The sequence below is a fragment of the Photobacterium sp. AWH4_225 genome (assembly GCF_056158405.1).
The window spans coordinates 60,172-117,328 of sequence record NZ_JBSWTF010000001.1 but is presented as its reverse complement, the minus strand read 5'-3'; the positions used below and the strand labels follow the sequence as shown (position 1 = coordinate 117,328).

Sequence of the window (57,157 nt, the reverse complement as noted above, 5' to 3'; positions counted from 1 at the left end):
CTGTGTTGAACAAACCCGCGTTGAAGAAGTACGGGCTCTTGCGGCCAGATTTCAGTGTGAACTCACCAAACTTCAGTACCCCTTTCTCCAAGGCAAATTCGATGAACTGACGCTGATATGCTTTCATGGTTTCTCCTTAATAGATGCAACTTGTGATTACACGATTTAAATCTAAAGTCTGGACGACATTGCTAGGCAGCACACAATCCAGACAAAAAAAAGCGGCTCCAATAGGAACCGCTTCAAAAAAACTAACTTTCCAGCGCTTGCTTCTGAACGCTAACAATGTCGGCAATGCCGTCTTTCGCCAGAGCCAACATCGCCAGCAACTCTTCATGGCTAAAGGCTTCGCCTTCTGCCGTACCCTGGATCTCGATCATCTTGCCTTCTTCGGTCATGACCACATTCATGTCCGTTTCCGCTGCCGAGTCTTCAACATACTCCAGGTCGCAAATGGCTTCACCATTGTAAATACCGACCGACACAGCCGCGACCATGCCTTTCAGTGGGCTGGCTTTAAGCATGCCTTTCTCCAGCATGTAGTTGATAGCATCGACCAGAGCGACCATCGCACCAGTAATAGACGCAGTGCGGGTACCGCCATCGGCTTGGATAACATCACAGTCAACAGTGATCATCTGCTCACCTAGCGCTTCCAGGTCAACCGCGGCACGCAGGCTACGGGCGATCAGACGCTGGATTTCCATCGTGCGGCCACCCTGCTTGCCACCGGCTGCTTCACGGCGGTTGCGCGAGTGAGTTGCACGCGGCAGCATGCCGTATTCTGCCGTCACCCAACCTTGTCCTTTGCCTTTCAGCCAGCGTGGTACATTCTCTTCCACACTTGCAGTACAGATTACCTTGGTATCACCAAACTCTACCAATACCGAACCTTCGGCATGGGCAGTAAAATTGCGGGTAATAGTAATAGGACGAACTTGGTTGTTGCTTCTTCCGCTTGGACGCATCAGTGGCTCCCTCTGGCTGGATGACATTAACCGGCGATTATAGCCACAACCAACCGGTTGTGCACGTGAAACCCAATCGGCATGGTGTTATTGGTACTGATTGCTGCCTGAATCACCACCAAGTAGCTGCATTTCCTTTATTATTAAGGCTAAGTATAATCGTGACATCCGGATAACTGCGCACCACTTGCACATCGATGACGGTGGCTTGCCCAAGGCACCCCACCCAAAGCAGTTATCAACCACCACTATTAGAGGCCACTAGCCAATGATTCATAGCATGACCGCCTACGCCCGTCGCGAAGTCAAAGCCGACTGGGGCACAGCCGTTTGGGAAATCCGCTCGGTAAACCAACGCTACCTTGAAACCTACCTGCGTATGCCTGAGCAATTCCGCAGCCTGGAGCCTGTATTGCGTGAGCGTTTCCGCAAGCGTCTGGCCCGCGGCAAGGTAGAATGCAACCTGCGTTTTGAAGTGAACCCAGCAGCCAATACCGAGCTGAAAATCAATGAAGAACTGGCCAAGCAGGTGATCAATGCCGCCAAGTGGGTAAAAGAAACCTCAGGTGAAGGCAGTGTCGGTCCATTCCAGGTCCTGAACTGGCCGGGTGTGATGGAAGCGCCGGAGCAAGACCTCGATGCTATCAACAAAGATCTGCTCGCTGCATTCGATAGCACGGTTGATGACTTCATTGCCGCCCGCGCCAGCGAAGGCGAAAACATGAAAGCGCTAATCGACCAGCGCCTTGAAGCGATCTCTGTTGAAGCAACCAAGGTTCGCAGCATGATGCCGGAAGTACTGAACTGGCAGCGCGAACGCATCATGACCCGCTTGGAAGAAGCCAAGGTCGAACTTGATGCCAACCGCGTCGAGCAGGAGCTGATCATGCTGGCGCAGAAGAGCGATGTCGCCGAAGAATTGGACCGTCTGGACTCACACGTCAAAGAAACCCAGAAAATCATGAAAAAAGGTGGCGCCTGTGGCCGCCGCCTAGACTTCATGATGCAGGAGTTCAACCGCGAATCGAACACCCTGGCCTCGAAATCGATCAACACCGAGATCACTGCCGCGGCTGTTGAGCTAAAAGTGCTCATCGAGCAGATGCGCGAGCAGATCCAGAATATCGAGTAACCTCCCATTGCGCCCCGGGCAGCGCTAAAGCTCGGGGTGATCATTGCGCTGGCATGAAATGATCATAAATTCCAACTAGGCTTAACTTTAACTCGAGCAAAAAGTTGAATTTTCAAGCAACCAGCTAATTTCTTTTGCGCGCAGATCATGATAATCTGCGCGCCCTTCTATCACTGAGTGAAAATAGGCAATGAGCAAAGGTACTCTATACATTGTGTCGGCCCCGAGCGGCGCAGGCAAATCCAGTCTGATTAACGCCCTGTTGGAAACCAACCCGGTCTATGACATGAAAGTATCCGTCTCTCATACAACCCGCGGCATGCGTCCGGGCGAAGAGCACGGTGTTCATTACAATTTCGTTAGCGTAGAAGAGTTCCAAGAACTAGTAGAACAAGGTGCATTCCTTGAGCACGCTGAAGTTTTCGGCAACTACTACGGCACATCTCGCCCTTGGATCGAGCAGCAGCTGAACAAAGGTATCGACGTATTCCTCGATATCGATTGGCAGGGTGCCCGCCAGATCCGCAAGCAGATGCCACAAGCAAAAAGCCTGTTTATCCTGCCGCCTTCGAAAGAAGAGCTGGAGCGCCGCCTCAATGCCCGTGGTCAGGACAGCGATGCTGTTATCGCCCGCCGCATGGAGGAAGCCCGTTCGGAAATCTCTCATTACAACGAATACGATTATGTGATCGTTAATGATGATTTCGATGTTGCGCTGATGGATTTCAAAGCCATTATCCGTGCAGAACGATTGAAGCAAGACAAGCAAGCTGCTAAATATAACAGCATGCTCAATGCTCTACTGGCAGAACAGTAAGTATTTTTGTACAATTTTCCATCTTTATTTATATAACCACTGGAGTCCTCCATGGCACGCGTAACCGTTCAAGACGCTGTTGATAAAATTGGCAACCGTTTCGATCTAATCCAAATTGCTTCACGCCGCGCTCGTCAGATGCAAACTGGCGGTAAGGATCCACTGGTTCCAGAAGAAAACGACAAGTACACAGTGATCGCGCTTCGTGAAATCGAAGAAGGCCTAATCACCAAAGATATCCTTGATGCTCGCGAGCGTCAGGAACTTCAAGAGCAAGAAGCAGCAGAGCTAGCAGCTGTTAGCGCTATTGCCGGCGACAACCGTTAATTCAGGGAACCGGGCGAATTGTATCTTTTTGATAGCCTGAAAGAAGTCGCGATCGAATACCTGCCTGAGTCCCAAATAGAGGCGCTCAGGCAGGCCTATCTCGTTGCGCGCGATGCCCACGAAGGGCAGACCCGCTCCAGTGGCGAACCTTACATCATCCACCCTATTGCCGTTGCCCGTATCCTGGCCGAAATGCGCCTCGACTACGAAACCTTGATGGCAGCCCTACTCCACGATGTCATCGAAGATACCGAGGTCACCAAAGACGATCTCGACAGTCGCTTTGGCTCTACCGTGGCCGAGCTGGTAGATGGGGTCTCCAAGCTGGACAAGCTGAAGTTCCGCGACCGCAAAGAAGCGCAAGCCGAGAACTTCCGCAAGATGATCATGGCAATGGCCCATGACATCCGCGTTATCCTCATCAAGTTGGCCGACCGCACGCACAACATGCGCACCTTGGGTGCCCTGCGTCCGGACAAACGCCGCCGAATTGCCCGCGAAACGCTGGAGATTTTCTCTCCGCTGGCGCACCGCCTGGGTATCCACAACATCAAGACCGAACTGGAGGAGCTGGGTTTCGAAGCCCTGTATCCGAACCGTTACCGTGTGTTGAAGGAAGTGGTGGCTGCCGCGAGGGGTAACCGCAAAGAAATGATTAACAAGATCCACGCCGAAATTGAGGGTCGCCTCAAAGACGCGGGGATCGAAGGCACCGTGCAAGGCCGCGAGAAGAACCTGTACTCCATCTACAACAAGATGAAGAACAAGGAGCAGCGCTTCCATTCGATCATGGACATCTACGCATTCCGCGTGCTGGTCAAGGATCTGGATACCTGCTATCGCGTATTGGGACAGGTCCACAACCTGTACAAGCCGCGTCCGAGCCGGATGAAAGACTATATCGCCATTCCGAAAGCCAACGGCTACCAGTCTCTGCACACCTCGCTGGTCGGCCCGCACGGGGTACCCGTCGAAGTCCAGATCCGTACCGAAGATATGGATCAGATGGCCGACAAAGGGGTTGCCGCCCACTGGGCCTACAAGGATGGTGAAAGCTCCGGTACCACCGCGCAGGTCAAAGCCCAGCGCTGGATGCAGAGCCTGCTGGAACTGCAGCAGAGTGCCGGTAGCTCGTTCGAGTTTATCGAGAACGTTAAATCCGATCTGTTCCCGGATGAGCTTTACGTCTTTACGCCGAAAGGCCGAATTGTTGAGCTCCCGGTCGGTGCGACAGCGGTCGACTTTGCTTATGCCGTACATACCGATGTCGGCAACGCTTGTGTCGGTGCCCGAGTCGAACGCCAGCCTTATCCGCTCAGCAAACCGCTGAAAAACGGCCAAACTATTGAGATCATCAGTGCGCCGGGTGCCCGCCCGAACGCGGCATGGCTCAACTACGTGGTGACCTCCCGCGCCCGCACCAAGATCCGTCAGGTGCTCAAGACCATGCGTCGCGAAGAGTCAATTACCCTTGGCCGCCGCCTGCTCAACCATGCGTTGGGAGCAATCAACATCGACCAGATCGATGACAATAACCTGCATCAGGTACTGACCGACCTACGTCTGACCAGCCTCGAAGATCTGCTGGCCGAGATTGGCCTTGGTGAATTGATGAGTGTGGTGATTGCCCGCCGCTTGCTTGGCAGTGCCGATGAGCTAACGCCGAAGGAGTCCGATCAGCGCCTTCCTATCCGCGGTGCCGACGGCATCCTGCTGACCTTTGCCAACTGCTGTCACCCTATCCATGGTGATCCGATCATGGCCCATGTCAGCCCGGGTAAAGGCCTGGTTATTCACCGCGAAGAATGTGCCAACATCCGCGGCTACCAGAGAGAGCCGGACAAATACATGGCGGTCGAGTGGAGCGAGGACTTCGAGCAGGAGTTTGTCACCTCACTCAAGGTCGATATGCAGAACCACCAAGGTGCACTGGCTGACTTGACCAACACCATTGCTGCCACCGGATCGAATATCCAGGGCCTGGCAACGGAAGAAAAAGACGGTCGCCTATATACCATTACCGTGCGCCTGACCACCAAAGGACGTATCCATCTGGCCAATATCATGCGCCGGATCCGAGTAATGCCTAACGTGGTGCGTGTTTCACGCCAGAAAAACTAAACCGCGCCAGTATCCAACTGGCCCGTCACAGAATAAAAAACGCCCGCTCGCGGGCGTTTTCTTTAGGTAACAGAACATGAGCCCAGAACGCTTCCAACGTATCCATGAGGTCCTTGCCACCCGTCAGCCAGACTTGACGGTGTGCATGGAAGAAGTCCACAAGCCCAACAATGTCTCGGCCATTGTCCGTACTGCCGATGCAGTCGGGATCCACAAGGTCCATGCCGTATGGCCAAGCAGCGGCATGCGGATGCTGGGCAACACCTCGGCAGGCGCCCGCAACTGGGTCGAACTGGAAACCCACGACTCAATGGTCAATGCAGTCAGCACACTCAAGGCTCAGGGTATGCAGGTACTGGCCACCAACCTTTCAGACACTGCGATTGATTTCCGTGAGGTAGATTACACCAAGCCGACTGCTGTAATCCTAGGCGGTGAGAAAAACGGGATCACCGCTGAAGCGCTATCGATGGCCGATCAGGATATCATCATCCCGATGGTAGGTATGGTACAGTCATTGAATGTCTCGGTGGCCAGTGCCCTGATCCTTTACGAAGCACAACGACAGCGCCAAAATGCCGGTATGTATAACCGAGAGAAAACCCTGCTGCCTGATGAAGTGGTTCACCGTATCCTGTTCGAGCGCGGCCATCCGGTGCTGGCAAAAGTTGCCCGCCGCAAAGGGCTGCCTTACCCGCCGCTGGACGAGCATGGTCAGATCGCTGCCGACGAACAGTGGTGGAGCATCATGCAGGCAACCGAGCCGAAAAAGAAAAAGACCTTACCTTAAACGGATGTAGCCATAACGGATGTGGCCATAATGGAGTAGTAATGAGCGGACAACTTCTCGATACTATAGCCCTGACCGAACTGTCGGGTGTTGGTGCCAAAATGGCAGAAAAACTGGAAAAAATCGGTTTGCATACGGTGCAGGACCTCCTATTCCACCTGCCGCTCCGCTACGAAGACCGCACTCGGATCTGGCCGATTGCCAGTGCTATGGCTGGCCAGCACCTCACTGTTCAAGGCGAAGTGCTGAGCAGCAACATCACTTTCGGCAAACGCCGGATGCTGACCGTCAAGATCAGCGATCAGAGTGGTAGTGCTACCTTGCGTTTTTTCAACTTCAATGCTGCGATGAAGAACAGCCTCAGTGAAGGCAAACAGGTCAAAGCTTATGGCGAAATCAAGCGCGGCAAGTACGGGCTGGAGATCATCCACCCCGACTACAAAGTCTTCTCAGAGCCGACCGAGCTTAGCACCGAGGAAACCCTGACACCGGTCTATCCGACTACCGACGGCCTGCGCCAGCTAACTCTTCGCAACCTCACAGACCAAGCCATGCGCCTGCTCGACAAGTCGGCGGTGCGTGAGCTGCTGCCCGAAGGTTTATACGACCGCCAGATGACCCTATCTCAAGCCCTACATATCATGCACCGACCTACACCGGATGTTTCACTCGACCAGCTCGAGGAAGGCAAGCACCCGGCCCAGCAGCGCCTGATCCTCGAAGAACTGCTGGCACAGAACCTGTCGATGCTGGCAGTACGCCACAAGAGCCAGCGCCATGCCGCCTGGCCGCTTGCAGAGAGTAATACGCTCAAGGACAAACTGTTGGCCAGCCTGCCGTTTAGTCCGACCGGTGCCCAGCAGAGGGTGGTAGCAGATATCGAGCGCGATCTTGCCGTGCCCCACCCTATGATGCGCCTGGTTCAGGGCGATGTGGGCTCTGGAAAGACATTGGTTGCCGCGCTGGCCGCTCTACGAGCTATCGAACATGGCTATCAGGTTGCGCTGATGGCACCAACCGAACTGCTGGCCGAGCAGCATGCGATCAACTTTGCCGCCTGGCTCAACCCTCTGGGGATTGAAGTCGGCTGGCTGGCCGGCAAACTCAAGGGCAAAGCCCGCGACAAGGAGCTCGCCCGCATCGAAAGCGGCGAAGCCAAAATGGTGGTCGGTACTCATGCTCTGTTCCAGGAGCAAGTCGTGTTCAATAACCTCGCTCTGGTGATTATTGACGAGCAGCACCGCTTCGGTGTCCACCAACGCCTTGAGCTGCGCGAGAAAGGGGCCAACGGCGGCTGCTATCCTCACCAGCTGATCATGACTGCTACCCCGATCCCGCGTACCCTGGCAATGACCGCCTACGCCGATTTGGAAACCTCGGTTATCGATGAGCTGCCACCGGGCCGAACCCCGATCCAAACCGTTGCCCTGCCCGACTCGCGTCGTCAGGAGATCATCGAGCGCATCCGCTCGGCCTGCCTCAATGAAGGCCGCCAAGCCTATTGGGTCTGCACCCTGATTGATGAGTCCGAAGTATTGGAAGCCCAGGCTGCCTCCGATACCGCCGACGAGCTGACCGCCCAGTTACCCGAACTCAATATCGGGCTGGTTCATGGCCGGATGAAACCGGCGGAAAAGCAGGAAGTGATGAAGCGCTTCAAAGATGGTGAGCTGCATCTGCTAGTTGCTACCACGGTTATCGAAGTCGGTGTTGACGTTCCCAACTCAAGTTTGATGGTGATTGAGAACCCGGAGCGTCTCGGCCTGGCCCAGCTTCACCAGTTACGCGGCCGGGTTGGCCGGGGCAGCGTCGCCAGCCACTGTGTACTGCTCTACCATGCGCCGCTGTCGAAAACCGCGCAGAAACGCCTCGGGGTACTGCGCGAGAGCAGCGACGGCTTTGTCATCGCCCAGCGTGATTTGGAAATCCGCGGCCCCGGCGAACTGCTGGGCACCAAGCAGACCGGTATTGCCGAATTCAAGGTTGCCGACCTGGTCCGTGACCAGCACCTGATCCCGCAAGTCCAAAAGCTTGCCCGCTACCTGCACGACAACTACCCAGACAACGCCAAGGCCATCATCGACCGCTGGCTCGGCCAACGGGAGAACTACTCTAATGCATAAAAGCAGGTCTAATGCTTAGAAACAGGGCCAATCCCTGAAAGCAGGCAATAAAAAAGCGAGGCATTAGCCTCGCTTTTTTATTATTGAACAAGCTTGCTCAGCCGCTATTTCTTGGCATGCAGCGGCAAGCTGATCTGTACCCGCAGGCCACCTTCACGGCGGTTGGACACCTGAATCACCCCTTCATGCTGGTCGATGATACGTTTGACGATTGCCAGCCCCAAGCCGGTACCTTCTGTATCAGTACCGCGGGCAGTATCTCCGCGAGTAAGCGGCTGGAACATCCTCGCCACCTGATCAGGCTCGATACCCGGGCCATCATCCTCGACACAGAACCAGGCACTCTTGCGATCGGCAGCGGTACCGCTGGAAATCTTGACCAATCCATTGCCGTAACGCTGGGCATTGACCACCAGATTGGCGATGGAGCGCTTGATGGAGACACCATTGCCGATAATCACGCCAGGGATATCCGCCAGCTCAAGCTCGACCTGGCGCTCGTATCCGCCTTCGGCTTCAGCTACCTCTTCCAGCAGGTAGTTGAGCTCAAGCTCTTCTTCCGCCTGCTTCTTGGTCGACTTCAGGTAATCCATAAACTGGCTGATGATCTCATTACACTCTTCGGTATCGTTGATCATACTCTCAGCCAAATAGCTATCTTCCGGCGACATCATTTCGGTTGCCAGGCGAATACGGGTCAAAGGTGTACGCAAGTCATGACTGACACCGGCCATCAACAGGGCGCGGTCATCTTCGAGCTGCTTGATCCCCGCCGACATCCGGTTGAATGCCTTGGTCACCGCTCGTATTTCCGACGCGCCACGTTCAGGCAATACCGGTGGTGTTTCTCCCTTCGCCACCTGCAAGGCAGCTTGCTCCAGCGCCACCAACGGGCGGTTCTGGATCCGGATAAACAACCAGCCACCAGCAATCACCATAAAGGCAATGATCAGACTGTAGTGGAACAGCGGCGAGAAATCGTCTTCCTGCAATTCAGACAACGGGATCCGCATCAGGAAGCCGGGTATCGATTCACTCCTGAGCCATAGCACATAGCTGTCGGCCCCCAGCACCAGACGCACCTCGGTTGGCGACTCCAGCTCCTGGGTCATCTCCTCGCTGAGGTATTCAATCACCGTGGCTTTGGCAAACTCCTGCAGTTCATCATCGTGGTCAGGATCGCTCCCGTCCTCAGCATGCAGGGTTACCCCGAGCTGCTCGAGCAACTGACGCCTCAGCGGAGTATCAAGGTGGAAGGTATTACCGTCGGCGAGCTCAACATCTTCCTTGAGCATCAACCGTACCTCGTAGGCAAGGATCCGGTTGAACTGCTGCAAGCTTGGCAGCAAGGCGTAGTTGAGTACCGCTAGGTAGGAGAAAATCTGGCTGGCTATCAGCAAGCCAGCCAGAAGGATCAGTGTCCGGGTAAAGGTACTGCGTGGCGACAGTCGCATGGCTTACGCCTCGCTGCCGTCCGGTACGAATACGTAGCCCAGTCCCCATACGGTCTGAATGTAGCGTGGGCGGCTAGGGTCTTCTTCGATCATCCGGCGCAGGCGGGAGATCTGAACGTCAATCGAACGCTCCATCGCCGAGTATTCACGGCCACGGGCCATGTTCATCAGCTTGTCGCGGGACATTGGTTCGCGGGCATTAGTTACCAGTGCTTTCAATACCGCAAATTCACCCGATGTCAGCGGCATCGACTCTTCGCCGCGGAACATTTCGCGGGTACCTAGGTTCAGGCGGAACTCGCCGAATTCGATGATCTTGCTGTCGACACTCGGTGCACCCGGCGCTTCAACCGTCTGGCGACGCAATACGGCACGGATACGAGCCAGCAATTCACGCGGGTTGAATGGCTTAGGCAGGTAGTCGTCAGCGCCGACTTCCAAGCCGACAATACGGTCTACTTCGTCACCCTTGGCGGTCAGCATCAGGATTGGCAGCATGTTGTTGGCATTACGCAAACGGCGGCAAATCGACAAGCCATCTTCGCCCGGCAGCATCAAATCCAATACCATCAGGTGGAAGGTTTCACGGGACAATAAGCGGTCCATTTGCTCACCGTTGGCCACGCTACGCACCTGGAAGCCCTGCTCAGACAGGTAACGCTCCAGCAGCGCACGCAGGCGCATGTCATCATCAACAACTAGAATCTTATAATTTTCCTGCATATCTCACCTTACTTGCATCGACTGAGGTTATCGTGCTTTGGGCGTATTTTACTCGACGTTCCCAGCGGTTAGCTGAAATTTGCCGCTAAAATAACCACTAAATTGTTACCGTTTATGTCAGCATAGCCCGTTTTCGCCTGGCTTCCCTCTGCGAGTGTGACAACATTCTTTGTTTACCTACCCTTTAAACTAACCTAAATTCAAGGAACTATCCAAAACAATACGCATTCTGAGTGGTTGAGACTTGATCTGTGCCTCGTGCCGAACGACTATTGGCAGCAACAGAGACATTCAGCTTCCAGCAACCCGATAGAAACCGGATCCTGCGATGAAAACCAACCTCATTACCCGCGAGGGCTATGACAAACTGAAAAACGAGCTCGATTTCCTATGGAGGGAAGAGCGCCCCGAAGTCACCAAGAAGGTGACTTGGGCAGCCAGCCTCGGCGATCGCTCAGAAAACGCCGACTACCAGTACAACAAAAAACGCCTGCGCGAAATCGACCGCCGGGTCCGCTACCTGCGCAAACGGCTCGAGCAGGTACAGGTCGTCGATTATTCTCCCCAGCAAGATGGCAAGGTGTTCTTCGGTGCCTGGGTCGAAATCGAGAACGACGACGGCGAAACCAAATCCTTCCGCATTGTCGGCCCGGACGAAATCTACGGCCGCAACGACTACATCTCGATTGACTCGCCGATGGCCCGGGCGCTGCTGAAAAAAGAAGTCGATGACGACATCGAGGTTAATACACCTGCCGGCAAGAAAGAGTGGTTCGTCAACAGCATTCGCTATCAATAGAGCGAGGCCTTAGCCCCATGATGCGGGGCGCAGTCAGTTACTGACAGTTCGCTAACACGCGATACCTTGCCTGCATTCCTATCGCCCGTAAAATGGGCCTATACCAGACAACAAGAGAAATGAACGGATGAGCAATACGATCAACCAGATGATTGCCACTGAGCTGAATGTTCGCCAGGAACAAGTTACAGCGGCCATCACTTTGCTCGATGATGGTAACACCGTGCCTTTCGTGGCCCGTTACCGTAAGGAAGTCACTGGTGGGCTGGATGACACCCAGCTCCGCAACCTGGAATCTCGCCTCGGCTACCTGCGCGAGCTCGAAGACCGCCGCCAGGTGATCATCAAATCCATTACCGAGCAGGGCAAATTAACGGCCGAGCTCGAAGCGGCCATCGCGGGTGCCGACAGCAAGACCCGCCTTGAAGATCTCTACCTGCCTTACAAGCCCAAGCGCCGCACCAAAGGCCAGATCGCCATTGAAGCAGGCATTGAGCCACTGGCCGACTCGCTGTGGAACGATCCAAGCCAAACGCCGGAAGACAGCGCCGCAGCTTACGTCGATACCAACAAGGGCTTTGCCGACACCAAAGCCGTGCTCGATGGTGCCCGCGCTATATTGATGGAGCGCTTTGCCGAAGATGCTGCGCTGCTGGAGAAAATCCGCCGCCACCTACTCTCCCAGGCCGAACTGACCTCGCGTGTGGTTGAAGGCAAAGAGCAGGAAGGCGCCAAATTCAAGGACTACTTCGAGTACAACGAAGTCTTCAAGAATATTCCTTCGCACCGTGCTTTGGCCCTGTTCCGTGGTCGCAACGAAGGCTTTTTGCAGATCAGCCTTAACGCCGACCCTAACCAGGAAGAAGGCGTTCGCGGCTCCTACTGCGAAGTAATGATTGCCGATCACCTCGGTGTGAAACTGGGCACCCAGGCCGCTGATACCTGGCGCAAGCAGGTGATCAGCTGGGCATGGCGCATCAAAATTGCCATGCACCTAGAAACCGAGCTAATGGCTGCTCTGAAAGAAAAAGCCGAAGACGGCGCCATGCAGGTGTTTGCCGATAACCTGAAAGACTTGCTGATGGCAGCCCCGGCTGGCCCACGCGTCACGCTGGCTCTTGACCCGGGCCTACGAACTGGCTGTAAGGTAGCGGTTGTCGATGCGACCGGCAAACTGCTCGATACTGCTACTATCTACCCGCATACCGCCCGTGCCCGCGTGGCGGAAGCCGAAGCTACCTTGCTGGCACTGCTGAACAAGCACAACGTTGATCTGATTGCGATCGGTAACGGTACTGCTTCACGTGAAACAGACAGCTTTGTTGCCGCCCTGCTCAAGGACAATAACCTCAAAATCCAAAGCGTGATGGTCAGCGAAGCTGGCGCATCAGTTTACTCGGCGTCAGAATTGGCTGCCAACGAATTCCCGCAACTGGATGTGTCGCTGCGTGGCGCCGTGTCTATCGGCCGCCGCCTGCAAGACCCACTGGCCGAGCTGGTGAAGATCGATCCGAAATCGATCGGTGTGGGCCAGTACCAGCACGACGTCAGCCAGAGCATGCTGGCCAAGCGCCTGGATGCCGTAGTCGAGGACTGTGTAAACGCCGTCGGCGTTGATGTAAATACCGCTTCTCCTGCGCTACTAACCCGTGTGGCAGGCCTGAATGGCACCATCGCCCAGAACATCGTGAACTACCGTGATGAGAACGGCCGGTTCGACAACCGTACCGCTCTGAAGAAAGTCGCCCGCCTCGGGCCAAAGGCATTCGAGCAGTGTGCCGGTTTCCTGCGTATCATGGGCGGCAAGAACCCGCTTGATAGCTCAGCGGTTCACCCGGAGTCCTATGCTGTGGTCAAGAACATCGCCGCAGCCAACGACAAGGCGCTTGATGCCATCATTGGCAACACTGAGTTCCTGCGTAGCATCAAGGCCGCTGACTATACCGATGAAAAATTCGGCCTACCGACGGTAACCGATATCATCAGCGAGCTCGACAAGCCGGGCCGCGACCCACGTCCAGAGTTCAAGACAGCGACCTTCGCCGAAGGGGTTAACGAGGTCAAAGATTTGATCCCTGGCATGGTGCTTGAAGGGGTGATCACCAACGTCACCAACTTCGGTGCCTTCGTCGATGTCGGTGTCCACCAGGACGGCCTGGTGCATATCTCGGCCCTGTCGGACAAGTTTGTCTCCGACCCACGTGAAGTGGTCAAGGCCGGTGATATCGTCAAGGTCAAAGTGATGGAGGTAGATCTGCAGCGTAACCGTATCGGGATGTCGATGCGCCTTAGCGACGAGCCGGGCCAGGACAACAAGCCTGCCCGTAAGCCGCAGCAAAACCGCCCTCAGGGTAACCAGCGTAATCAGCAACCGCGTCAGCGCCAAGACCGCCAGTCGGGCAACGGCAACAGCGCGATGGGTGGTGCCTTTGCCGCCGCGTTTGCTAACGCGAAGAAGAAGTAAAGCGCCGTTGGGCCAATAAACAAAAAGAGCCGGCATTCGTGTCGGCTCTTTTTTTAGTCCTGTGGTCCTGTGGTCCTGCAAGCCGAATCTTAAAGTCGATAGCCTGTGTCAAACCTTTAAACTGCTGGTCACTTTTACAAGTCTCAGGCTTTCACCCATAGGGCCATAGAACCGCTTCTGTGCCATAGCACAAGCTTTTTAAAGCACCACCAAATACTCCGTTGGCGGGTTGGGCACAGTGGCCTGGGCATACTTGTGGGCGACGACACCCTTGGTGCGCTCCGACTGGCTGATTTGCTCCAGCTCCTCGAGTAGTTCGCGAGGTAGTTTTATGTGCATGGAATATCCCAGATCGCCGACATCTGCCATATAGCTTTCGGCCGACAGCGCCTTGACCAGCATTTCCATCGACTCCTGATAGCCGTACTGCTTCTCTTCCACGGCTTGTTGGTAATCGGGGTGTTCGGACGGATCCCAGGAAGGTTTCTTGAGTTGCTTCTCTTCACTGCTCAGTGCTCGCTCCTGAGCAGAGGACTGCATTTCAGTGGTGGGGACGATTTTCTCACGTACACGATTATCCCGCGCGGTTTGCTCGGTTGGCGGGTTAATTGTCGGGGCCACGGCTGGCGCGCCCACCTGTACGGGAGTGACTAGCATGTTGGAGCCTCTCTCCTGAGATTTTTCTTATCTAGGCAATAGCTAGCAATACGGTTGCAACAGTTCCTGCGGCGGCAAGCCACTGTCCGGCATTATAGTAACCATCGCTGTTGGCCTTAACATCTTCCGGATGATCCATACCCAGCGCTCCATAGGCAAAGGCTTCTGCCTTATCACCCATATCTTTTTCCGCCTCCTGAGACTTAGTTTCCTTAAGGCTGGCTTCTTGGGCTTTGGCACTCTGCGCTACGCGATCATCAGCCTGAAGCTTACGCGCATCGTCGGAGATGGATACCTTGGTATCAGTTGCTGGGGCTTGAGCTGCTGGGGCCTGGCTTGCTGAGATCTCACCCCGTTGTTGAGCCCCTTTTGTCGCTACTTTGTCTTCTGCAGCGCTGGGTTGGGCAGCAACCTGCAAGCTTGCTGGGGTGTACGTCGCCGAATGATTGATAGTGCCAATTGTCATCTTGGTTGTCCCTCTCCAATTAGCACCGAAACAAGATAGTGCTAACACAAAAATAGCGTCAAAATTCACGTCTTAATTTTGCTATCGGCCAAAATGAGAAAAAGTTTAGGCCGCTTGCTTTAACACCAGTTTCTCACCAGCGGGGACTTATATTAACCCGTAAATGCTTTTAGCGTATCGATAAATTCATCAGGATGGGAGATAAACGGGGCATGTGAAGCACCCGCAAACACATGTTGCTGTGACTGTGGGGCAAGCTTATCAAGCTCGCGCGCGACCTTGGCCGGCACCAAACCATCCAATCGGCCATACAAGCGTAGCCAAGGCTGGGAGATAGTTGCTAGCAATGGGCGTAAATCAACCTGCCCCAGCATATCAAGCCCGAGGGCCAACGCATCAGGATTTGGCTCAGGACGGGACAATACCGCTTCCTTAAGCTGGCGAATATCCTGGCGGGCAGTCTTACTTCCCATTGCCTGCAGAGCCATAAACCGCTCGATAGTCGCTCTGAAGTCCGAATCAAGCTGGCTGCGAAAGTCATCCAGCACTTGCGGTTTGATCCCGCGCCAGTCTTTTTCCGCAGCAAAGCACGGAGAGCTTGCCACCGTGACGAGTTGCTGCACCCTGTCCGGTGCCTGCAACGCGGCTGACTTGACAACCAAGCCGCCCAAAGACCAGCCGAGCCAAATTGCCTGCTCCGGTGCCTGCGCCAATAATTGGCGAGCCATTTCATCAACATCGGCAGCCGGCAGGTGCTGGCTGTGGCCGTAGCCCGGCAGATCCACCACATGTACCCGGTAGTGCTGCGCCAGCACTGGCACTACTTGCTGCCATACGGCACCGTTCATTCCCCAGCCATGAATGAGAAGTAGATCGGAACCTTGTCCTTGCGTTTGCCAATGAAGCTCAGCTGTCATCTATATTTCCTATATTTGCCACCAGGGATAACACGGATGGTATCGCTATTTGACCAATTCACCAACTTTCTGCGCCGTTACCACCGCTGCCCGTTATGTCACTTGCCCGCCGACGGCCTTCATTCGGTATGGTGCAGCCACTGTCTTGCCCGCTTTCCCAGCCTGCCTTATTGCCATCACTGCGGCAATACACTAACCGCAGATGCCGAGCATTGCGGCCAATGCCTGATCAGCCCCAGACCTTGGCTGCGCTTCTACCGCCTAGGTGAATATCAATTCCCTCTGCGCCACCTGATCCACCAGCTGAAATTCCAGCGTAAATTCTGGTTGGCCCAACCGCTTGGCGAACTCATGGCACAACAGATCGATGAACCCGCCCCCTTACTGCTGCCAATCCCTTTGCATCCCCTGCGCTTGCTCCAACGCGGCTTTAACCAAAGCAGCCTCATTGCCCAAGCCATTGCCAGACAGACCGGAAGTCAACTGGATACCCGACGACTCAAACGCCAGCGCTATACCCCGCCCCAGCACACGCTGAGCAAGGCACAGCGCCAGCATAACCTCGAGCAAGCATTTATACTTAAAGGGGGAAAATTGCCGAGCCATGTTGCCCTTGTCGATGATGTCGTCACCACAGGTACGACCGTTGCGGAAGCCGCAACACTGTTGCGCCAAGCAGATGTAAAACGGATAGATGTCTACTGCCTCAGCTTTACCCCACCAGAAAAAACTGCATAAAAATCGCCAAGATCCGTGCCGAAATCATAGTTGCAGCGATTAATGGGTGATAGAAAGGGCAGCAAAGAGTAGAATAGAATTAATCTTACTAAATAAGTCAGGTATTACGTCGTGTCTATGATTACTATTTCTGAGAATGCTCAACAGCACTTCGGCAAGCTTCTGGCCCAGCAGCCAGAAGGGACTAACATCCGTGTATTCGTGGTAAACCCAGGTACGCAAAATGCAGAGTGCGGCGTGTCCTACTGTCCACCGGAAGCAGTGGAAGCCAGTGACACCGAAATCAAACTCGAACTGTTTTCGGCTTTCATTGATGAGCTAAGCCTACCTTTCCTTGAAGATGCTGAGATTGACTTTGTCACCGACAAGATGGGTTCACAGCTGACACTGAAAGCACCGAATGCCAAGGTACGCAAAGTGTCTGATGATGCACCACTGATGGAGCGTGTTGACTACGTGATCCAAACTCAGGTCAACCCACAGCTAGCTGGCCACGGTGGCCATGTATCACTGTCTGAAATCACTGAAGATGGTGTGGCTATCCTGCAGTTCGGCGGCGGTTGTAACGGCTGTTCAATGGTTGATGTGACCTTGAAAGAAGGTATCGAAAAAGAGCTGCTAGCCCAGTTCGCCGGTGAGCTAACTGGCGTTCGCGATGTGACTGAACACGCCCGTGGTGAGCACTCTTACTACTAAGCCACTGCTGCAAAGCTCATAAAAAAAGCGAGAGCCAAGGCTCTCGCTTTTTTGTATACCAAACAAATAGTGCTGTTGATAAAACTGTTAACCCGCTTGGTATGCTCTCGAATCTGAAAAGATAGCGGTTCTATCAAAGTGCTAGAACAGTTATGTTTTCAGGTTTTTGATACCGTTATTATGAACTCACAACGGTAATGGTCACGTTACGGCGCCCCCAGTTCCTTGCGGCTTGAACATCTTGGCCCATATAGATATCAATCTTATTGCGCCATCGCTTGTTCATCTTGTCCAGTACCACATACTCACCCGGTAGCCCGGAGATTTTCACCACCGTACCGCGCTTGAAGCCTCGGTTCAGTAGGTCGCGGGAAACCGCAATGGCTTTCATGCCCGGTTTCAGCCTATCTCCCCAAGCCGCAATCGTTGGGTTGGAGTTGGTCTGGGCCCTAACCGAATTATATGCCGTTGCACTTACCTTATATGACTTTCCCTGGATAGCGGCCATTGCTGGTGCTACCCAGCTCATCGTGATTACCGCTAAAAAAAGTGCCAGTACTGCTTTTTTCATTTATTCCTCCAGGTGACAGAATTGTTCGCATTTTAAACAGATCATGCTGCACCTGGATAGCTTTTTTTGCCGCAAAACTGAACAAATTAAGTCAATTAATCCTAACTATTTGTTTGTACTAGCTGGTTGCAGGAAAATATTTTTTTGCCACTGAATGGCAAAAATAACCGCCAAACCAACCCCGCGCATCGCCATGAACCCGAGCATCGCTCCCCACAGCGCATGGTTGCCAAAACCGGACAGCAACCACCAAATGATGAAATAACAGCAGGTTGCGACAAACATACTGTTTCGCATCTCGCGCCCGCGTGTCGCCCCGATAAAGATGCCATCAAGCAAAAAACACCACATCGCTACCAGTGGCACCGCTGCCAGCCAAGGCAAATACTGGCCAGCCTCTTGCTGCACCGCCGGGATATCGGAAATCAAAGCGATGATCTCACGGCCGAATAGGGCAAATGCTAGGGTCAATACCAAGGAGATCACCAGGCTCCAGAATGTGGTCCCCACCAGACTGCGCCCAAGTTCATCGCGGTTGCGGGCACCAATCGCCTTGCCGACCATAGCTTCCATAGCATAGGCAAAGCCATCCATCGCATAGGAGACCAGCATCAGAAAGCTCATTAGCACCGCATTGGCAGCCACCACATTATCGCCGAGAGTCGCTCCCTGGAATGTCATGAACGTGAAAGTTAATTGCAGGCATAAACTACGCAGAAAGATATCCCGGTTCAGCTTGAGCAGACGGCCTATCCCCTGGCGGGCACTCCCTAACTTGGCGCGCAAGGCTGGCAGCGCATGACTGCGCCACTGGCGTGAAACAAACCACACCCCCAAAATCAGTCCGCTGTATTCTGCCAATACAGACGCGGCCGCAGCCCCCTGTACTTTCCAGCCAAAGCCAAGTACAAACAGTACATCCAAGCCAATGTTGACGATATTGGTCACAATCAATAGCCACATCGGCAACTTGGCATTCTGGGTGCCGAGCAACCACCCCATGATGACAAAGTTCGCCAGTGCTGCCGGTGCGCCCCAGATCCGGATCGAAAAATACTGCTCTGCGTAGGTTTTCACTTCACTGCTGGCAGCACTAAAATGGAAAATCAGATCGGCCACCGGTTTATGGAAGATAATCAGCACCAGTGCCATCAACCATGCCAGTGCCATGCCTTGGATAAAAACCGCCGCCTGGGCGTCACGGTCCGAAGCCCCATAAGCCTGGGCACTAAGGCCGGTTGTTGCCATGCGCAAAAAGCCCAGCAACCAGAACGTCACATTGATCATGGTGCCGCCAACCGCAACGCCGCCGAGATACCAAGCATGCTCAAGGTGGCCGATCACCGCGGCATCAACCAAACCCAGCAGGGGAACGGTAATATTCGACAGCACCATCGGCAGGGCTAGGGCAAACACCTGACGGTGTAAGTTTCTATCTTGCAACGCTTGCAGCACAACAACCTCAATTCTCGACATCCGGCCCGCGATTATCAGGTGTCTGGCCACAAATAAAAAGCCCCCATGGACATAATCCACAGGGGCCATCCCCAGTCTGCAGAATGGGAATATTCGGGTAAGCGGCCTGATATCTCTATCAAGCCGCCATTTTCAGACCAGCATTATCAAACTGGCATTAATACTAAACCAGTAACGCAGCCAGCCAATGATCTGCCAACAACACCACAAACAGCGCCAGCAAATGCCAGATCGAGTACTTGAAAGTCGCCCAGGCATGGCCGGGTTCATCGGCAAACTTGAGCTTCACGGCATAACCGATAAAGCCAAGGTTAAGCGCGCTGCTTCCTATCAGGTACAGCCAACCGCTCATCCCTGTCAGCCAAGGTAACAGACCCACCAATGCCAACATCAAGGTATAGAGCAGCACCATGGTTTTGGTATAGCCTATGCCGTGGGTCACCGGCAACATCGGGATCCCTGCCTTGGCGTAATCATCTCGGCGATGGATAGCCAATGCCCAGAAATGTGGCGGGGTCCAGGTAAAGACCAGCATCACTAAAAGCAAGGCATGGGAGTGCAACTCACCCGTTACTGCTGTCCAGCCTAGCAGAGGTGGCGCGGCCCCTGCTAGGCCACCGATCACAATATTCTGCGGTGTGGCGTGCTTGAGCCAAACGGTGTACACCAAGGCATAACCAATCAAGCTGGCAAACGTCAACCATGCAGTCAGTGCATTGAGCTGCCACAGCACCACAAACCCAGCCACCATCAATACACAGGCAAAAATCACCGCTTTATGGGTTTCTACCCGTCCTTTGGCCAAGGGGCGATGGTAGGTCCTCGCCATCTTGGCATCGAAACGGCGGTCAAGTACATGGTTGAATGCGGCGGCGGCGGCCGACTGCAAGCCAATCCCGACCAAACCAAAAACGACCGCTTTGAGTGGCGGGATCCCGGGAACTGCCAAGCACATCCCGACTAGTGCAGTCAGCAACAACATGGCAACCACTTTGGGCTTGGTCATGGTCAAATAGTCCTGCCACACCCTTCCTGATGACAGGGGCTTATAGCCCCCTTTTGCTACAACCTGACTCTTTGCCATACCCAGGCCCTCCTTTGGCTATTCCACACGCCTTTTTATCCGTTTGCCTATCAGCTACCCATTCGGGATGCGATTCGATTGGGATAACTACCCGACTGCCGCATCCGGTATACCTGCATATTTACCGCCACCAACGACAGCAACAATAAAACCCCTGTGACGTTATGAGCCACCGCCACCGACAACGGCAGGCTTGCGACCACATTGGTAATGCCAAGGCCTATTTGACCAGCTAGTACCAACAACATCATCGCAGCCACACCCCTCAACGCCCTTTGCCGCCACAGCAAACAGGCAAGGACAACTAGCACCAATGCCGTGACCATTGCCCCGATACGGTGGGTGACATGAATAGTGACCCGCTGCTGGTAGTCCAGCACCCCATACTGATAGGTCTCATGCTCTGGCTGGATCAGAGCAAAAGCTGAGGTATCAAAGCCCTGCCGCCAATCTACTTCACACAGCGGTAACTGGGTACAGACCACCGCCGCATAATTGGCTGCCGTCCAGCCCCCCAAGGCGATCTGCCCCACCACAACCAGTAAACCGAATAAGGCAAAAGCCTGCAGGCCATTGCTGGTACTCACTTCGGATGGGTGGACCGATACCCGATCAAGCCTCAGCCATAACAAGAACAACAGCGATGCTGTCGTAAATCCGCCAAGCAAATGCCCCATCACCACCACCGGCATCAGCACCATGGTGACGGTCCACATCCCGAGTAATGCCTGGAAAATAACGGTCGCCAGCAGCAAAGCTGGCAGCCCCTTAGGGCGGGAAGGTTTGCGCCACGCCATGATATTAAGCGCCAAAATCATCAGGCCCAAGGTACCGGCAACGTAGCGGTGAAGCATCTCGTTCCAAGCTTTGTCTACTTCCAGTGGCGCATCAGGAAAGCGGGTGGCAGCCAATGCCTGCTGGGTTTCACTTTTTGGCACGCCAGCAAAACCATAACATCCGGGCCAATCCGGACACCCCAAGCCGGCTTCGGTCAAACGGGTATAGGCCCCGAGGGCTATCACGCACAATGACAAGGCAAATGTCACGGCTACCCAGATGCGGTAGTTATCTTGTTTCATCACATGCTCTCCCTAGCCGATTTTCGAAATCTTCAACAACCGCTTGAGATCCCTCAGCACATCCTTACCCTGTGCCAATATCGCCACCTGCCCTTTAACCAAAGGGTAGGCCATCATCACATTTCCCAATGGGTCAGCAATGTAGATTGCCTTGGCACCGTACTCCAGGGTCTTGAGCTGACTGACTACATAATCGGGCACCTGACGTTGCTCGATACCGGACATCTGCTTTTTCACCTCTCCGGATTGCTCATCAAGCGTATCACCATCAATCAACAGGACACTGCTGAGCCTGTCTTGCTCGGCACCAACAGCCTGCGGGACCTGGCGCAGATTGAACAGGGCTCCCTGGCACAGCTCATCACATTGCTCAGGCAGCAAATAAATCAATTGCCACTGGCGGCTTTCACCCAGCCACTCCGACGCAAGCGGTGACTCCAACAGTTCACCACGGTTAGTCACTCCGCCTTGGTACCAGTTGAGATCAAGCATCAGCTTGGCCAGAATTACCGGCAAGGCGAAAGCACCGAAAAGTAGTAGTAACGTTCCCTGTTTCTTCATGGTTTACTCCGTCTCAACCACCAAAAGGCAAGTCCTGATACTGCCAGCGCCATCAAGAACCACTGCAGCGCATAGGCGTAATGTTTTTGCGGCCCCATCACCACCGGGATCCAGGTTTGATTGAGTGCCAGCGGGCTATCGGGATCAATCTGCAAAACCCAGGAAGGCAGGGTTAATTCCATGTGGTCAGCCAAATCAGTCATGCTGATATTCTGCACCCTGAGCGGGTAGCCCTGCCCCATCACCTCTGGAGCCAACTCCAGCAATGCCGAAGGGGGCGCAATAATCCCATTCACCAGCACCTCGCCATGGTGTTCCGGCAACACAGGAATTTGCTCCCGGTAGGCCGGTGCCGCAATCCACCCTAAATTCACCAACACCCAACCTTCATCAACCTCAAAGGGGTACAGCACGTGGTAGCCCGGACGTCCTTGGTAAAGCTGGTTATCCAGCAGCACCGCCTTGCTGTGGTCAAACTCCCCCCGCAGAGTCAAGCTGTACCAACGAGGATCTGAGGGCAGACTTGCCAGACTGTAGTACATCTGCTCGCTGCGAAATTTCAGCGCATGACCAAGGCTTTCTTTTTCTTGGGCGCGGGTCATTTGCCAAAAACCCAACTTGACCAATGTCGCCAGTACCGCCACAGTAAAAAGAATAAAACCTATCCGACGCATGATTCACCCAGTCCTGACCGGAGACCTCTATGTTGCTGAAAGCCCTGATTGTTTGCCTGTTGATCTTTATCGTGTTGAATCTGTTCCGTGCCTTGCCCGTGATGCTCAAAGGCAAGCAAGACCAGCCAATGTCTCGTCACCTCGGGCGCCGGGTGTTGTTCTCTGTCTTTCTGTTCGCCCTGCTGTTAATTGCGCTGGCCAGCGGTTACATCACCCCCAATCCAAGGCCATACTAAGGGCCTTGTCTAGCCTCACAGGATATAAACGAACACAAACAGCCCGAGCCAGACCACATCAACAAAGTGCCAGTACCAAGCCCCGGCCTGGAAAGCGAAATGTTTCTCGGGGGTAAAGTGACCGCGCAATACCCGCAGCCAGACAACAAATAAAATGATTGTCCCTAGGGTGACGTGAAGGCCGTGGAACCCAGTCAGCAAAAAGAAGGTATTACCGTAAATCCCCGCATCCAAAGTCAGCCCCATATCCTGGTAGGCATGGACATACTCCACCCCTTGCAAGTAAATGAACAGCGAACCAAGCAGTACTGTTAATAGCAAGAAGAGCTTGAGCTTAGGCCTGTTATCCTGCTCCAAAGCGGTGTGGGCAATATGGACCGTAACCGATGACGCCAGTAAGATCAGCGTGTTGTAAAGCGGCAGGCCAATCGGCCCCATCGCAGTGGTTTCCGTCCCGCCAGGGGTCATCACCAAAGGCCACTGAGCGACAAAATCCGGCCACAGCACTGCATGGGTCATGGCGTTGTTTCCTGCCCCACCGAGCCATGGCACAGCTATCATCCGGGCATAGAACAGTGCCCCGAAGAAGGCAGCGAAGAACATCACCTCGGAGAAGATGAACCAGCTCATTCCCTGGCGGAACGAGCGATCCATCTGGCGACTATACAGCCCGGCCATCGACTCGCTGATCACATCCCTAAACCAGCCCACCAGCATGATCAGCAACAAACCGACTCCGGACAGCAAAATCCAAGGCCCCTGACCACCGAAGAGATCCCCGACCGTAGCCCCCGCCCCCATGGCAATAAGAAACAAGGCTATCGCACCCACTATCGGCCAGCCACTGGCCTCAGGCACATAGTAATTCTCGTGCGGAGGAGTCACAGATTGATCATGTTCAGAATAAGGATTCGCCATCATTCAACCTCATTGCGTTTGAGCCGGCGCATCCGGCTGGGCGTTATAAAGGGTGTAGGCCAGGGTCAAGGTGTTGATATCCTCTGGCAGTTCCGGGTCGACATAGAAAATCAGAGGCAAACTGGCTGTTTCGCCCGCAGCCAACGGCTGGCGGTTGAAACAGAAACATTCGATTTTATTCAGGTAACGTGCTCCCTGGCCCGGGCTGACCGAAGGTACGGCCTGGCCAACTGTTTCTTGCCCGGTCAAGTTCTTGGCCTTGTAAGTAATGGTGTGGGTCTGTCCAGGGTTAACCACCAGCGTCTTAACCTCTGGCTCGAACGTCCATTGCACACCGGGGTTGATGTACGAGACAAACTCCACCGTGACCTCGCGACTGGTATCGACCCGTTCGCTGGCCGCCGCCTGGGTATCCGACGTTTTGCCGTTGATACCGGTGATATCGCAGAACACGTCATAAAGGGGCACCAAGGCAAACGCGAAGCCGAACATCGCCACCGCCATCAGGGTCAGTGACCAGATAGAGCGCTGCTTTTTCTTTGCCGGCTCCATGCTCTTCTCAGGGCCTTGATCAAACTGGGGCTTATCCATCGCTATCCCTCCCGTTAATCCACTTTAGGTGGGGTCGAGAACGTATGGTGTGGAGCAGGTGAGGCTACCGTCCACTCCAACCCTTCAGCACCATCCCACGGTTTGGCAGCCGCTTTCTCGCCGCCGCGAACACACTTCACCACCACCGCAAGGAAGATCAGCTGGGACAACCCGAACAGGAACCCCCCGATACTCACCACCGCATTGATATCAGCAAACTGCAACGCATAATCGGGGATCCGGCGCGGCATCCCCGCTAGGCCAAGGAAGTGCATCGGGAAGAACAAGATGTTGACCGAAATAATCGAACACCAAAAGTGCCACTTGGCCAGCTTCTCGTCGAACATATGTCCTGTCCATTTCGGCAGCCAGTAATAAGCCGCCGCCATAATCGAGAATATCGCCCCGGACACCAGAACATAGTGGAAGTGGGCCACCACAAAATAGGTGTCATGGTACTGGAAATCCGCTGGTGTTATTGCCAGCATCAGGCCGGAAAAACCACCGATAGTAAACAGCACAATAAAAGCTATGGCGAACAGCATCGGCACTTCGAAGGTCAGTGAGCCACGCCACATCGTCGCCACCCAGTTGAACACCTTGACCCCGGTCGGGACCGATATCAGCATGGTGCAATACATAAAGAACAGCTCGGCTGCCACCGGCATCCCGGTCGTAAACATATGGTGAGCCCAAACCAGGAAGCTCAAGCCGGCAATTGACGCGGTGGCATACACCATTGAGCTATAACCGAACAGCTTCTTGCGCGAAAAGGCAGGAACAATCGCCGAAATGATACCAAAACTCGGCAAAATCATGATGTACACTTCCGGGTGTCCGAAGAACCAGAAGATGTGCTGGAACATGACCGGATCGCCCCCGCCAGCAGCATCGAAGAAGCTGGTACCAAAGTACTTATCGGTCAACACCATGGTCACCGCCCCGGCCAATACCGGCATCACCGCAATCAACAGGAATGCCGTGATCAGCCAAGTCCAAACGAACAGCGGCATCTTCATGTAGGTCATGCCCGGTGCACGCATGTTGACAATGGTGACGATGACGTTGATCGCCCCCATAATCGAACTGATCCCCATAATATGGATTGCGAAGACGAACAGGCCGGTACTTTCCGGGCTATAGGTTGTTGATAGGGGTGCATAGAAGGTCCAGCCAAAGTTGGGACCACCACCTTCCATGAACAATGAGGCCAACAGCATGGCAAACGCAAAAGGCAGGATCCAGAAGCTCCAGTTGTTCATCCGCGGCAGTGCCATATCCGGTGCACCAATCATCAATGGCACCATCCAGTTGGCAAGGCCTGTGAATGCAGGCATGACAGCACCGAATACCATGATAAGACCATGGACCGTGGTCATCTGGTTGAAGAAGTTCGGGTCAACCAACTGCAGACCGGGCTGGAATAGCTCGGCCCGGATCACCATCGCCATTGCACCGCCAATCAGGAACATGGCAAAACTGAACATCAAATACAGCGAACCGATGTCCTTATGGTTGGTGGTAAACAGCCAGCGCTTGAGACCGGTCTGGTGGTGTTCGTGATGTTCATGCTGCTCGGTCTGGGTTTCCTCGACCTCGGTCTGCTCACGCAACATATCCGTCATCGTCACTCTCTCCCCTATAGATCCTGACCGTCCATCACAGCCTGCACTTCGGCAGCCTGCACGGTGTCTCCGGTATTGTTATCCCAGGCGTTGCGCTCATAAGTGATCACTGCCGCCAGCTCCTTGAGGCTCAACTGCGGGCCAAAGGCCTGCATTGCCGTTCCCTGCTTACCGTGAACAACGATACTGATGTGTTCCAGCTTGGCATTAGGGTCAACCGATAAGCCTTGACCAGCCAATCCCGGGAAGGCCCCAGGGATCCCCTGGCCATTGGCCTGGTGACACATGGCACAACGGGTGTTGTAAACCTGCTCGCCCAAGGTCATCAGCTCATCCATATCCATCTGCATCGCCAGCAAGCGCTGCTCTTCTTCGCGCGCCTGCTGCTGGGCAACCTTGGTGGCCTGCAACCACTCTTCGTACTCTGCCTGCGGCTTGGCAATCACCACCACCGGCATAAAACCATGATCCTTGCCGCACAACTCGGCACACTGACCACGGTAGATCCCCGGCTCATCGATACGGGTCCAAGCTTCATTGATAAACCCGGGATTGGCATCTTTCTTCACCGCAAAATCCGGTACCCACCAAGAGTGGATCACGTCTTGAGAGGTGATCAAAAAGCGCACTTTCTTGCCAATCGGCAGCACTAGCGGGCGGTCAACTTCCAGCAGGTAATTGCTGCGTTTTTCACGCTCGTTGGCAATTTGGGCAGGGCTGGTAGCTAACAGCGAAAAGAACTCGACATCCTCACCAAAATAGCTGTAGTGCCATTTCCATTGCGAACCTGTGACCTGGATGGTCATATCGGCCTGGGTCGTATCTTCCATAGCCAACAAGGTCTTGGTAGCAGGCACTGCCATGATGATAAGGATTACGAACGGGATCACCGTCCAGAGGATTTCCACTTTGGTACTTTCATGGAAGGAGGCTGCAACAGCCCCTTTTGACTTGCGGTGGTGGATGATAGACCAGAACATCACCCCGAAAACCACCAGACCGATCGCCACACAGATGTAGAAAATCGTCATGTGAAGATCGAACACCCGCTGGCTGACCTCGGTTACTCCCTGAGTCATGTTCAGTGGCATGGGTTGGACGTCTGCCTTTGCTGGCACGGCCAGCAGAACAAACAGACAGCACATCAGATGGCGAATCATCACCCGGCTCCCTCCTATCCTTTTCCTATCAAATACCCCCGTGAACACAAAATAGTTCATGGGGAAGCGCAAAATGATCAGAGTCTTCCCTGCAGACGCTGCAGATGTATTGTCATCCACAGTTACACGGTTAACAGTTTGTTTACATTTTAACTTAGGACAGGATCGTGAGATTACGCAAAAAAATAGAAAGGAAAAGTAGAGAAAAAATCCAAACTGGCATATTGCATGCTAGATACAAATAGGAGATGTGTAGCAGCAACTCTGTGCCAGTTGTAAGATTTACAGATGAATATGCAGCAATACCGGCAGCATACGGAATTTCAAGCCAGGCACACGGGCTAACCAACGTTGCCAGTTTTTCCATCGTAAGCAAGCGCTGTCCATCGGACTATAACGCCCCACAGCCGTTGCCCATGGCAACCACTGCAGCATCTTGCGTTGCGGGTCACGCAATGCATGGCCAAAAGGTTTTCCGACGCCCATTTTGCTGGCCAGTGGCGACTGACACAAATCACCGGCCACCACCAAACACAGCTCAAAACGACCAAAATGACAGGCCAATGACTGGACAACCTGAGCCAGCTCAGACTCGCTGGAGGCCAGCAACGCCCCATCGCACAGAACCAAAACCGGCGCACCTGACATCGAAGGCAGCGCTTGCAGCCAGGATAAATCCGAGGTTGAACCAGGCAACATCCGGTAGCGTTCACTGCGGTGGAATAGTCGTTGGCGCCAAAGCAGGTTTTCTCCCACATCGATATCAAACCAGCGACAGCGGCCATTATCCACCCGGTAAAAACGGGTATCCAGCCCACTGCCGAGATTGACGATCCGTCCATCGGGATGACGGCGCAAAAACTGTTGGATTTGACGGTCACAAATCTGTGCTAGGCTGGCATGCAGCAGTTGCTGCTGGGAGACATTGCCCTTGAGGCATTCGGGCTTGAGGCTGCACTGGGAGCAAGCCGCCGCTGCGACGGGATCATAAATCAGGCGATCATCGGCCAGACTTTCACGGCTAAGGAGCCACAGCGGCTGGAGCAGATCGGCGGGAATATCATGGCGGACGGACTCTGTCATTATCATCTCCTTCTAACACAGAGATGATAATGACTATCATTACCACATGTAAAGTGGTTATGGATATTTTTTATACCGCGCGGTTACATCCAGTCGGTATTGCGGATCACCCCGACGGCGATACCTTCAATAGACAGATGCTGGGTGTTGAGATCGACCACGATAGGAGCAAACTCCTCGTTCTCGGCATGCAGCAGAACCTGCGCGCCCTTGCGCTCGAGGCGTTTAACCGTCACATCGTCTTCAACTCGGGCCACAACCACCTGGCCGTTACGGACATCCTGGGTTTTGTGCACAGCGAGTAAATCACCGTCCATGATCCCGATATCCTTCATACTCATGCCGTTTACCCGCAGCAGGAAATCAGCGCGTGGCTTGAACAGCGACGGATCTACCTCGTAATGGGTTTCGACATGCTCCTGAGCCAATATCGGCTCACCGGCAGCCACTTGGCCAATCAGCGGCAGACCGCTTTCTTCATCATCATTGCTGCCAAGCAGTCGGATCCCGCGTGAGGCACCGGGAATAATTTCAATCACTTCTTTACGAGCCAGTGCCTTGAGGTGCTCTTCGGCAGCATTGGCAGAACGGAAGCCGAGTTCACGGGCTATTTCAGCACGTGTTGGCGGCATTCCAGAATCTTCAATTTTTGCTTTGATCAAATCAAAGACTTCTTGTTGGCGCGGCGTTAACGGCTTCATAACTCACCCTGTCTTTTTATACAGTTCACTGTGAGTATATCCAGTGTTCTGCCGCTTGAAAAGGCTATTGTTTAGGAAAACAACAATTTTGGCGTAAATTCACCAGCAGGGCTTCTTTGCTGTAAGCCACCATTTCCAATACCTAAAAGGGATACCAAAGACGGTATGTAAATCAATAAAAATGTCATATAACGGCAAGTCTGTGCTATTTCGCTGCTTATAACTGGTTTTTTTCTGCTATCCTTGCCACGCATTAAGAATTCGAGGCTAGTAAAAGATATGTCAAGTTGGCAGAAAATCTATCAAAAAATACTGGATTTGCCGCTTTCCTTGCTGGTTAAAACCCACTCAATCCCCTCCGATCCAGTTGCGGATCTGGAATTGGATTTGGAACGCCCGATTGTTTACATCCTGCCGTTCCGCTCAAACACAGATTTGATGACGCTGCGCAGCAGCACCCAGAAACTAGGACTGCCTGATCCGCTGGCGCCGCTAGAGCTCAACGGACAACAGTTTGTTCGCTATGTCTATATTTCCGATGGCCCAAGCGTCTTCGGTGACAAGACCGAGCTGCCGCAGGAATCGATTGATCTGTTCACCGCCCTGCTCGAGCACCACAAGCAAGACAGTGAGCTGGATATCCAGGTTGTCCCTGCGTCCATTCTGTGGGGCCGCAAGCCTGGCAAAGAAGAAAATCACAAGCCGATATTGCGCCCACTCAATGGCCCGGAGAAGTTCTTCACCATTCTCGGCCATGGCCGTGACTGTATGGTGCGCCTGAGCCCGGCAGTATCCCTGCGCTACATGGCTGATCACCACGGTACCGACGACTCGATTGCCAATAAACTGGCAAGGGTGGCGCGTATCCACTTCTCGCGTCAGCAGTTGGCCGCATCCGGCCCGAAACTGCCGGACCGCCAGGTGCTGTTCAACCGCCTACTGAACTCCAAAGCCATTGAGAAAGTGGTGGCAGAAGAAGCCGCAAGCCGAGATGTGCCAATCGAGAAGGTACGCAAAGAAGCCGTCGATATGATGGAAGAAATTGCGGCCGATTTCTCCTATTCACTGATCAAGCGCGGTGAGCGTTTCCTCGGCTGGCTGTGGAACAAGCTCTACCAAGGGCTGAATATCAACAATGCCAAGCAGGTGCGCAAGCTGGCCCAAGACGGCCACGAGATTGTCTACGTGCCGTGTCACCGCAGCCACATGGATTACCTGCTACTATCTTACGTACTTTATCGTGAAGGCTTGGTGCCGCCGCATATTGCAGCGGGTATTAACCTCAACTTCTTCCCTGCTGGCCCGATTTTCCGCCGTGGTGGCGCATTCTTTATCCGCCGCAGCTTCAAGGGCAACCGCCTGTACTCGACCGTATTCCGTGAATACTTGGCCGAGCTGTTTGCCAAAGGCTACTCGGTGGAATACTTCAGTGAAGGCGGCCGCTCCCGTACCGGTCGTTTGCTACCGGCGAAAACCGGTATGCTGTCGATGACCATCCAGGCGATGCTGCGCGGCCTCAACCGTCCGGTGACCCTGGTCCCGGTTTACATCGGTTACGAGCATGTGATGGAAGTGGCGACTTACGCCAAAGAGCTGCGCGGAAAACGCAAGGAGAAGGAAAACCTCGGCCAGGTGATCCGTACCCTACGCAAACTGCGCAACCTTGGTCAAGGCTACGTCAACTTCGGTGAACCTATCCCACTTAACCACTACCTTAACGAACATGTTCCTGAGTGGCACAAGGATATCGACCCTATCGAACCGCAACGCCCACAATGGCTGAACCCGGTTGTAAACGATCTTGCAGTGAAGATGATGACACATATCAACGATGCTGCGGCAACCAACGCCCTGACCCTGTGCGGTGTCGCCCTGCTTGCTGCCCGTCAGCGTGCACTGAGCCGTGAGGATCTGGAACAGCAAATCGACTGCTACCTACAGTTGCTGCGCAATGTCCCTTACTCAGGTCAGTTCACCGTGCCGGACGAAGATGCCAAGACGATGGTCAAACACTCCATCGAGATGGACAAGTTCGTGGTCGAACGTGACAGCCTAGGTGAAATGGTGTCATTGAACCGCCAGCAGGCAATCCTGATGACCTACTACCGTAACAACATCATCCACCTGTTTGCGATGCCATCGCTGATCGCCAATATCGTTATCCACCACCAGAAACTGAGCGTGGCCGAGATTGTCGAGCAGGTCAGTCGCCTGTACCCATTCCTGCAGGCCGAGTTGTTCTTGCGCTTTAGCAAAGAAGAGCTGGAATCGGTGATTGAAGGCCAAGTAGAAGAGCTGGTTCGCCAGCGTCTAGTACTGCGTGATGGCGATAAGATTACCCTCAACAGCGCCCGTATCGGCCCGCTTCACCTACTGGCCCGCACTATTACGGAAACTTTGCAGCGTTATGCCATTGCCCTGACCCTGCTCAACTCCGAGCCGCAGCTGATGAAGAGCGATCTCGAGCAGCAGAGCCAGATGATGGCCCAGCGCCTGAGCCGTCTGCACGGTATCAATGCACCGGAATTCTTCGACAAGGGTGTGTTTGCCACCTTGGTGAAGACCCTGCGCAGCGAAGGCTACCTCAACGAGGAGTGCCACGCGGTATCGCAACCTGTCGAGCAACTGGCCGAGCAGCTGGCTGCCTTGGTATCACCGGAAGTGAAGCTGACCATCCAAGCGGTGATGAACCGTGAAGACCGAGGCGACGAATCCGAAGCCGACGCGTAATCACAGGCTTATTAGCACTAAGGGCTGCCAATGGCAGCCTTTTTTTCACCTGTCGGTTTTGTCATCCCGTTGTTGTGCTAGTCTTCGAGGCGGAAACTGAACAGCTTTTTGAGTTATTGGCCTACGGTAACCCCAAAGCTTATGCCTAGACTTGTTATCGCTATACTCTTTACCGCTATAGAGACACAAAAAAAGCGCCGCTAGCGGCGCTTTTCAAAATCAGGTGGGTTCGGATTTGGCCGAAGACCTAGGCTAAGTAGGTACTGGCTGCGATACCGACGCAGATCAGCATACCGACATAGTTGTTGTTCAAAAATGCTTTGAAACAAGGCTCACGCTCACGGCCGCGGATCAGCATCTGCTGGTAAACAAACAGCGCAGAGGCTAACAACAAGCACCAGTAGTAAACCTGGGACATGCCTTCGAGTGCCCCAACCGCAATCAGCAGCACCAGAGTGCCTAACTGCAGCAAGCCAATGATCATCTTGTCGAAACGGCCAAACAGGATAGCGGTCGACTTGATACCAACCTTGACGTCATCGTCACGGTCAACCATGGCATACTGGGTATCATAGGCGATGGTCCACAGAATATTGGCGACAAACAGCAGCCAGGCCACCGCAGGTAATTCACCGGCCTGGGCCGCATAGGCCATCGGGATAGACCAGCCAAACGCCATTCCCAACACCAATTGCGGCAGGTGAGTATAACGTTTCATGAAAGGGTAAGCCGCAGCCAAAATCACCGCCACCACCGACAACATGATGGTCAGGGTATTCATGGTTAGCACCAGCAAAAACGATACCAGTACCAGCAAACCGAATAAGGCCAGCGCCTCACGTTCCGACACCTTACCCGACGGCATTGGCCGCTGGGCGGTACGTTTGACATGGCCATCAAAATTACGGTCGGCAAAATCGTTGATCACACAACCCGCCGCCCGCATGAAAATCACCCCGAGGACAAACACCCCCATCACATGGGGGTTGGGCATACCTTCGGCGGCCAAAAACAACGCCCACAGCGTCGGCCACAACAGCAACAGGCTACCAATAGGGCGATCGAAGCGCGCCAGTTGCCAGAACGCTTTCATCTTGGTCATTTCCAACTTAGGGTCTCCTTATAAATCGGTGCTTCCTGCAAAAACAACTCTGCCACCAGTAGTGGCTTGTCATTGAGCCACAACCGCGAGCGCCTTGCCCACATCGGTTGGTTTTCGGTTCCGACATTGGCGACCACCAGCGCATCTCGGCGTGCAGTGCGGTCAGTAAATACCCGGAATCCCAGTGGCATTTCCCCCAGTTGTGCCAAATCCTGCTCCTGGCCTGTCAGGGTGGTCATCGGGATCAGGGTTCTGGCAAACACCCACGGCACACCATCTCCTTTTAATACTACCTTGCGGAGAAGGCAGTCAACATCACCAATCAAGGCACGTTCATCGTCGGTTAAACGCTCACGGCTGATCTGCCCCTGCTCTTCCAGAGACACGGTAAATGCCCGGCAGTGACGCTCGAACCGACGCGACAAGGAGTCCAACTCCAACAACCAATGCCCAAACTCAGTCCCTTCAATGACTGTTTGTTCCGGTGCCTGCCATTGGGCACTGTCCAGCATGGGCTTGTACAACTGTTTGAATTTCGACATCTTTCCAACAAAATCTCTACCCAATAGCCGGCTAGGGCTTGGTAGATCAAGGTTAATTTATTACCATGAAGAAACACTATTGTAGCAAGCTGTAACCAGTACGAATATCGTTACGATCGAAAGAAACTCATTTGCAGCCATAAAAACCAATAACTCTATGAGCATCATAATGAAATTGACTTTACCTGGATTACTTTTCCTATTGGCGAGTTTACTGGTGCCGGTATCAGCCTCAGCCAATGACGGCGCTCCGGCCAACCCACAATACACCTATTACACCCTGGCCCCAGACATTACGACCAACTATGTCACCCAAGGCAAGAAAATCGGCTATCTCCGCCTACAGGTTGATCTCATGGTGGCTGACCCCTCCCTCATCCCGGAAGTTGAGCACCATGCCCCGCTGATCCGCGATGCCATCATCAGCATCATCGGCCAGCAGTCCGAAGCCCGGGTTAAATCTCTGGCGGGCCGCGAGGAAATCCGCCAGGCATGCCTGAACAAGGTCAACGAGTTGCTGTTGATCGAGACCAACAAACGACTACTGACCGAGCTATTGTTTACCAAATATCTCTACCAGTAAGACGATAACCCCCAGATACAACAAAGGCGCCCTCGGCGCCTTTGTACTTTACTATTTCTACTTTTTGCAGCTAATTCAGTTCTGGGGATTCTCTATTCATCCCTATTACGCTGCGCTTTCATGGCCCGCCTGCCAGTTGGCAATAAACTCGGCCACTTGCTGCTGCTGTTCCTGATTGAGGTACAAGCCCAGCTTGCTGCGACGCCAAAGTACATCTTCAACCTGCTGGACAAACTCGAAACGCAGCAGGTATTCCAACTCCTTGGCATAGAAGCCGGCACCAAACTGCTGTCCCATGTCTGCCTCGCTAGTCACTCCGGCAAAGATATCTTCGCTGCGGTTACCGTAATTTGTCGCCATGCGCTCAGCCGCGACCGTTTCCAGCCATGGAAAACGTTGCTGCAAATTCGCGGCATGTCCCTTGGCATCAAAACCTGCCTCGCCACCCGGCAGGTAAGCGTCCGCCGTCCACGGCTGAGCCATCTGCGGGAAGAAGGGTGCCAGCTTGGCCATCGCCGTCTCGGCCAGCTTGCGGTAGGTCGTCAGCTTGCCACCGAAGATAGACAGTAACGGTGCCTGGCTGCCTTCCTGCTCCAGCTCAAGCGTATAGTCTCGGGTGATGGCCTGCGGTGAATCAGATTCGTCATCACACAACGGACGCACCCCGCTGTAGGTCCACACCACATCGTCGCGATCTAGCTTGTTGACGAAGTGGTTGTTGTAGACATCCAGCAGATAGCCGATTTCATTGTCATCAATAGCCACCTCGCGCGGATCGCCATTGTATTCAACATCCGTCGTCCCAATGATCGAGAAACGGTCGAGGTAAGGGATCACGAAGACAATACGGTTGTCTTCATTTTGCAGGATATACGCCTGCTCCTCACCATGTACCCGAGGAACCACGATATGGGAGCCTTTGATCAGGCGGATATTACGTGGTGACGGCAGCGCCAGGCTTTTATCGTAAAACGCTTTGACCCACGGCCCCGCCGCATTGACCAATGCATGGCAGCGGCGCTCAAACACCTCGCCGGTCAAGCTGTTGCGAACCGTCACGCGCCACAGCTCACCGTCTCGCTCGGCAGCTTCGACACTGCAGCGGTTACGCACTTCGCCACCGCGCTGGGCCACTTCCATGGCATTGAGGATCACCAAACGGGCGTCATCGACCCAGCAATCAGAGTATTCGAAGCCCTTGGTAATTTCCGGTACCAGCACCGACTCATCGCCAAACTTCAGGCCGCAGCTTGCCGGCAGTGTGGTGCGCTTGCCAAGGTGGTCGTATAAGAACAAGCCGGCGCGGATCATCCATGCCGGGCGTAAATGCGGGCGGTGTGGCAGGCGGAAACGCATTGGGCGAGCGATATGGGGGATTTTTTTCAGTAGCACTTCCCGCTCAGCCAGTGCTTCACCAACCAAACGAAACTCATAGTGTTCTAGGTAGCGCAGACCGCCGTGGATCAGCTTCGAGCTGGCCGACGACGTGGCCGATGCGAAATCCTGAGCTTCGTACAGGCCAACCTTCAGGCCACGGCCTGCCGCATCCGCAGCAATACCTGCGCCGTTGATACCGCCCCCGACGACAATCAGATCCAATACTTCGTTATTTGCTGCCATTTCACCACCTCGACTACCGACTTTCGTTAATGTTCTTTTTCGCGCGCAAATGCTCGATAACGAGCACTATAGACAATAAATTGATTAAGATCATCATTATTATGCTCGAATGTTTAAATAATTATGATCGAACTGGCATTTTTGCGAAAAAAAAGCGGGCTGCTAATGTAGCAGCCCGCTCGTTAGAACAGATCATTTGGCCTATAAGCCGATGATATAGAAGTGTTACTTAATGATTTCGATATGCGTTTCATGTTCAGCCAGGCGCTTGCCCAGCTCTTCCGGTGGCGTCTGATCAGTAAACAGCATGTCGATCTGACTGATATCGCCCAGGTTGACCATGGCATTTCGGCCGAACTTGGTATGATCGACACCGAGCATCACACAGCGGCTGTTCTCAATAATCGCCTGCTTGACCCGGACTTCATGGTAGTCAAAATCAAGCAGCGAACCGTCGAGATCAATGCCGCTGATCCCCAAGATACCGAAATCGAGACGGAACTGGGAGATAAAGTCCAAGGTCGCCTCACCGACAATCCCCCCATCGCGGTTACGTACTTCACCGCCAGCCAAGATAACCCGAAAGTCATCTTTTCCGGTCAAGATACTGGCGACATTGAGGTTGTTGGTCACGATCCGCAAATCGTTATGATCTAGCAGCGCACGGGCCACCGCTTCCGGAGTGGTACCGATATCAATGAACAGCGTCGCACCATCAGGGATATGGGCAACCATGGCCTGGGCAATGTTGTCTTTCTCGGCCAGTTGCATCACCTTGCGGGTGCTGTAGGAGGTGTTGACCGAGCTCGATGGGATGGTCGCCCCACCGTGATGACGGCGGATTTTGTTGTCTTCCGCCAGCTCGTTGAGATCCCGTCGGATTGTCTGCGGGCTGACATTGAACCGCTCAACCAAGTCATCAGTGCTGACATAGCCTTGGGTTTTGACAAGATCAATAATTTCCTGGTGACGTTTACTCTGCTTCACGATTGACGCGGCTCCCTTTCGCTGTGGCCTGGTACCCTAACAAGCACTCTTATGAAATCGATATCATTAAGGCAAGAATAGCTTGCAAAACAACAAGGCTCCGCCCAATGCGAAGCCTTGTCATATTACCTAGGGTCTAATCAAGATGCCAATGATGGCGCTCCCAATCATGCATTTTGTGCTTGCTGACCCGCTTCTTTCTCACGGTGCAGACGGCTTTCACCAATCAGTGCCAATGTCAGGAAGAAGATTGATAGGCCACAAGATGCAGTCAGCACCATAAAGCCACCGTCCCAGCCAAAGTGATCAACGGTATAGCCCAAGATAGCATTGGCCGCAACTGCACCACCCAAGTAACCAAACAGACCCGTCAGGCCAGCAGCCGTACCTGCTGCTTTCTTCGGTGCCAGTTCAAGTGCATATAGACCGATCAGCATTACCGGACCGTAGATCAGGAAGCCGATCGCCACCAGCGCAGCCATATCAACCGCCGGGTTACCGGCCGGGTTGAACCAGTAAACCAATACCGCAACTGTTACCAAGGCCATGAACAGGATCCCCGCAGGCGCACGACGGCCCTTGAAGAATTTATCCGACATCCAGCCACACAGCAACGTACCCGGAATACCCGCCCACTCATACAGGAAGTAAGCCCAAGACGATTTATCTACGGTGAAATCCTTCACTTCGCTCAGGTAAACCGGCGCCCAGTCCAATACCCCGTAGCGGATCAGGTAGACAAAGGCATTTGCCACCGCGATGAACCACAACAGCTTGTTGTTGAACACGTACTTGAAGAAGATCTCTTTCGCCGTCATCTCTTTTTCATGAGAGGCATCATAGCTATCAGGGTAATCATCCTTGTGTTCTTCGATTGAAGGCAGACCGCACGACTGTGGCGTATCACGCATTACCAGCAAGGTGAATGCCGCTACCAGCAAAGCAAAGAATGCAGGTACGTAGAACGCCGCCTTCCAGTCATCGTTGAATGCCCACAGGCCAAGCAGGAACATCGGGCCGATCAGGCCGCCACCGACGTTATGGGCAACGTTCCAGACCGATACAACCTCACCCCTTTCCTTGCGCGACCACCAGTGCACCATGGTCCGGCCACAGGCCGGCCACCCCATCCCCTGGAACCAGCCGTTCAGGAACAGCAGGATAAACATCGCTGCAATACTGCTCGTTGCCCACGGCATAAAGCCAAAGCACAACATGACAATGGCCGACATACTCAAACCAGCCGCCAGGAAGTAGCGCGGATTGGAGCGGTCGGACACACTGCCCATCAGGAATTTCGACAGACCATAGGCGATAGATACCGCTGCCAGGGCGACACCCAGGTCACCGCGGCTGTAGCCGTATTCCTCGATAAGATAAGGCATTGCAAGGCTGAAATTTTTTCGCACAAGGTAGTAGCCAGCGTAGCCAATGAAAATACCGGCGAACAGCTGCCAACGCAGGCGTTGGTAGGTGGAGTCAACCTTGCCATCGGGCAGACGCTCCCGATGCATAGCCGGTTTGAAAATACCAAACATAGAATGTTCCTTTTTATAGTGTTTTTGCGATGGTATGGGTACAAACGAGTACAAGACGAGCGAAAGTAATCAATAACGCTCAAGGTATGCAAATTATTGCTCTAATGAAGGTAAGAAAATGTGAATAATGTCAAATAGGTAGATTTAATCACTGGGTTAGCAGTAAGAAAGCAGGGGATTTTAGCAGAACTACGAGCCAACATGGCATATCAACAAAAAAGGTGAACATCCGAAGCCGGATATTCACCTCTTTTTTGAACCAAAATCGGCCTAACGACGTAATTTGGCATCCACCCAGCCAAGGGCACAACCACTGAGCAGGCCAAACAGATGGGCCATATTGGCCACCGACATACCCAGCACATCGGCAAAGCCCAGCACCAACCACACCAGCATGAAGACGACATAGGGTTTGGGGATCGACAAACCACGGTTGGGTGCCAGCCAGCCCATCCACCAGATGTAACCCAGCAAGGCATACACCACACCGGACAGGCCGCCGAAATTCGGGCCGTGGAACCAGAACTGGGCAAAGCCGGAAATCAGTGCCGAGATAAGAAACACCTGCAGCAGCTTGGTACTGCCACTGTGTCTTTCGAGCTGCCCGCCGAGGATCCACCACCACAGGCAGTTGAATACCACATGCAAAGTTGAGAAATGGATCAGCGCATGGGAGAAGAAACGCCACAGCTGCCACTCATCGCCATCCATCACTGGAAAGTGCATCAGGCGAAAGACGGGCTGCTGCATTCCCAGCAACCATAGTAAGTAAACCACCACCGAGACGACCATGACCAGCAGGGTAAATGGCCCTGCCTGGGCGCGAACCAAGCCCAGCAGGCTCGGGCTACGGTAATGGAACTTGGCCGTTCTCGTCTCTGCCACATCCCATGATGCCGCCTGGTATTTGCGATCGTACGGATTGGACAGAAACTGGTTGAGCTCAGCCTCAGCTTCCACCAAATACTGGCCATCTTCAAGCCATAGGGCAAACAGGCCCTCCGGCTCAGGGGCCATCACCAGAGCAATGCCTCGCGAGGCCATATAATCAATAAACGCCTGCGCCTGGCGGGGGTTGTTCAGTCCGGCTAAGCGGTGCATATCGGTCTCCACGTGAAGGGCTATGTGGCAAAATCAGAACGTTATATCAAGCATCTCCTACCCTGCCCCTTGTGTGACCTTTGATCAGGCCATCTGGACGCAAGGGTATGCGCTGCGCTTCCAGGCTTCAAACCCACCATCAAGGCTGTAAACACAGTCAAAGCCCTGATGGATAAGATATTGGGCAGCCCCCTGGCTGCTGATACCGTGATAGCACATCACAATCACAGGTTGCTCGAAATCAACCTCATCCATAAACGCCACCATTGTATCATTAGTTAGGTGAAACGCGCCTTCGGGATGGCTAAGGGCATAGGACTGGGGATCACGGATATCAACCAACACCGCTTCACTGCCGTCCTCGGTGAGCATGGTATAAGCCTGCTCGGCAGAAATATGTTCAAACTGATCCATAAATTACGCTGACTCTTGTTGGAATTGATCAACAGGCAGGATCGTCCTACCCGATAAAAATGTGACGATCGTCCGTTTTGGCCCAAACCACCACATTTTTTCTTATACCGCCATTGTAACCGATCAAGTTACTCACAACCCCATCGAAAAAATAAGGTTAAACACCAAGGCCGAGACTCGAGCAAAGCCGCACTGCACAAGGGCTCGCAACTTGTGGATCAACCAACACCACCCTTTGCTGATCAAAACACCACCAGCTGTGGAAAAAGCTGTGAATTGCGTTGATAATGTGTTTTGCCAAATTTGGATCCACTATATGTAGATCGGATCATGTAAAAAGCTGTGGATAAACTTGTTTCAACTTCACATTTCAACCTGGTTTTGTGATGTATCTCCCAGATTTTTGGCACAAAAAAACCAGCCCTAGGCTGGTTTTCTCATTTTGCGATTTGTGGATAGTTTGCCGAGGATCCTCAGGCGAAATCACCCACTGCTTCCTTGAGCTTTTTCATCGCATTTTTCTCTAGCTGGCGGATCCGCTCAGCGGACACCTGATAGTGTTCAGCTAGCTCTTGCAAGGTCGCCTTGTTGTCTTCCAACCAGCGCGAGCGCACAATGTGTTGGCTTCGCTCATCAAGGCCAGACAGGGCATTAGACAGACGATTGTTGGCGTGGGTTTCCCAGTTGTTTTCCTCTACGCTCAAAGCAACATCTGACGACTTGTCCTCAAGGTAATACGCCGGCGCGCTGTAGCTGGCCTCGCGATCATCGTCTTCGGTTGGCATTTCGAATGCCGGATCCTGAGCGGCCAGACGGGATTCCATCTCGCGCACTTCATTGGCTTCAACACCGAGCTGATCAGCGACCATCTGTACTTCGTCATTGTTGAACCAGCCAAGACGCTTTTTCGCCTTGCGCAGGTTGAAGAACAGTTTACGCTGGGCTTTGGTGGTCGCCACTTTGACGATACGCCAGTTACGCAGTACGTATTCATGGATCTCAGCTTTGATCCAGTGGACAGCGAAAGATACCAGGCGGACGCCGACTTCAGGGTTGAAGCGCTTTACCGCCTTCATAAGGCCAATATTGCCTTCCTGAACCAGATCAGCCATTGGTAAGCCGTAGCCTGAATAGCCACGAGCAATGTGAACAACAAAGCGCAGATGGGACATCACCAATGCCTTTGCCGCATTGAGATCACCATCATAATGAAGACGCTCAGCTAGCTCGCGTTCCTGCTCCGCCGACAGCATAGGATAGCTGTTGACGCTCTGGACATAGCTATCCAGACTATCTGCAGTGACCAGAGCCATTGAAGTCATCTCTTGTGCCATTCAACAAACCTCGTTTATTTTTTGTACCAATGCGAAATTGCATGAACCGACAATGATGCCTGTAAAATAGGCCTCATTGCAAGCGAGCCGCGTAATTTACCCTATTTGTAGAGTTAAAAATGTCAGATAGGTTCAATTTCTTTCAAATGACGTCCCGCCGACAAACGCGCGGCCAGCAGCCCGAGAAACGCCGAGATCATCAACAAGATCAATGACTCATCCCAACCTAAACCGATCATCCTGAACGGACTGTCGTACAAATCCGCCAAGTGGGCCACAGCGCCATCGAGCAGCATAGACACCAAAAATGTCAGCATCCAGGCCGCCAAACCACCAATCAAGCCATACCAAACCCCGGTATAGAGATAGGGACGCAAGATAAAACTGTCGGTCGCCCCAACCAGTTTCATCACCTGGATCTCATCGCGCTGGTTGAGTACCTGAAGGCGCAGGGTATTACCCACGACCAAAAAGACCGCAAACAGCATCAGCCCGGAAATAATCATAGCCAGAATAATGACAAGTTGCTTAATCGCAGCCAAACGCTGGAGCCAATCACTGTCGAGTCGGACCTCATCGACGCCGTTTTGCATCCGCAAACGCGAAGCAAGCTCGGTAGCCTTAGCATCAAGCTGCCACGCCTCGGTTGGCTTGACGATAAGTACAGACGGCAACGGGTTGTCATCCAGCAGGCTGAGGGCTTGTTCAAAACCGGCCTGCTGACGAAACTCGACCAGACCCTGCTCAGGCGAGATTGCCTCAAGGCTATCGATTTCCGGCCACTGGGCCAACTCGTCATGCAGTTGCTTTGCCTGTCCTGTCGAAACACCCGGCTCCAGATAAATGGTCATCTGGGTCGGGTTCTGCCACATCTGCGCCACCACGGTGACGTTCTTGGCAAACAGGTAGAAACTCGCCGGTAGCGTCAGGGCAAACGCCAGCACCGCCAAGGTCAAGATATTGCCAAGCGGGCGGCGCATCATGTCTGCGAGTGACTGCTTACATTGCTGCTTGTGCAAGGCAAAAAAGCCGGTTTTATTTTGCGCCACTGGCTAACTCCCTTAACTGTCCCTGATACAAATCCAAACGGCGGTAATTGTGGGTGGTCAATAGCGAGGTATCGTGGGTCGCCATCAGCACGGTAACGCCGACCCGGTTGAACTCTTCGAACAAGGCCATGATCTGGCCAGATAATGCTGCATCTAGGTTACCGGTTGGCTCATCGGCCAACAGCAGCATCGGCTTGTTGACGATCGCACGAGCGATCCCCACCCGCTGCTGTTCACCACCTGATAGCTGGATCGGCAAATAGCGGGCCTTGTCGAGCAGACCGACTTTATCGAGAGCTGCCGATACCCGGCGCTTGATCTCGTTCTCGGTGGCCTGCTCTACCCGCAGCGGCAGGGCCACATTGTCGTAGATGGTTCTGCCCATCAACAACTTGTGGTCCTGGAAAATAATACCGATATTGCGGCGCAGGAACGGGATCTGCTTGCTGTCAATACGGGTAATATCATGCCCGTTGAAGATGATCTTGCCGTCACTCGGCCGTTCGATGGCACAGATCAGTTTCAGCAGGGTACTCTTACCCGCACCCGAGTGCCCAGTCAGAAACGCCATATCTGCAGGCTGCAGATGGAAATCGACCTTTTGCAGGGCCTGGCGTCCGCCCCGATAAGCCTTACTTACCTGCTGAAACCGAATCACACCTTAATCCTCGTCACTAAACAGCGCTTCGATAAACTCATCCGCCGCGAACGGGCGCAAGTCTTCAATCCCTTCACCAATACCAATGTAGCGGATTGGAATATTGAACTGATCAGCAATGGCAAAGATCACACCACCCTTGGCAGTACCATCCAACTTTGTCAGGGTAATACCGGTCACCGGAGCAACCTCGCTGAACAACTTGGCCTGGCTGATCGCATTCTGGCCAGTGCCCGCATCGACCGTCAGCATGATTTCATGCGGCGCATGCGGGTCGACCTTCTTCATCACACGGACGATCTTGCGCAGCTCTTCCATCAGGTTGCCTTTGTTCTGCAAACGGCCTGCAGTATCGGCAATCACCACATCCACATTCTTCGCTTTAGCCGATTCAATCGCATCGAAGATCACCGAAGCACTGTCGGCACCGGTGTGCTGGGCGACAACCGGTACGTTGTTGCGCTCGCCCCAGACCTGCAGCTGCTCAACGGCTGCCGCACGGAAGGTATCACCGGCTGCCAGCATCACTGATTTACCCTGGCTCTGGAACTGCTTGGCCAGCTTACCGATAGTCGTGGTCTTACCGACGCCGTTTACGCCTACCATCAAAATGACATAAGGCTTCTTGGCTTGGTCAATCACCAGTGGTTGCTCGACCTTGGCCAGCATGTCAGACAGTTCTTCTTTCAGCAGGCCGTACAGGGCATCACCGTCTTTCAGCGACTTACGATCCGCCTTGTCCGTCAGGTTCTCAATGATCTTGAGGGTAGTATCCATACCGACATCGGCTACCAGCAGCTGCTCTTCCAGCTCCTCGAACAGATCGTCATCGATTTTCTTGCCACGGAACAGGCTGGCAAAGCCCGAGCCGAAGTTGGTCTTGGTCTTCTTCAGGCCGCGCATCAGGCGGGCAAAGAAGCCTTCACTCTTTGGCTTTTCCTGCAGTGCCTCGGCTTGCTGCAACTGCTCTTCTTGTAGCTGTACCGCTTGGGCCTTGGCTTCTTCTTCCGCAATCACCTGGGCAGCAGCTTCTGCTTCTGCCGCTGCTTTGGCGGCTGCCTCGGCTTCTGCTTCCGCCGCTGCTTTGGCGGCTGCCTCAGCTTCTGCTTCTGCCGCTGCCTTGGCGGCTGCCTCAGCTTCTGCTTCCGCCGCAGCCTTGGCGGCTACCTCGGCTTCTGCTTCCGCCGCTACTTTCGCAGCAGCCTCGGCTTCTTGTTGTTCTGTCGCTTGTTCTTTTACTGCTTCAGCCTCAGCTGAACCCATTGATTGTTCTTGATTTTGTTCGGTTTGCTCGGTCTGCTCCTCAGAGCCAAAACCCAACCACGAAAATAATCCGCGTTTCTTTTTTTCTGCCATTGGCAAATCCTAGAGCTTGATTGGTACAATTTGCGGCCTAAACACAGGTGTATACCCCCAGCGGCATGATTTCGGCATACATGTTTTCGCCTACAGCCAAGGGGTTTAGGTATACTATCATTTTCTAAACGGTCGAAGAAATCTATGACAAGACGCAGACAACAATCAGGGCGAAATATGCCAAACAGCCGCCGTGACGGGTTCGTTAGGATCATCAGCGGGCGCTGGCGTGGGCGTAAACTTCCCGTCCACGACGTCGAAGGCCTCCGCCCAACCACAGATCGCGTCAAAGAGACCGTTTTCAACTGGTTGGCACAAGATATTATCGATTCGCGCTGCCTTGACCTGTTTACCGGCAGCGGCAGCCTGAGCTTCGAGGCTCTGTCGCGCGGTGCCAGCCATGTCACCATGCTTGAGCTCGATAAAAAAGCCGCCGATCAACTGGAAAAAAACCGCGCAACCATCGGCGCCGACAATGCCAAGGTCCTCAACACCGACAGCCTGGCATTTCTAAAACAAGCCGGAACCCCGCATGATGTGGTGTTTATCGACCCGCCGTTCCGCAAAGATTTGCTCGATGAGGTGATCAGCCTACTCGAGCAGAATAACTGGCTATCACCCCACGCCGTCATTTACATTGAGGCCGAAAAAGAACTCGGAGAGCTAGTGACACCAGCACACTGGCATCTCCACAGGGAAAAAACAGCGGGACAGGTTTGTTACCGCTTATTCGAAAGAGAGGAAGCATGAAAGCACTGATTTTACTTGCCAAAGCGGCGATCGGCTTTGTCTGGCTGGTTTTGCTGATCAACATTTTCCACCCGTTCCCGGGCGTCGCGGCGATGGCGCTCTATATCATGACCGGGTTCCTGTTCATGATGCATGGCCTGCAAATGCTCATTTTCATCGGCGCTTTCGGCGACAAGATCACTATGACCCGGTGGGAAAAATGGTCCATCCTGATCTTCGGCATCTTTGCCCTGCTTGATATCCGTCGCAAGCACATGATGTAAAAAAACGAGGCCAAATGGCCTCGTTTTTTCAAATCGCACTGACTATTAGCCCATCATGAAGAACTTGCGGATGCCGTCCAGGAACATCTGGGTCGAAATCATGATCAGCAACAAACCCATCAAGCGCTCGACAGCCTTGAGTCCCTTCTCGCCCAGCAGACGGTTGAACACCTCGTAGAACATCAGGATCACAAACGACGCACCCCACGCCAGCAATACGGCAATCACCCAGTCTGTGGTGCGACCCGGCTCCTGGTTGGACAACAGCAGTAAAGATGCCAATACCGAAGGCCCGGCAATCATCGGGATCGCCATCGGCACGATAAACGGCTCCTCGCCGGCAGCAAGGCCTGTCACGCCACCCGGTTGCGGGAAAATCATCCTGATCGCGATAAGGAACAGAATAATACCGCCGGAAATACTGACGGTCTCGGTCGAGACATGCAGGAAGTTCAGCATTTTCTGACCGCCGAACAAGAACAGCAACAGGATCACCAAGGCAATCAGCAGTTCACGGATCATGATAAAGCGACGGCGCTTGGGTTCAATGTGCCGCAGAATTGACAACATAACCGGCAAGTTGCCGAGCGGATCCATGATCAGAAATAGCATGACCGCCGCAGAAATAATTTCCACAGAGCAGACCTCAGATAGAGAATAAATTAAAGAAGTATCAAGAAATAAGAACGATCAGCCAGAATGCCGACCGGAGGCGAGAGAGTATAACAAACCATCAGCGGGGTGGCGATATTTTTACCACCCGCATTTATCAGTTGTTGGCAGGCACCAACCGCTTCAAACCGGCACTAGTGATTGCACATGCGCTCACGATTCGCCGCCACATAGTCGCCGTCTTGTACGACCTTGCGGCGGTCCAACAAAAAGCTCATCAGAGCATCAAAAGTCAGATCTTGCTGGCTACAGGTATAGAAGCGCACATCTTCGCCGTATTCCGCCACGATAGCCTGCTTCAGGCTGGCAAAGGTATATGGCGTTTCCGCTGCCAAAAGCATGTTCAACAGGTTATGGGCGTGGACTTGGTTATCACTCATGGTAGGCATTCTCTTCACGGAACAATAGCGGCATTGTAGCGCTATGCCGGTGGGGAAAGTTTGACCAGAAACAAATTAATGCATTTTGTATGTATGTTTTAGGTTCCCGTCACCCTGTCTCTGCCGCATTGCCAGCACAGTTCAAACTGGCTGCCATTTTGCTCGCCACAGCCCGCGCACACCCAGCCTGACTGATCGGCTTGTTCATACTCGGCAAGCAGCCGCTGGGCACTCACCTGCTGGAAATCTCTCACCCACAGACCCACTTCAACCACATTGGTCGGCAGCTCCCCTGCAGCCGCCCCCAGCCCTTCTCCACTGAGATGCACAGCAATATGCTGGGCTTCCAGCATGCCCTTGAGGCTATGCGCCTCCAGGGCATTCGCCGCATCGTATATTTTGCACCAGTTTTCCGACATGACCTTCCCCCATCGAAATTACCTACCTCCAGTATGATCTAAAGACAGGGTTCAAGGCGGAAAAGTTTCAGTAATCAGTAACTAAACAGCCAGCAACGTGGCAATGATCAGCGATTGGGCGAGGAAGTAGCTGGTCATCACCATGGTCGTCGCCGATTTGAAAGGCCCACGAAAACGGTCAATGGCCAAACAGAGATCGGAAAACATAAATACCGCTGCACCGGCAAAGGCCAGCAGCGCCATCGTTGTTGAGGTCGTCAACCAAAACTCACCGGCCGCCCAGGCCATCTGGGCAATTACCGCGATATAGACAGCAACGGGTATCACCATATTGCCCAATGAAGGCAACAGCAGCAGGAACACTATCACACCTACCGCCGCCAGCATTGCAGGCAGCCACCAGACTATCTGGCTGCCGAGCTGCGACCAGAAAGCTACCGAGTAGGCAACATGCGCCAAGGCAAACGCGCTTAACCCCGCAATAAACCGGTCTTTTGGCCACATCAAGAAAACATCACCAACCACTGACAGCAACAGGCCGAGCAAGATAGCCATATGATAGAAGCCGCCATCGCCAGCCTGCCAAGCCACACTGATCAACAGCAGCATGGTAAAAGGCTTGAAAATATAGAATTGCCAACGGGGGCCGTGATAAGCCGCCGTTATATGTAAAAGAGCAGAAAGAGCAATGGCTAACCAAACCCACATAGTTTCACCGTTATTATTATGGATATGTCACTGACAGCAACTCGGCTATTCAGTGGCAAGCACAGTTTAGGATCTGGTAGGCGATTGTCTAGCGAGGAAAGTCAATAACTAGCGGAGAATCATATTAATCAGGCTCTCGATGGCCGTTCTGTGAGCCAACCTTTATCACCATAGAGAAAAACAAAATAGCAAACGTTTGGCATCGCTGTTAACCAAAACCTTTGCATCAATCCAATCTGCAGCAGCTTTAAACCGCATTATCAGACCATAAAAACTGACCAAAAATTATGAAAAGCTCTTTTAAAAACATTAAGTTAAAATCAAAAAATGAATTTTAAAAGGGATTATACCAACAGCTAACTATCAACCTCTTACGAAAAGCACCATAGCGATAGCTAATACATAAAAGCATGCCTAATATTCACTCCAGATACGATGCGAATGGAAAACAAGTAACCCACCACAGAAAAAAATGTCATTTGCCCCCTTTTTTAATCCACAAACAACGCTAAACGAAGTTTTGCCAACAAATCTAAAAATCATCAATACCGATCACATCGCAACCAATAATAATCAATTAAAAACAATAACTTAAGTCTGGGTTGGTATATGAAACAGCAGAGGGGACACTTTTCACCCAATTCAAAAAACACAATTCACTTAACCATTAGAGACCCTATAAAGCGTCCATAAACTATTTTTATGACAACAATATGACAATTTAACTTGAGAAATGCATAAAATCAGTGCTATTCTTATTTACAACATCAATCAAGCAGCTAAAAGGAGCCTTTTCATGTTCACTTCTTCACAAAAACAAGGCCTTATGATGATCGCAGTGGTTGTCGGACTCATGACGCTGCCAGTGATTTATTAAGCATAAAAAATTCAATAAAAAAAGGTGCCTATCAGGCACCTTTTTTTGTTTTTCAGCTTTTCTCACGAGCACCGATTAGGGCGTCAAATCGATACGGTGCCAGTGAATGGAGTAAAACCATATCGCCAATGCCGTGACACCAACCACCAGCAAAGCAGCAGCGGTCCAGACAAAACGGCCACTGCGTGGGGTCAGCTCTTTTTCGCAGGCATTGCAGGCCGCAATAAACCCTTTCTTATCGTCGAGTTTGTACCCTTCTTCATGAACGGTTTTATTTCGGACCGAGGCGATAAAACGTAATTTGGGAATAATTTCGTGAGGCAGGCGCTCCTCACAGCTAGTGATCAGCTGGTGCAAGCCTTTGCCCTCAGCATGGTAATGATCTCGCAGCAGGCTTTCTATCCGCCTTGAACGTGTTACCACTAACTCAATGTTTGCCATTTACTCTCTTCCTTGCTCACTCCTGCTATTAACTTACCTCGACTTTGCATGAAAGCAAAGTACCGTGTGTCTGCATCCTTATTGATACCCACCAGACATAAGTAGACTGCAAAACGGAATAGGTGGTTATAGCAACCTTGCGGGGATCACGCTTTTTGTCGCAAGCCATGTTCAGCCAGCACGGGTTGCACAATAATGAGAGCCAAGTTGCATTCAACAAGGAATTCTCATGCCAGCCTCACTTCCTATAATCATTATTGCCCTATTCGCCATTGCCCTCTATTGCTTGATCCGGGTATATCGCCAGCACACCCAAGGAGAAAATGCCCCGGAGCGGCAAATCGAAGTCCAAATCCTCGACAAACAAAGCGTTCCGGTAATGGGGGCCCGCCCGGGGGAAGACGATCAGGAATACTGGATTTACGTCCAACCAACCAAAGGGGGGCCGAAACGCGAGTTTATGGTTGGCATCCACTATTACCATGCACTCAACCCGGGAGATAAAGGCATCATGACCTATCAGGGGGTGACATTCCGTCATTTCGCCCTAAACCGACACTGATATCCCGTGTAGAAACTGGAACTAAGTAGCCACAGCTAAGGAACCAACCACGCCGTCTTAGGGCTCTTGGCCAGCAGCCAACTGGCGGCCAAGGCAAGGCCGGTGATGATCACCGTCCAGAACGGGATCATCAATATCGGTGGCAGGAAGTACCAATCATAGGCCCTTACCGGCCATAAAAAGATTGGGTGTAACAGATAAATCCCGAGACTGTAGCGACTCATGAAGGCCAGTTTATCGAGCATCCCTTCGCTGATCTTGTCCGCAACATACCGGCCAAGCGCAAAAATCATAGCGGCAATCAAGGCGGTGTTGAGCGTCTTGTAAGACATCCAGCGGCCAACCTTGTATTCCCCGGCGGCAAAACTATTACTCAGCACCATGGCATCGGTCAGCAATAACGCCACACCCCCCAATGGCAGGAGCCACTTGAGGCTCGGCCAGCGCAACTGAAAAACACAATAGCCTAATAGTAAGTACCCACTATATAACACCAACTCATGGCTCCATGGCCCGTCGATTTTAAACAAGAACAAGGTTGTCAGTGTCAACCACACCAGCGTCAGGGCCAGCGTCGCCTGCCTGTCATAGTGCTGGACAAAATAACGCAGAAAAGGCACCACAAAATAGAGCGGGATAAAGTAATAGAAGAATCCGAGGTGATAGTAGGTTTCATGTACCGGTAAGGCTTTCAGCGTCTCGAAGGCCAAACCGCTATCGAAGCCTGCCGGCGAAACACCGGATAACCAGGCATAGAACACCGACCATACCAGAAAAGGCACCAACACCTTGCCGAGCCGACGGCGGACATAGTAGCCAAGTTCGAAGGAGCGGGTGTCGGTCAGCATCAGGGCGCCGGTGATCATGATAAAGACCGGTACCGCCCAGCGGCTGAAGCTATTGAAGGTCGTCGCGGTGATCCAGCCGCTATCGGGCATGATACCGAACTGATCGCGGTAAGGACCAAGCACGTGGATCACCACCACGGCTACGGCTGCAACACAGCGCAGCACATCAAAAAAGCGAACCTTCTCCCTCACGTCAGCCCCCTCGCAATACCAACAAAAAAGGGTATCCCCGTGGGATACCCTTTTGAATATAGCAGGCTGCATTTATTAAGTAACTGAAACAGCGCAGATTTACCGATAAAATCACCTGCCGCTGACATTCAATCCCTTTAACAGCCAGCCGTTTTTATGGCTGCTGACGGGTAGCTGCTAGCACAATCTCGCGAATGCACAGGTGCTGCGGCTGCTGGTAAGCATAATTGATGGCATTGGCGATATCCTGCGGTGCAATCACCCCACCCATGCCGTCTTTCCATTCTTCGTAGCCCGCTTTGATATCATCACTGGTGGTATGGCTCAGCAGCTCGGTCTCCACTGCTCCTGGGGCAATGGTAATGAATCGGACATTGTCGTCAGCCACTTCCTCGCGGATATTTTCAGTGATTGCATGCACCGCAAACTTGGTGCCGCAGTAAGCCGCATGGTTCGGAAAGGTCTTGCGGCCAGCAATCGAGCTGATATTAATCACTGTGCCACCTTGGCGAGCCTTCATCTTGGCCAGTACTGCGTGGATACCGTTAAGCAGGCCCATCACGTTGACATCGAACATGGTTTTCCACTCCGCCGGATCCTGCTCATGAGCCAGACCAAGCAGCATAACACCGGCATTATTGACCAGGCAGTCAACCGGACCGTACTGGGCTTCCGCTTCTTCAATAGCTGCAGCAAACGCCGGGCCATCGGTCACATCCACTTGGCGGCACATTGTGTTCGGCAGGCCCAGAGCCGTCAATCGGTCGATACGGCGAGCCAGCAACAGCAGGGGGTGGCCTTGCGCAGATAGCGTTTTGGCCGTCGCTTCACCAATACCCGAGCTTGCACCTGTGATCACAACGAGAGACTTAGACATAGTTTCACCTTATATATAGAAAGAGAACATCACCCCGGGCACTTGCCCGCCAGGTCCATACCAGTGGCCACCAGCAGATGGACGCTACTATATCGGCCTAATCCCTTAGTGAAAAATATCGATTACCTCTGTTTATCATAAATTTTAGCTATGGATACGAGATATCCCAGCCATCTTCACCAACCAACTGATAAGAAATCGTTAATAAAATGCTATCAGCCCGCATTTCATGGGCGATAAATTGCCCTTTTTGTGAGTTTAAGCACGCTATTTTCGGGCTGCGATTTCTAATTAATTGATATCCGGTTATTGAACAAAGGTTAACAAACCGAAAATGGACAACTGATTTCATAAAAATCAACAATGTTAAGCGGAATAACCATCACGAAAACAGCATATAACCACGAAAAATTAACAATAACCAGACAAAAAATGAGCAACTGACACATTTTGACACAATTATATCTTGTTTGTGACGTTAACAATGACGTAACCTTCCCCGCGACAAGAGATGTACCCATTGATGGGATTAAAACGATAAATGGAGGTCGTGATGCATTCATCTGCTTCACCGCAAACACAACAACAACCGAAGAAAACGTTATTTACCCGTTTTCTAGATACCGTCGAGTGGCTGGGTAACCTGCTACCACACCCAATTACTCTTTTTGCCCTTTTCTGTGTGGCTATCCTGGTCGCCTCTGGTATTGCTGGTTACTTCGGCGTGTCTGTCGTTGACCCACGTCCTGAAGGCGCCGCAGGCCGAGCTGCTGATGGTATGATCCATGTAGTCAGTCTGTTCAATGCAGAAGGCCTACAAAAAATTGTTGCCAACCTGGTAACTAACTTCACTGGCTTTGCACCACTTGGTACCGTACTGGTTGCAATGCTAGGTGTGGCAATTGCCGAACACTCAGGCATGCTATCTTCAGCAATGCGTGGCTTGGTCATGGGCGCTTCTCGTCGTATGGTGACCTTGGTCGTTGTATTCGCAGGTATCATTTCTAACACCGCCTCTGAGCTAGGCTACGTGGTACTTGTTCCACTGGCAGCGATGCTATTCCACTCACTGGGTCGCCACCCGCTAGCCGGTCTGGCTGCGGCGTTTGCCGGTGTATCCGGTGGCTACAGTGCCAACCTACTGTTGGGTACCGTTGATCCGCTACTGTCAGGTATTACCCAGACAGCGGCGCAAATGATCGACCCGAACTACGCAGTTGGCCCTGAGGTTAACTGGTACTTCATGTTCGCTTCGACGTTTGCCATCACCATCATGGGTGCGTTCGTTACCGAGAAGATTGTTGAGCCGAAGCTGGGTAAATACAACCCAGAGGAAGCCAGCGAAGATCTGGGCGGCGACAAACTTGGCAAGATCACCGATCTTGAAAAGAAAGGCCTGAAAATGGCTGGCCTTGCAGCACTTGTTGTTGCTGGTCTGCTTGCTCTGACTATCGTCCCTGAGAACGGTATCCTACGCCACCCTGAAACGGGCTTGGTTGCAGGCTCTCCGTTCCTGAAAGGTATCGTTGCCTTCATCTTCGTATTCTTCGCTATCCCTGGCTTTGTCTACGGTAAAGTTGTGGGCACCATGAAGAACGACCGCGATGTTATCGATGCGATGTCAAAATCCATGTCTTCTATGGGTATGTACATCGTGCTGGTCTTCTTCGCAGCACAGTTCGTGGCCTTCTTCAGCTGGACAAACTTCGGTCAGGTCTTCGCGGTTGCAGGTGCAGACTTCCTGCAGTCAATCGGCCTAACTGGTCCGGCACTGTTCTTCGCCTTTATCCTGATGTGTGGTTTTATCAACCTGATGCTAGGCTCGGCGTCGGCGCAGTGGGCGGTAACGGCACCAATCTTCGTTCCAATGCTGATGCTGGTTGGCTATGCACCGGAAACTATTCAGGCGGCTTACCGTATTGGTGACTCAGTGACCAACATCATCACGCCGATGATGAGCTACTTCGGTATGATTCTAGCGGTTGCAACTCGCTATAAGAAGAACCTGGGTCTGGGTACGCTGATTTCTACCATGCTGCCATACTCGCTGGTATTCATCGTGGGTTGGAGCCTGATGTTCTACCTATGGGTATTCGTATTCGGTATCCCTGTAGGTCCTGGCGCTGCTACCTACTACAGCGTAGGCTAATCCTACTCTCTGTCACCAAAGCCGGGCTCCTGCCCGGCTTTGTGTTTTCTGCCTGCGTGATTTCCTGAGCGCTTGGCTGACATCGCTTCTTTGCTATCATAGGCACATCACTTGCCTGCCAGAGCAAATCCATGGATCTACGCCTGCTGCGCTTTTTTGTCGCGGTCTACGAAGAAAAGAACATTACCCTAGCTGCCGAACGCTGCTTTGTTTCCCAGCCATCGATTTCCAATGCCATCAAGCAGCTGGAGGATGAGCTCAATACCACCTTGTTCGAACGCCACAAGAAAGGGGTCAACCTAACGGACGAGGCCCACTACCTCTACCCGCTGGCTGTCCGCCTGCTGGGTGATGTCAACCGCCTGCCCTCGCTGTTCCAGCAACGCACCGAATGCCTGCCGCTCAAGCTGGGCAACTTCCCCGATCTGAGCCAGACAGCCCTGGCCAGCGTCTTTGCCTGCCTGCAACAGCATATTCCCAACCTGTTACTGGAATTGGTCGATCATGATGCGCCTGCCGATGCGCGCCTGACGCTTGATATGTTCAAGCAAGATGATGAGATTTTTCTGCCGCTGTGGGAGGAGGATTATGTACTGTGTATGCTGCCATCCCATCCGCTGGCCGAATTGGACAAGGTCAGGCCGGAGCAGCTCCACCAGCATGACTTTATCGAATGCCCGCCGTGCGAAGCCCACCAGCAGACCATCGGCTTGTTAGCCTGTGACGGCCTAGCCGTAAACCTGGTGGCCAAGGCCGAGCACAAAACCCAAGTGATGCATTTGGTCCAGGCAGGGTTGGGGATCTCTTTCCTGCCGACCGGGGTACTGGAAACGGCAAAAGAGCTGGTTACCGTACCGCTTGACGGACCAAGGATGTTCCGCCGTCTCGGGCTATGCTACCCGGCCAACAAAACGCTCAATCCGGCTTTAGCCGAAACGGTGAAGGCACTCAGCCAGTTTGTGCGACAGTAAGGGGACGAGGCGGGGCCTGAAGATCGTATTTTGATGCCCACTGCATGGCGAGCTGGTAACTCTGGCCGATTCGTGGCGCATCAATTGCCAAAGCGTGTCCCAGCTGGCTGACCTGACGCCACTGCGCCTGTTCATAGGCCACAGCAAGATCCAACAATTGACCCAACGCTCCCTGCTGGTGCAGCAGGGCCTGGCGGATCTCCGCCTGCAACGGCAATTGGTTCAACAGCTCGTCCAGTGGCTGATCGAGCAAGGCATCAATCAAGGACAGCAACCCGGTCATGAACGCGGGTTTGGCTTCTATCCCCTTGCTGCTGGCTGCCGCGAGAATCTCGCACATCCTGCCACGCTGCAGCGACAAAGCATACAGCTCATGGGGCTTATCAAACGAAGCCTGTGCCGTGGCCACGGCACTGACAAACACTTTGAGCTTTTCCTCTCCGAGGTAAACCAGCGCCTGCTTGAATTCACTGATCGGCACCTTGAGCCGGTCAACCGCGGTATTGACATAGCGCAGCAGCAGGTAGGACAGCGACAGATCCGAGGCGATGATCTGCTCGACCCGCTCAAAATCAACCGGCTCCTGGCAAACTTCCTGCAACAGACGTAAAGTCGACAACCGCTCCGGTTTGAGGTTGCGGTTTTTGAGCAGCTCAGGGCGGCTGAAGTAATAACCTTGGAAGAAGTGGAATCCGGCCTCGTGTGCCCGGGTGTAATCGGAATGGGTTTCGACTTTCTCGGCCAGAAACATCAGCTTCTTGTCGCGGTTGCTGGCAATAAATTCACACGCCGCTTCAATCCCTATATTAAGCAGATCGAGCTTGATGATATGGACGAATGGCAGAAAGCGCTGCCAGCGGGGATCCATATTGAAATCATCGAGCGCAATCATGTACCCCAACCGGTTTAGATGACGGATTGCCAGCAGCAGCTCATCATTCGGCTCGCAGGTTTCCAGCACTTCGATCACAACCTGCTTTTTCGGCAGCAGGGTCGGCAACAGGCGGATCAAGCTTCGATGGGGAAAGTTGATAAAGCAGCGTTTGCCCGGTTGTGCCATGCCATCGCTATCGGCCATAAAGCTATTGACCATCAAGCGGCAGGTCGCCTTGTTCTCGTCTATATCCGCGGGGAAGGCATTGCTCTCACCGTCACGGAACAGCAACTCATAGCCGGCCGTTTTCTGGTGACGATTGAAGATAGGCTGGCGTGCAACGTAGGAATACATAAAACAGAAAGACTCTCCACAGCAGAGGACAAATACCGTATTGCCTCAGTGGCTGCCACATACAGGCAGCCTTAGTAACCTCAGGCCTTGGCCGTCGCCAACAGCGCCCCGCAGCCGATAAACATCGAGCCAAACACGCGGTTTAGGGCTGCCATTATTCTGGCCGAGCGGATATAACCCGCCAGCTGGGAAGCCAGTACGACATACCCCAGCATGACCAATGTATCGACCGCTACCGTGGTGATCCCCAGTACCATCAACTGAGCCATTTGCTGCTGGGAAGGATCGATAAACTGAGGGAACAGGGCCACCAGAAAGACCACCGTCTTGGGATTGGTCAGGTTGACCAGCACGGCTTGACGGCACAATTGGCGGGCGGGTACCTGCGGGCTATCGCCGGCGATCTGGCATTGTCCCCTATCACGCCACTTTTGTACTCCAAGCCAGATAAGGTAGCCGACGCCGACCCATTTGATCACCGTAAACGCCGTCGCCGACTGGGCGATCAGAGCGCCAAGGCCAACGCCCACCAGCACGATGTAGACGCCGAGGCCGATTTGCAGCCCGGCAATCGATGCCAGCGACTTGCGCCAACCATAGGTCATTCCGTTACTGATGGAATTTACCGTTCCCGATCCCGGCGCGATGCTAAATACAATTGCTGTCGCCAGGTAAGCCAACCAGATTTCAAGCTCCACAGACCTGCTTCCTTTTCGCTATTCTACCAAAAGCATGGCGCTAGCCGCATAAAAACGCTACACGTTAACAGCTGTTCACACCTTCTGGCAACAGCTGCGATGACATTGGGTTATACTTGCCCCAGATACTGTTAACCGAGATGATGAATGACTGTCCAGCCCCCACCTTATTTTGATCTGTCCCAGGAAAACCGCTTTGACGAAACCATGGCCGGCCCCGCAGCCGCACTTTGGCAACAGCGCCAGGAAGGGATGTTCCAGGGCGTCAACAACACCAATATAGGCTGGGTCTCATTTACCGGCAATAATCCGAACAGGGCCATTATTGTAGTCAACGGCCGGGTTGAGAGCTATTGGAAATACCAGGAGCTTTTCTATGATCTGGTGCGTCAGGGCTATGATGTGTTCTCGCTCGACCACCGCGGCCAGGGGATCTCCGATCGTCTCGCTGAAGACACCGAACTCGGCCATGTCGGCCACTTCGACGACTACGTCAGCGATCTGGACACCTTCATCGAATCGGTGGTCAAACCTAAAGGCTACCAACAGCTGTTTATGCTCGGCCACTCGATGGGCGGCACCATTACCAGCCTTTACCTGGCCCGCCATCCGGACACCATTGATAGGGCCGTACTCAGTGCGCCGATGCACGGTATCAATATCAGCAAATGGATGCGGCCGATTGCCTCCCCCCTCGCCCGGGTAATGGAACAACTACAGCGTCAGCCGAGCTATGCCCCGGGGCAGGTTCCCTACTATCCCAAACCGTTCAACAACAATCCGCTGACCCAGAGCAAGGTGCGCTACCAGTGGTTCAGGGATCTTTACGAGCATAAACCGGAACTGAAGATCGGCGGCCCAAGTGCGCGCTGGGTCTGGCAGGGACTCGCCGCCGCCAAAAGCTGCCTCAGCGAAGCGGGCAATATCACGACGCCGCTGCTGCTGCTCCAGGCCAGCGAGGACACCATCATCGATAACGCGGCCCAGCAGCAGTTCCACCAAGCCATGCAGCAGGCCAACCGCAACTGCCAGTTCAAGGTCATTACGGGTGCCCGTCACGAACTGTTGTTCGAAGCCGATACCTTCCGCACCCCGGCGTTGGCCTCGACACTCGAGCACTTCCGGAAAGCGGAAATACCCAACGCATAAATTAGCCT

General features: G+C 53.2%; 58 protein-coding genes (1 of these 58 cut by a window edge). 19 read left to right on the top strand and 39 right to left on the bottom strand.

Features of this window, described 5'->3' with window-relative positions:
• Both pyrE and rph read right to left on the bottom strand, forming a co-directional pair.
• A protein-coding gene (gene pyrE, locus ACXAD4_RS00585) for an orotate phosphoribosyltransferase (RefSeq protein ID WP_475237874.1) crosses the window boundary here: on the bottom strand, positions 1–127 show its 5' end (the start). Its footprint begins 515 nt before the window's first position; 127 of the gene's 642 nt are visible here — the first part of the coding sequence; it begins with the start codon at positions 125–127; its stop codon lies off the left edge, out of view.
• Between the two features lie 124 nt (positions 128–251).
• Entirely contained in the window at positions 252–968 is a 717-nt protein-coding gene (gene rph, locus ACXAD4_RS00580; protein ID WP_107298957.1) for a ribonuclease PH, read from the bottom strand.
• A 268-nt stretch (positions 969–1,236) separates the two neighbouring features.
• Between rph and ACXAD4_RS00575 the strand changes: the two genes are divergently transcribed.
• The 6 genes from ACXAD4_RS00575 to recG all read left to right on the top strand — a co-directional run bounded on the left by ACXAD4_RS00575 (position 1,237) and on the right by recG (position 8,278).
• Positions 1,237–2,100: a YicC/YloC family endoribonuclease gene (locus tag ACXAD4_RS00575; RefSeq protein WP_475237871.1), complete on the top strand. Its 864-nt coding sequence runs from the start codon at positions 1,237–1,239 to the stop codon at positions 2,098–2,100.
• A 190-nt stretch (positions 2,101–2,290) separates the two neighbouring features.
• A complete protein-coding gene (gene gmk, locus ACXAD4_RS00570) occupies positions 2,291–2,917 on the top strand; it encodes a guanylate kinase (RefSeq protein ID WP_107298955.1) in 627 nt (208 codons plus the stop codon).
• Between the two features lie 51 nt (positions 2,918–2,968).
• On the top strand, positions 2,969–3,244 hold the full coding sequence (gene rpoZ / locus ACXAD4_RS00565; RefSeq protein WP_107349751.1) for a DNA-directed RNA polymerase subunit omega: 276 nt from the start codon (positions 2,969–2,971) through the stop codon (positions 3,242–3,244).
• A gap of 18 nt (positions 3,245–3,262) precedes the next feature.
• A complete protein-coding gene (gene spoT, locus ACXAD4_RS00560; RefSeq protein WP_475237868.1) occupies positions 3,263–5,365 on the top strand; it encodes a bifunctional GTP diphosphokinase/guanosine-3',5'-bis pyrophosphate 3'-pyrophosphohydrolase in 2,103 nt (700 codons plus the stop codon).
• A 76-nt stretch (positions 5,366–5,441) separates the two neighbouring features.
• Positions 5,442–6,155 (top strand): tRNA (guanosine(18)-2'-O)-methyltransferase TrmH, encoded by a 714-nt coding sequence (gene trmH / locus ACXAD4_RS00555; protein WP_107298953.1) that lies wholly within the window; start codon positions 5,442–5,444, stop codon positions 6,153–6,155.
• A 41-nt stretch (positions 6,156–6,196) separates the two neighbouring features.
• Positions 6,197–8,278, top strand: a complete 2,082-nt coding sequence (gene recG / locus ACXAD4_RS00550; protein WP_475237866.1) for an ATP-dependent DNA helicase RecG — start codon at positions 6,197–6,199, stop codon at positions 8,276–8,278.
• A gap of 104 nt (positions 8,279–8,382) precedes the next feature.
• Here recG and envZ read toward each other — a convergent pair whose 3' ends face one another.
• Positions 8,383–9,732, bottom strand: coding sequence for a two-component system sensor histidine kinase EnvZ (gene envZ / locus ACXAD4_RS00545; RefSeq protein ID WP_475237863.1), 1,350 nt, complete (start codon positions 9,730–9,732; stop codon positions 8,383–8,385).
• A gap of 3 nt (positions 9,733–9,735) precedes the next feature.
• Entirely contained in the window at positions 9,736–10,455 is a 720-nt protein-coding gene (gene ompR / locus ACXAD4_RS00540; protein WP_039457175.1) for an osmolarity response regulator transcription factor OmpR, read from the bottom strand.
• 328 nt (positions 10,456–10,783) lie between these two features.
• On the opposite strand from ompR, the gene greB reads away from it, so the two are divergent.
• Both greB and ACXAD4_RS00530 read left to right on the top strand, forming a co-directional pair.
• Positions 10,784–11,254, top strand: coding sequence for a transcription elongation factor GreB (greB, locus tag ACXAD4_RS00535; protein ID WP_475237860.1), 471 nt, complete (start codon positions 10,784–10,786; stop codon positions 11,252–11,254).
• A gap of 127 nt (positions 11,255–11,381) precedes the next feature.
• Entirely contained in the window at positions 11,382–13,718 is a 2,337-nt protein-coding gene (locus ACXAD4_RS00530) for a Tex family protein (protein WP_475237858.1), read from the top strand.
• A gap of 198 nt (positions 13,719–13,916) precedes the next feature.
• Here ACXAD4_RS00530 and ACXAD4_RS00525 read toward each other — a convergent pair whose 3' ends face one another.
• From ACXAD4_RS00525 to bioH, 3 genes are all read right to left on the bottom strand, one after another.
• Positions 13,917–14,375 carry an ATP-dependent Lon protease gene (locus ACXAD4_RS00525; RefSeq protein ID WP_475237856.1) on the bottom strand — a complete coding sequence of 153 codons (459 nt, stop codon included), beginning with the start codon at positions 14,373–14,375 and terminating at the stop codon, positions 13,917–13,919.
• Positions 14,376–14,406: 31 nt separating this feature from the next.
• Positions 14,407–14,841, bottom strand: coding sequence for a hypothetical protein (locus tag ACXAD4_RS00520; protein WP_475237854.1), 435 nt, complete (start codon positions 14,839–14,841; stop codon positions 14,407–14,409).
• A 152-nt stretch (positions 14,842–14,993) separates the two neighbouring features.
• On the bottom strand, positions 14,994–15,758 hold the full coding sequence (gene bioH / locus ACXAD4_RS00515; RefSeq protein ID WP_475237852.1) for a pimeloyl-ACP methyl ester esterase BioH: 765 nt from the start codon (positions 15,756–15,758) through the stop codon (positions 14,994–14,996).
• A gap of 36 nt (positions 15,759–15,794) precedes the next feature.
• Between bioH and ACXAD4_RS00510 the strand changes: the two genes are divergently transcribed.
• Together ACXAD4_RS00510 and nfuA are read left to right on the top strand one after the other, a co-directional pair.
• Positions 15,795–16,496: a phosphoribosyltransferase family protein gene (locus ACXAD4_RS00510; protein ID WP_475237850.1), complete on the top strand. Its 702-nt coding sequence runs from the start codon at positions 15,795–15,797 to the stop codon at positions 16,494–16,496.
• 117 nt (positions 16,497–16,613) lie between these two features.
• On the top strand, positions 16,614–17,192 hold the full coding sequence (nfuA, locus tag ACXAD4_RS00505) for a Fe-S biogenesis protein NfuA (RefSeq protein ID WP_475242676.1): 579 nt from the start codon (positions 16,614–16,616) through the stop codon (positions 17,190–17,192).
• A gap of 178 nt (positions 17,193–17,370) precedes the next feature.
• Here the strand turns inward: nfuA and ACXAD4_RS00500 are convergent, their stop codons facing one another.
• The 6 genes from ACXAD4_RS00500 to ACXAD4_RS00475 all read right to left on the bottom strand — a co-directional run bounded on the left by ACXAD4_RS00500 (position 17,371) and on the right by ACXAD4_RS00475 (position 22,637).
• Positions 17,371–17,763, bottom strand: a complete 393-nt coding sequence (locus ACXAD4_RS00500) for a 3D domain-containing protein (protein WP_475237848.1) — start codon at positions 17,761–17,763, stop codon at positions 17,371–17,373.
• Positions 17,764–17,868: 105 nt separating this feature from the next.
• Entirely contained in the window at positions 17,869–19,218 is a 1,350-nt protein-coding gene (gene dinF, locus ACXAD4_RS00495) for an MATE family efflux transporter DinF (RefSeq protein WP_475242675.1), read from the bottom strand.
• Between the two features lie 184 nt (positions 19,219–19,402).
• Entirely contained in the window at positions 19,403–20,323 is a 921-nt protein-coding gene (gene cyoE, locus ACXAD4_RS00490; RefSeq protein WP_475237847.1) for a heme o synthase, read from the bottom strand.
• A gap of 50 nt (positions 20,324–20,373) precedes the next feature.
• On the bottom strand, positions 20,374–21,402 hold the full coding sequence (locus ACXAD4_RS00485) for a COX15/CtaA family protein (RefSeq protein ID WP_475237844.1): 1,029 nt from the start codon (positions 21,400–21,402) through the stop codon (positions 20,374–20,376).
• A 12-nt stretch (positions 21,403–21,414) separates the two neighbouring features.
• Positions 21,415–21,963, bottom strand: a complete 549-nt coding sequence (locus ACXAD4_RS00480) for a cytochrome oxidase (protein WP_475237842.1) — start codon at positions 21,961–21,963, stop codon at positions 21,415–21,417.
• A complete protein-coding gene (locus ACXAD4_RS00475) occupies positions 21,960–22,637 on the bottom strand; it encodes an SURF1 family protein (RefSeq protein WP_475237840.1) in 678 nt (225 codons plus the stop codon). The genes ACXAD4_RS00480 and ACXAD4_RS00475 overlap by 4 nt, the downstream gene beginning before the upstream one ends.
• 29 nt (positions 22,638–22,666) lie before the next feature.
• On the opposite strand from ACXAD4_RS00475, the gene ACXAD4_RS00470 reads away from it, so the two are divergent.
• Positions 22,667–22,873 (top strand): DUF2909 domain-containing protein, encoded by a 207-nt coding sequence (locus ACXAD4_RS00470; RefSeq protein ID WP_039457142.1) that lies wholly within the window; start codon positions 22,667–22,669, stop codon positions 22,871–22,873.
• Positions 22,874–22,888: 15 nt separating this feature from the next.
• Here the strand turns inward: ACXAD4_RS00470 and ACXAD4_RS00465 are convergent, their stop codons facing one another.
• From ACXAD4_RS00465 to lexA, 6 genes are all read right to left on the bottom strand, one after another.
• Positions 22,889–23,791 carry a cytochrome c oxidase subunit 3 gene (locus ACXAD4_RS00465; RefSeq protein ID WP_475242673.1) on the bottom strand — a complete coding sequence of 301 codons (903 nt, stop codon included), beginning with the start codon at positions 23,789–23,791 and terminating at the stop codon, positions 22,889–22,891.
• Between the two features lie 9 nt (positions 23,792–23,800).
• Positions 23,801–24,382: a cytochrome c oxidase assembly protein gene (locus ACXAD4_RS00460; RefSeq protein ID WP_475237839.1), complete on the bottom strand. Its 582-nt coding sequence runs from the start codon at positions 24,380–24,382 to the stop codon at positions 23,801–23,803.
• Positions 24,383–24,396: 14 nt separating this feature from the next.
• Positions 24,397–26,007 (bottom strand): cytochrome c oxidase subunit I, encoded by a 1,611-nt coding sequence (gene ctaD, locus ACXAD4_RS00455; RefSeq protein WP_475237837.1) that lies wholly within the window; start codon positions 26,005–26,007, stop codon positions 24,397–24,399.
• A gap of 14 nt (positions 26,008–26,021) precedes the next feature.
• The gene (coxB, locus tag ACXAD4_RS00450) at positions 26,022–27,167 is read right to left on the bottom strand and encodes a cytochrome c oxidase subunit II (protein ID WP_317524148.1); all 1,146 of its coding nucleotides are present in this window, start codon (positions 27,165–27,167) and stop codon (positions 26,022–26,024) included.
• Between the two features lie 282 nt (positions 27,168–27,449).
• Positions 27,450–28,250 (bottom strand): class I SAM-dependent methyltransferase, encoded by an 801-nt coding sequence (locus ACXAD4_RS00445; RefSeq protein WP_475237835.1) that lies wholly within the window; start codon positions 28,248–28,250, stop codon positions 27,450–27,452.
• An 83-nt stretch (positions 28,251–28,333) separates the two neighbouring features.
• Positions 28,334–28,951: a transcriptional repressor LexA gene (gene lexA / locus ACXAD4_RS00440; RefSeq protein ID WP_475237832.1), complete on the bottom strand. Its 618-nt coding sequence runs from the start codon at positions 28,949–28,951 to the stop codon at positions 28,334–28,336.
• Between the two features lie 279 nt (positions 28,952–29,230).
• Between lexA and plsB the strand changes: the two genes are divergently transcribed.
• Complete coding sequence (gene plsB / locus ACXAD4_RS00435; protein ID WP_475237829.1) at positions 29,231–31,681, top strand: glycerol-3-phosphate 1-O-acyltransferase PlsB; 2,451 nt, start codon at positions 29,231–29,233, stop codon at positions 31,679–31,681.
• A 247-nt stretch (positions 31,682–31,928) separates the two neighbouring features.
• Here the strand turns inward: plsB and ubiA are convergent, their stop codons facing one another.
• Together ubiA and ACXAD4_RS00425 are read right to left on the bottom strand one after the other, a co-directional pair.
• Complete coding sequence (gene ubiA, locus ACXAD4_RS00430) at positions 31,929–32,783, bottom strand: 4-hydroxybenzoate octaprenyltransferase (RefSeq protein ID WP_475237826.1); 855 nt, start codon at positions 32,781–32,783, stop codon at positions 31,929–31,931.
• Positions 32,780–33,325, bottom strand: a complete 546-nt coding sequence (locus ACXAD4_RS00425) for a chorismate lyase (protein ID WP_475237824.1) — start codon at positions 33,323–33,325, stop codon at positions 32,780–32,782. Before ACXAD4_RS00425 ends, ubiA begins: the two co-directional genes overlap by 4 nt.
• 169 nt (positions 33,326–33,494) lie before the next feature.
• Between ACXAD4_RS00425 and ACXAD4_RS00420 the strand changes: the two genes are divergently transcribed.
• Positions 33,495–33,908, top strand: a complete 414-nt coding sequence (locus ACXAD4_RS00420) for a flagellar basal body-associated protein FliL (protein ID WP_317524155.1) — start codon at positions 33,495–33,497, stop codon at positions 33,906–33,908.
• 105 nt (positions 33,909–34,013) lie between these two features.
• On the opposite strand, the gene glpD is transcribed toward ACXAD4_RS00420, so the two are convergent.
• The 9 genes from glpD to ftsY all read right to left on the bottom strand — a co-directional run bounded on the left by glpD (position 34,014) and on the right by ftsY (position 43,965).
• The gene (gene glpD, locus ACXAD4_RS00415; protein WP_475237821.1) at positions 34,014–35,528 is read right to left on the bottom strand and encodes a glycerol-3-phosphate dehydrogenase; all 1,515 of its coding nucleotides are present in this window, start codon (positions 35,526–35,528) and stop codon (positions 34,014–34,016) included.
• A 225-nt stretch (positions 35,529–35,753) separates the two neighbouring features.
• Entirely contained in the window at positions 35,754–36,515 is a 762-nt protein-coding gene (locus ACXAD4_RS00410) for a DeoR/GlpR family transcriptional regulator (protein WP_317524158.1), read from the bottom strand.
• Positions 36,516–36,682: 167 nt separating this feature from the next.
• Complete coding sequence (glpT, locus tag ACXAD4_RS00405) at positions 36,683–38,053, bottom strand: glycerol-3-phosphate transporter (protein WP_475237818.1); 1,371 nt, start codon at positions 38,051–38,053, stop codon at positions 36,683–36,685.
• Between the two features lie 270 nt (positions 38,054–38,323).
• Positions 38,324–39,154 (bottom strand): rhomboid family intramembrane serine protease GlpG, encoded by an 831-nt coding sequence (glpG, locus tag ACXAD4_RS00400; RefSeq protein ID WP_475237816.1) that lies wholly within the window; start codon positions 39,152–39,154, stop codon positions 38,324–38,326.
• Positions 39,155–39,238: 84 nt separating this feature from the next.
• Positions 39,239–39,568 carry a thiosulfate sulfurtransferase GlpE gene (gene glpE / locus ACXAD4_RS00395; RefSeq protein WP_475237813.1) on the bottom strand — a complete coding sequence of 110 codons (330 nt, stop codon included), beginning with the start codon at positions 39,566–39,568 and terminating at the stop codon, positions 39,239–39,241.
• Positions 39,569–40,041: 473 nt separating this feature from the next.
• Complete coding sequence (gene rpoH, locus ACXAD4_RS00390; RefSeq protein ID WP_475237811.1) at positions 40,042–40,902, bottom strand: RNA polymerase sigma factor RpoH; 861 nt, start codon at positions 40,900–40,902, stop codon at positions 40,042–40,044.
• Between the two features lie 122 nt (positions 40,903–41,024).
• On the bottom strand, positions 41,025–41,951 hold the full coding sequence (gene ftsX, locus ACXAD4_RS00385; RefSeq protein ID WP_475237808.1) for a permease-like cell division protein FtsX: 927 nt from the start codon (positions 41,949–41,951) through the stop codon (positions 41,025–41,027).
• Positions 41,938–42,609: a cell division ATP-binding protein FtsE gene (gene ftsE, locus ACXAD4_RS00380; RefSeq protein WP_475237806.1), complete on the bottom strand. Its 672-nt coding sequence runs from the start codon at positions 42,607–42,609 to the stop codon at positions 41,938–41,940. Before ftsE ends, ftsX begins: the two co-directional genes overlap by 14 nt.
• 3 nt (positions 42,610–42,612) lie before the next feature.
• A complete protein-coding gene (gene ftsY, locus ACXAD4_RS00375; protein ID WP_475237804.1) occupies positions 42,613–43,965 on the bottom strand; it encodes a signal recognition particle-docking protein FtsY in 1,353 nt (450 codons plus the stop codon).
• Positions 43,966–44,109: 144 nt separating this feature from the next.
• Between ftsY and rsmD the strand changes: the two genes are divergently transcribed.
• On the top strand, positions 44,110–44,715 hold the full coding sequence (gene rsmD, locus ACXAD4_RS00370) for a 16S rRNA (guanine(966)-N(2))-methyltransferase RsmD (protein ID WP_475237802.1): 606 nt from the start codon (positions 44,110–44,112) through the stop codon (positions 44,713–44,715).
• Positions 44,712–44,978 (top strand): DUF1145 domain-containing protein, encoded by a 267-nt coding sequence (locus tag ACXAD4_RS00365; RefSeq protein WP_446512973.1) that lies wholly within the window; start codon positions 44,712–44,714, stop codon positions 44,976–44,978. The genes rsmD and ACXAD4_RS00365 overlap by 4 nt, the downstream gene beginning before the upstream one ends.
• Positions 44,979–45,023: 45 nt before the next feature.
• Here ACXAD4_RS00365 and ACXAD4_RS00360 read toward each other — a convergent pair whose 3' ends face one another.
• The 5 genes from ACXAD4_RS00360 to ACXAD4_RS00340 all read right to left on the bottom strand — a co-directional run bounded on the left by ACXAD4_RS00360 (position 45,024) and on the right by ACXAD4_RS00340 (position 48,475).
• Positions 45,024–45,614, bottom strand: a complete 591-nt coding sequence (locus ACXAD4_RS00360; RefSeq protein WP_039468363.1) for a YhgN family NAAT transporter — start codon at positions 45,612–45,614, stop codon at positions 45,024–45,026.
• Between the two features lie 170 nt (positions 45,615–45,784).
• On the bottom strand, positions 45,785–46,030 hold the full coding sequence (locus ACXAD4_RS00355) for a YecH family metal-binding protein (RefSeq protein WP_475237799.1): 246 nt from the start codon (positions 46,028–46,030) through the stop codon (positions 45,785–45,787).
• A 98-nt stretch (positions 46,031–46,128) separates the two neighbouring features.
• Positions 46,129–46,449: a putative signal transducing protein gene (locus ACXAD4_RS00350; RefSeq protein WP_475237796.1), complete on the bottom strand. Its 321-nt coding sequence runs from the start codon at positions 46,447–46,449 to the stop codon at positions 46,129–46,131.
• 81 nt (positions 46,450–46,530) lie between these two features.
• Positions 46,531–47,157 (bottom strand): lysoplasmalogenase, encoded by a 627-nt coding sequence (locus ACXAD4_RS00345; protein WP_475237794.1) that lies wholly within the window; start codon positions 47,155–47,157, stop codon positions 46,531–46,533.
• A 952-nt stretch (positions 47,158–48,109) separates the two neighbouring features.
• Positions 48,110–48,475: a DUF4145 domain-containing protein gene (locus ACXAD4_RS00340; protein ID WP_317524731.1), complete on the bottom strand. Its 366-nt coding sequence runs from the start codon at positions 48,473–48,475 to the stop codon at positions 48,110–48,112.
• Positions 48,476–48,704: 229 nt separating this feature from the next.
• On the opposite strand from ACXAD4_RS00340, the gene ACXAD4_RS00335 reads away from it, so the two are divergent.
• Positions 48,705–49,037 carry a DUF2500 domain-containing protein gene (locus ACXAD4_RS00335; RefSeq protein WP_475237791.1) on the top strand — a complete coding sequence of 111 codons (333 nt, stop codon included), beginning with the start codon at positions 48,705–48,707 and terminating at the stop codon, positions 49,035–49,037.
• A 35-nt stretch (positions 49,038–49,072) separates the two neighbouring features.
• Here the strand turns inward: ACXAD4_RS00335 and ACXAD4_RS00330 are convergent, their stop codons facing one another.
• Entirely contained in the window at positions 49,073–50,077 is a 1,005-nt protein-coding gene (locus ACXAD4_RS00330) for an acyltransferase (RefSeq protein ID WP_475237788.1), read from the bottom strand.
• Positions 50,078–50,231: 154 nt separating this feature from the next.
• Positions 50,232–50,954, bottom strand: coding sequence for an SDR family oxidoreductase (locus ACXAD4_RS00325; protein WP_317524728.1), 723 nt, complete (start codon positions 50,952–50,954; stop codon positions 50,232–50,234).
• Between the two features lie 553 nt (positions 50,955–51,507).
• Between ACXAD4_RS00325 and ACXAD4_RS00320 the strand changes: the two genes are divergently transcribed.
• Positions 51,508–53,103 carry an AbgT family transporter gene (locus tag ACXAD4_RS00320; RefSeq protein ID WP_475237785.1) on the top strand — a complete coding sequence of 532 codons (1,596 nt, stop codon included), beginning with the start codon at positions 51,508–51,510 and terminating at the stop codon, positions 53,101–53,103.
• 131 nt (positions 53,104–53,234) lie between these two features.
• The gene (locus tag ACXAD4_RS00315; RefSeq protein WP_475237782.1) at positions 53,235–54,074 is read left to right on the top strand and encodes a LysR family transcriptional regulator; all 840 of its coding nucleotides are present in this window, start codon (positions 53,235–53,237) and stop codon (positions 54,072–54,074) included.
• Here the strand turns inward: ACXAD4_RS00315 and ACXAD4_RS00310 are convergent.
• Both ACXAD4_RS00310 and rhtB read right to left on the bottom strand, forming a co-directional pair.
• Positions 54,052–55,302, bottom strand: a complete 1,251-nt coding sequence (locus ACXAD4_RS00310) for an EAL and HDOD domain-containing protein (RefSeq protein WP_475237780.1) — start codon at positions 55,300–55,302, stop codon at positions 54,052–54,054. The genes ACXAD4_RS00315 and ACXAD4_RS00310 overlap by 23 nt on opposite strands.
• Positions 55,303–55,382: 80 nt before the next feature.
• On the bottom strand, positions 55,383–56,000 hold the full coding sequence (gene rhtB / locus ACXAD4_RS00305; RefSeq protein WP_475237777.1) for a homoserine/homoserine lactone efflux protein: 618 nt from the start codon (positions 55,998–56,000) through the stop codon (positions 55,383–55,385).
• Between the two features lie 147 nt (positions 56,001–56,147).
• Between rhtB and ACXAD4_RS00300 the strand changes: the two genes are divergently transcribed.
• Positions 56,148–57,149 carry an alpha/beta fold hydrolase gene (locus ACXAD4_RS00300; protein ID WP_475237775.1) on the top strand — a complete coding sequence of 334 codons (1,002 nt, stop codon included), beginning with the start codon at positions 56,148–56,150 and terminating at the stop codon, positions 57,147–57,149.
• Positions 57,150–57,157 lie beyond the last annotated feature (8 nt).

Coding starts and splice junctions, on each gene's coding strand:
- ACXAD4_RS00525 (WP_475237856.1), bottom strand. CDS start 14,375: ATGCTAGTCACTCCCGTACAGGTGGGCGCGCCAGCCGTGGCCCCGACA.
- ACXAD4_RS00470 (WP_039457142.1), top strand. CDS start 22,667: ATGTTGCTGAAAGCCCTGATTGTTTGCCTGTTGATCTTTATCGTGTTG.
- rph (WP_107298957.1), bottom strand. CDS start 968: ATGCGTCCAAGCGGAAGAAGCAACAACCAAGTTCGTCCTATTACTATT.
- ACXAD4_RS00350 (WP_475237796.1), bottom strand. CDS start 46,449: ATGTCGGAAAACTGGTGCAAAATATACGATGCGGCGAATGCCCTGGAG.
- rpoH (WP_475237811.1), bottom strand. CDS start 40,902: ATGGCACAAGAGATGACTTCAATGGCTCTGGTCACTGCAGATAGTCTG.
- nfuA (WP_475242676.1), top strand. CDS start 16,614: ATGATTACTATTTCTGAGAATGCTCAACAGCACTTCGGCAAGCTTCTG.
- ACXAD4_RS00520 (WP_475237854.1), bottom strand. CDS start 14,841: ATGACAATTGGCACTATCAATCATTCGGCGACGTACACCCCAGCAAGC.
- ACXAD4_RS00575 (WP_475237871.1), top strand. CDS start 1,237: ATGATTCATAGCATGACCGCCTACGCCCGTCGCGAAGTCAAAGCCGAC.
- ubiA (WP_475237826.1), bottom strand. CDS start 32,783: ATGACCAAGATGAAAGCGTTCTGGCAACTGGCGCGCTTCGATCGCCCT.
- glpE (WP_475237813.1), bottom strand. CDS start 39,568: ATGGATCAGTTTGAACATATTTCTGCCGAGCAGGCTTATACCATGCTC.
- ACXAD4_RS00300 (WP_475237775.1), top strand. CDS start 56,148: ATGACTGTCCAGCCCCCACCTTATTTTGATCTGTCCCAGGAAAACCGC.
- ACXAD4_RS00510 (WP_475237850.1), top strand. CDS start 15,795: ATGGTATCGCTATTTGACCAATTCACCAACTTTCTGCGCCGTTACCAC.
- lexA (WP_475237832.1), bottom strand. CDS start 28,951: ATGAAGCCGTTAACGCCGCGCCAACAAGAAGTCTTTGATTTGATCAAA.
- ompR (WP_039457175.1), bottom strand. CDS start 10,455: ATGCAGGAAAATTATAAGATTCTAGTTGTTGATGATGACATGCGCCTG.
- ACXAD4_RS00475 (WP_475237840.1), bottom strand. CDS start 22,637: ATGCGTCGGATAGGTTTTATTCTTTTTACTGTGGCGGTACTGGCGACA.
- gmk (WP_107298955.1), top strand. CDS start 2,291: ATGAGCAAAGGTACTCTATACATTGTGTCGGCCCCGAGCGGCGCAGGC.
- ACXAD4_RS00315 (WP_475237782.1), top strand. CDS start 53,235: ATGGATCTACGCCTGCTGCGCTTTTTTGTCGCGGTCTACGAAGAAAAG.
- ACXAD4_RS00480 (WP_475237842.1), bottom strand. CDS start 21,963: ATGAAGAAACAGGGAACGTTACTACTACTTTTCGGTGCTTTCGCCTTG.
- glpT (WP_475237818.1), bottom strand. CDS start 38,053: ATGTTTGGTATTTTCAAACCGGCTATGCATCGGGAGCGTCTGCCCGAT.
- ACXAD4_RS00355 (WP_475237799.1), bottom strand. CDS start 46,030: ATGAGTGATAACCAAGTCCACGCCCATAACCTGTTGAACATGCTTTTG.
- ACXAD4_RS00460 (WP_475237839.1), bottom strand. CDS start 24,382: ATGGATAAGCCCCAGTTTGATCAAGGCCCTGAGAAGAGCATGGAGCCG.
- ctaD (WP_475237837.1), bottom strand. CDS start 26,007: ATGACGGATATGTTGCGTGAGCAGACCGAGGTCGAGGAAACCCAGACC.
- ACXAD4_RS00345 (WP_475237794.1), bottom strand. CDS start 47,157: ATGTGGGTTTGGTTAGCCATTGCTCTTTCTGCTCTTTTACATATAACG.
- cyoE (WP_475237847.1), bottom strand. CDS start 20,323: ATGGCAAAGAGTCAGGTTGTAGCAAAAGGGGGCTATAAGCCCCTGTCA.
- rsmD (WP_475237802.1), top strand. CDS start 44,110: ATGACAAGACGCAGACAACAATCAGGGCGAAATATGCCAAACAGCCGC.
- ACXAD4_RS00335 (WP_475237791.1), top strand. CDS start 48,705: ATGCCAGCCTCACTTCCTATAATCATTATTGCCCTATTCGCCATTGCC.
- ACXAD4_RS00320 (WP_475237785.1), top strand. CDS start 51,508: ATGCATTCATCTGCTTCACCGCAAACACAACAACAACCGAAGAAAACG.
- trmH (WP_107298953.1), top strand. CDS start 5,442: ATGAGCCCAGAACGCTTCCAACGTATCCATGAGGTCCTTGCCACCCGT.
- ACXAD4_RS00340 (WP_317524731.1), bottom strand. CDS start 48,475: ATGGCAAACATTGAGTTAGTGGTAACACGTTCAAGGCGGATAGAAAGC.
- ACXAD4_RS00485 (WP_475237844.1), bottom strand. CDS start 21,402: ATGAAACAAGATAACTACCGCATCTGGGTAGCCGTGACATTTGCCTTG.
- ACXAD4_RS00425 (WP_475237824.1), bottom strand. CDS start 33,325: ATGTCGAAATTCAAACAGTTGTACAAGCCCATGCTGGACAGTGCCCAA.
- ACXAD4_RS00420 (WP_317524155.1), top strand. CDS start 33,495: ATGAAATTGACTTTACCTGGATTACTTTTCCTATTGGCGAGTTTACTG.
- glpD (WP_475237821.1), bottom strand. CDS start 35,528: ATGGCAGCAAATAACGAAGTATTGGATCTGATTGTCGTCGGGGGCGGT.
- ACXAD4_RS00325 (WP_317524728.1), bottom strand. CDS start 50,954: ATGTCTAAGTCTCTCGTTGTGATCACAGGTGCAAGCTCGGGTATTGGT.
- ACXAD4_RS00465 (WP_475242673.1), bottom strand. CDS start 23,791: ATGGCGAATCCTTATTCTGAACATGATCAATCTGTGACTCCTCCGCAC.
- ACXAD4_RS00445 (WP_475237835.1), bottom strand. CDS start 28,250: ATGACAGAGTCCGTCCGCCATGATATTCCCGCCGATCTGCTCCAGCCG.
- recG (WP_475237866.1), top strand. CDS start 6,197: ATGAGCGGACAACTTCTCGATACTATAGCCCTGACCGAACTGTCGGGT.
- ACXAD4_RS00500 (WP_475237848.1), bottom strand. CDS start 17,763: ATGAAAAAAGCAGTACTGGCACTTTTTTTAGCGGTAATCACGATGAGC.
- plsB (WP_475237829.1), top strand. CDS start 29,231: ATGTCAAGTTGGCAGAAAATCTATCAAAAAATACTGGATTTGCCGCTT.
- ACXAD4_RS00365 (WP_446512973.1), top strand. CDS start 44,712: ATGAAAGCACTGATTTTACTTGCCAAAGCGGCGATCGGCTTTGTCTGG.
- bioH (WP_475237852.1), bottom strand. CDS start 15,758: ATGACAGCTGAGCTTCATTGGCAAACGCAAGGACAAGGTTCCGATCTA.
- envZ (WP_475237863.1), bottom strand. CDS start 9,732: ATGCGACTGTCGCCACGCAGTACCTTTACCCGGACACTGATCCTTCTG.
- coxB (WP_317524148.1), bottom strand. CDS start 27,167: ATGATTCGCCATCTGATGTGCTGTCTGTTTGTTCTGCTGGCCGTGCCA.
- rpoZ (WP_107349751.1), top strand. CDS start 2,969: ATGGCACGCGTAACCGTTCAAGACGCTGTTGATAAAATTGGCAACCGT.
- greB (WP_475237860.1), top strand. CDS start 10,784: ATGAAAACCAACCTCATTACCCGCGAGGGCTATGACAAACTGAAAAAC.
- glpG (WP_475237816.1), bottom strand. CDS start 39,154: ATGCACCGCTTAGCCGGACTGAACAACCCCCGCCAGGCGCAGGCGTTT.
- ftsY (WP_475237804.1), bottom strand. CDS start 43,965: ATGGCAGAAAAAAAGAAACGCGGATTATTTTCGTGGTTGGGTTTTGGC.
- ACXAD4_RS00530 (WP_475237858.1), top strand. CDS start 11,382: ATGAGCAATACGATCAACCAGATGATTGCCACTGAGCTGAATGTTCGC.
- ACXAD4_RS00310 (WP_475237780.1), bottom strand. CDS start 55,302: ATGTATTCCTACGTTGCACGCCAGCCTATCTTCAATCGTCACCAGAAA.